Genomic DNA, 57,671 nt, shown 5'->3' on the forward strand with positions numbered 1-57,671 from the left:
AATTATACCTACAAAATGTTTATTTTAAATATTGATCTAGAAAAAATCTGCTCCCTAAAGTAACCGGGTACCTTTTACAAAATGCATCGTGTTACAAAAATATGCCTGGCACCTAAACATTTTTGGGACAGCTATCGTAACTATTCCATTTTAAATAATTCTAATTCAGTCGACTGTCCCCGGAATTAGTACACGTCCCCGGAACTTCCCGGAACTTCAGACTCTACAACTTCTTTTTTATCACTATCTAATAATTCAAGTGCCAGGCGTATTTTTTAAATGCATCGTGTTACAAAAATACGCCTGGAACCTAAACAAAAGGTAGCCAGTTACTTTTTTTCTTTGCAAAGTTACTTTATAAAAGCGCACTTTCCAAAGTATTGGATTGAATTTACACCCGTATGCATAACTTCAATATATTCTCCATCACTATTAACCTTCAAAAACCCTGGAACACCAAAAAAGATAGAGTATACCCCAGCATTAGATCTAACCATAAGTGTATCATCTCTCGAAACCCAGGAATAATGATCATCTTCTTTTCCCTTTTTTATTACCGCTGAATATTTTAATGATTCATTCTTAGAAAGTTCTTCTCTCTTACAGCTAGTTTTAAAACATGATACGCGAATATCTGGCAAACATTTTAAATAATTAGCCTGAAACATAGCTTTTGATTTATTTACTAGTTTCTGAACTTGTTCTAAAGCATCTGATACTTCTTTATCAGAAACTTTTATATTAGAGTTTGCGAAACTGCTTGTTAGAATAAAGATTAAAAATAATAAAAAATAACAAGATTTACTAGTAGCATCCATATAAATATTTATAACACTTTAAACTCTATTATTCTACAATGTCTCTGTAAAAATGTACCCACAACCTTTTTATATAACTCTAACTCAGTCGAATGTCGTATATATTCCCTAATTAGGAATACGTAGTGTGTCCCGTGATTCTAATTTAGATTACGATACACGTCCCCGGAATTCATACAATAAAAGTAATACAGATTCTAAATGTTCATTATTAATGATGATTTTTCATGAAAAAAGGTACCCGGATACCTTTTCACTTTATTAAGCCAATTCAATTCCCATTTCAGGATTCGAATTACCGAGTTTTACTGGACTTTACGGGCATTTTCTGACCTACCGTCCCCTATTTTTGTCCCCTAGTTTATCCATTGTATAGACTTATCAACTTTTCAACTTTCTTCGTTAGCTCAGTGTAAGAAATTACCTGTATTCCATGCAATGAATAGTTAAGCTTTCTAAATGCCTCCCTCTCCACTTCCCCCCAATCATCTGTTTTGCCAATTAAGATAAATCCCCTTGGCTTAACTACATGAATTCCAGCTTCCAAATTATCCTTATACTTTCTTCCAATATTTTGAGCTATTCTGAGCTGGTTAAGTTCCATTTCATGAAGATAGTTTACAACTTGTCCAATTGCCTTATTGCATTCTCCAGACCAAGCAAAAGACCCAGTATGAGACTTGTCCCTTATAATAATTTCTTGGTCGGGCCTTTTTATTTCTAATACGTCAATAAAGCCATCCAATGTAGGGAAAAGGTAGTCTGGAATATTATTAAAACCCACTTTTTCTTTTTCAATAGCACTTTGATAGTGAGTTCCAAATACCCAATTATTTTTATAAATCCACGATTGCCAGGAGTTTTTGCCTTTTGTCTCAGGGTATTTCTTTGTCAGACGTTCTTTTAGCTCGTTGAGACAACTCATATAATATGAAATATTTGACTCTGCTTGAATTTTCTTCAAGCTATCAATCGATTCTTGCAAATGTTTCTTTTCATCACGCTTCTTTTTTAATACTTCTGCTGTTTGTTCGATAAGACGTTTGGTGTTCTTTTTTTTCTCGGTTAATTTATCGACCCCCTCTTCAAAGTGGGATTCAAAAGCTTTCAATTCTTTTTGAGACACATTACTCTCTGACTGAAATTCATCAGGGACATATTTTGACAAATACCCAAGAGATATTTCGAGACCACTCTCCCGATATAATGAAAGGAATTTACCCTGGCCAAACTTCCTGTAATCTTCCAAATTTATAAAATATTGGTCTTTTACTTTTTTTGTTTTTTCGTGAGTCAATATTAAAGTACCGTTTTTCTCGGCAACTCTTTCAAAGAGATGTTTAAATCCACGAAATGCCCTACCTTCTTGAATAAGATCCGCTATATTTTCACCCCTTTTATTTTTCTTGGTCTTGAAGCTATCATGAAGCTTTTTGGTAAGATAAAATGGCTTATCCTTAAGATCCCCAAAGTTTTTTCTAGTCACCTTATATTCAACATGTTTCTTACCTGCCATTCTCATCTCCTCCAACACACACAGTCAAACTAAAATTATATTACTAATGTGTTGATAGCTCTTTTAATTTTCAAAATAATCTAGGTCTATTTCCTTGATTTCATATTTAGATACCGTGTTAACTCCGAGGTTATTATCAATCATTAGCCTCACCAGCTCTTCGCCATTGATTAGGACAATCTTTTTATCGATCCGTGTCACATACTCGATGGCATCTTTGGAAAAGTCAGATGTTGTTATAAAAACACCTTTCTTAGCTCTAAAACCTTCTAAGCTTCCTGCAAAAGCTTGAACGTCAGGCCTACCAACAGTGTTTTTCCATTTTTTTGCCTGCAGATAGATTACATCTAGCCCTAAACGATCTTCCTTAATGATTCCATCGATTCCATTATCACCTGACTTACCAATAGCTGACCCTGCATCTCTTTTTGACCCTCCATAACCAAGCTGAATGAGCAAATCGACAACAAGCTGTTCAAAAAAGGTGTATGTTCCTGTTTGGATTTTTTCCAAAAGATCTGTTTCTAGTTGATTTCTTATTTGCCTATAGCCCTCTTCGAGATAATCCTCTGGACTGTCTTTATCCGCAACTCTCATCTCAACAGAATCATTCTTTTTCGAACCTCTTCTGAATTCAACAAATTCTGAGAATTGATTCAAATAGGAAACATCAATATCTTGCAGCTCTTCACCTAATACCTCTATCCCTCTCTCTGTAATTTTTGTTTTCCCTGGCGATACGATTTCCAGAAGGCCAGCCTTTTTAAGATAAGTCCTAGCCCAACCAATTCGATTTTTAAAACGCGTTTGCCTACCGCTCTCCAACATTTCATGTCTTTCTTGATCTGATATACCGAACTGATTTGCAAGTTCATCATAGTTATCGGGTAAGTGATGAACCTCTTTATCTTTGTGAATTTTTAAAATGGGCAACATAAACTTATCGTAACTAGGAATACTCGACATCACACCTCCTCATATTATTTGTCATAATTAATCCAAGCCTCCATGATCATAGCCATTGCTAGTGTGTCTAGCTCGCAGTATTGCAAGAGGGCTTTTTTGATTTGCTCTCTTGTTTCACTGGGCACTTCAGAAAATTGTAGGTAAGCATAAGCCATCATGGCTGCTCCACCGTTTCCTATGGAGTCATGCTGAAATTCGGGAAGGTTTTCTGATTGAGCGTCGAAGGCTTGATCTTCAATGGCAATCTCTGGAAGTTGCTCGTAAGGATTGATGATCTGATTGTTTTCATTTTTTGTAATCCAGACTTTATCTTTAAAGTTTTTACTTACGAACTCACTCGTTCCATAAATAGGCGCTGAATACTTTTTTTGTAAAAATGCACTGTCATTTATTATTGCGGGAAAAACATGCTTGATTGAGTTCGAACCTCTCATTTTCGGGTGATAATAAAAATCAACGACCATTTGCTTTAGATCAATCATAGCTCGATTCCCAGGTTCACGGATATATCGATTCTTCTCTTTCTTGTATGTCAAGCTTTCAAGCCATGCGATCAGTTCATCGCTATCTTTTTCTTTCGATTCTAAAAGCTGGTCGATTATGTGGTTTAGCACAGTATTTTCGTGAGGGTGATACATGAAAATACTACCCTTTACTGGTTCCAAACTTTTCTTCAGGTGTCTTGCAAAGTCGAAATTTGGAAATTGACCAGGCGTAGTATTTAAATATTGCGATACATGTTCTATTTGTCCGCTTTCGTACAGAATATGGTGTGAATATTGAAAAGCAACAGTTTGGTAGGGTTGCATATTTTTGAAAAATGGTAGCGCAACGGTAGACGACTCAAAATCAATAAAATGAAAAGGATATTCAAGTTGAGCTAGCTGCTCTTTGAAAGCCTTACGCTCAAACTTTGCACCACTTGGATTGAGGGTATTTTGAATTTGCAGCCATTGCCTTAGCGCACGGCTTGAATTCTTTTCCTTGTTTTCAAGGTGGTCATAATCCAACTCATGCATAAAGCGCAAGCCCTCATCAATCCATTTTTGTTTGGCATGCCATACATCGATAACCAGTGGCTGACTATCCTTATTCTTCCAACATTCATGCACACCACTTTGATTGAGATCTTCGGACTTAAACTCACACTTTTTACAATGGGTTCCTAGTTTTGGGTGAAGCTTCTCTTTTTTTGGCAATGAATCTGAAAATATTTTAATGGAAGTCTGAAGATGATTCTTATTTTCCTGATTTAATTCGTTGGCAATCCCATGTTTTTTGAGAAACTCTATTTCTTCAGCAACAGGAATGATCTTGATAAGCGTAGAATCAATGGGTCCTTCTTTACGAATGACTTCCGTTTTGTATGAATTACTCTTGGGTTTCAGAACAAAACGCTGATTCATGCCATCCACCTGGCATTTTCGAGCTTTATCAACCAAGGCAATTTTGGGGATGATGGTCTTATTGGGATATGCAGTTTCTAAAACATGTACTTGAAAGGCAATATCTAAAAGATATGGCAACCATTCCTTTTTAATGCCTTTCTTATTGTTCTTAAAAAAGGTTTCTTCTGCATCAATGGATTTGGCTTTCACTTCGATCACTTCAATGGTGTCACCATAGACATTCAAGATATCAAAAACAGCCGCCATATCTTCAGCTATGAGCCCTGCTTGAAAGAGAACCCCATGGTCATTCTCTGCAAGGTACTTTCGGGTTTGTAGATCGATTTCTGTTATAGAATCTGCTTCAATTTCTAAACCATTTGGGAACAGTTCTCTTGCCAGTCCTTCAACTTGATACCCACCATTGGCCAAACCTTCGATAAAAGGATCTTCTCTACTTTGATTTTCGTATTGATGCGGATGGGTCTGATAGAATAATTTTCGTGGGCACTCGGACGCTAGCTTAAACAGCGACTTGGTGAGATACGGCTTATTGGCTTCAGATCCCAAAAGCTATATTCCTTCCTGCCCTTTCAGCTTTTCCCGAAGCTCTTTCCAATTGGGCATGACTTTGCTCATCAATTGGTAAAACTGCTTGCTATGGTTTGGGATAAACAAGTGACACAGCTCATGGGTGATTACATAGTCAATCACGCTGACTGAGTGCTCCATCAACCGAGAATTTAGGGTAATCACTCCTTTGGGTGAACAACTTCCCCACCTAGATCTCATTCGGCGTACTCGAAGTGAAAACTCAGGAAGTGCCAAATTCTGAAAGCGAGATTGATTAATCTCCATTCGTGAGGGGAAATAGGCCTTAGCTTGTTCGGAATACCACTTGAGAATGCCCCTCAGAAGCGCTGAGCGCTCCATAGAGCGACTTTCTACATCGATATAATGGGTAACTATAGTTACTTTAATTTTAGTCCCTACTTTAGGCCTTAATATATAGTCTTTTCCCAGGTAACGATGGGTTTCACCTTTGATGTATTTCTTCTCAACGACAGGTGGCAAAAGGGCAAATTTACGTTGATGTTTGAGTATCCAAGAAGCTCTTTTCTCGACTCGCAGGTCTATTTCATGAGTCGCCAGTCCTTTCGGTGCTCTCACCTGAACCGACTGGTCTCGATGAACTGAAATTCCTAGCGTTCTTCTTCTCGAACTGCGCACCACTTCATACGCAATGGGAAAGCTGCCATATCGAATGACTCTATTTTCCACCGTCGAACTCAATCGTTACTCTCCTGATTTCGAGCGATATCCAAAGACTTCTCAATAATATCGTCCATCTCATCGGTGCTCAGAGACACACCGCTTTTTTCCTGCCACTCTATGAGAAACAAATCGATGGCATTGCGCATCTTGTTTTGAGCGTCTGTACTTTTGGTCCAGTCCACTCGCTTTTCTTGTTCAATCCGTTGATCGATATTTTTGGCCAGTTCAATGGCCGCTTCTTGTTGTTTAGCTTGATCCAAGCCATAGGGAGCAATGCTCTCTTTGGCCACGCCATAATAAGCCTGGGCAGTGGTCGAATAAGCCACCTCTTTAGGCACATCGTCATTTTTTCGATAGGCCACTGCATCAAAGAAGTGAAACGCTTGCTGCACATATTCGCTGTCAGAGATTCTCTTTTCCTTATACTGCGAGATCAAATCTTCAATAAGCTGAGAGTACTTGCGATAAAACGTTGGGTCTTCTTCTAGTTTTTCATTGATGGTCTGCTTTGTGCGGTTAAGTATGGTTTCAGCTTTCGCACGATCTGTCTTCGCATCATCAATGGCTTCCAGCATTCCTTTGCGATCAAAGATATTCACCAAAGGTGTTAACTTTTTAATCTCAGAAGAAGTTACGTAGGTATCTAGTAATTTCTCCATACGTTTTTCATAACTATCGTAATCTAAATCTTTATCCGCATAGCGTTGCATGACCGAACGTCTGAGGTTTTCAAAGAACTTTAAGTCATTTCGATACTTTTCAACTTTTTCCAATCCCACTTCTTCTAGAAAAACCAAAGAAGACAAAGCGGTCTCTAAGGTTCGAGCGTAATCTGACAGCCGATTGCGAAACAAATCACGAAGTGGCTCATCGGCCAAAATCACCTCAAAAGCCTCAATGTCTTTCTTGTTCTCTACCCTTTTAAACACATCCCATAAGTCAGAATGTTTCTGTGGCAGAATGCGAATGATCGATTGAATATCGGTAATGGTGCCTTGAATATCTTCGGCATCGAACTCAGAAAAAGCCGAATAGGTCTGCATGGCTTCATCCAAATGCCCCAGCACACCAAAGTAATCGATGATCAAACCGTAGTCTTTACCCTCAAACACACGATTCACTCGTGCAATGGCTTGCAAAAGATTATGCTCTTTTAAAGAGCGGTTGATATACAAAACCGTTGCCTTCGGATTATCAAAACCTGTAAGCAGTTTGTCGACAACGATGAGAATTTCAGGATCACCATCACTTTTAAACTTGGAACGCATTTGCTGATCGTACCGCTCAGAATTTCCGTATTGGTCCATCATACGGTCCCAGAAGTTCTTCACTTCACTCGTGCTTTCTTCCTTTACATCCGACCAATCCTCTCGATCATCAGGTGAAGAAATCAACACTTCGGTACTCACCATACCAAACTCATCAAAAGCCTTTTTGAACTTGATGGCCGTTTCTTTGCGATCAACCGTAAGCTGACCTTTATAAGGTGTCCCTTGAAACTGCGTTTGAAAATGCGTGCTGATATCAAAAGCAACAGTGGCAATGGTTTGATCGGTTCGATGAAGTAAATCTGCTTTGGTAAATTTTTCTTTAAGTTTGATTCGTTGTTCATCACTGAGTGACTCCGATATTTTCTCAAACCAATTGTCCAAAGCTTGTTCATCTACATTTTGCAGAGCCATTCTGCCTTCATACAAAAGTGGTTTTACGGCACCGTCTTTTACCGCTTCATCGATGGTATATTTGCTGATGAATCCACCAAATCGATCGACGGTATTCTTATCTTTTTTAAGCAGTGGCGTACCTGTGAATCCGAGATATGCAGCTTTGGGAAAGACTTTCTGCATTTTCGTATTGGCTAGGCCGTATTGAGAACGGTGCGCTTCATCGAGCATAACTATGACGTTCGGATCTGGGTTCTCATAGTTTGAACTCAGCACCGCATCAAATTTATTAATAACTGTGGTAATGACTTGTGAACGTTCTTCTTTGAGAAGTTTCACCAACTCTTTCCCTGTAGAAGCGCGTTTAACTTCCACATCACAATTCTTGAAATTAGCCTCGATTTGCTGGTCTAACTCGACTCGGTCCGTCACCACAATGATTTTTGGATTGGCAATGTTAGATCTCAGGGCGATTTGTTTGGCCAGCATCACCATGGTTAGAGACTTCCCTGAACCCTGAGTATGCCAAATCACGCCTCCTCTTCTCTGCCCACTTCGTTCGCCTATTTCGATCTTTTCAGAAATTCGATCAAGTGTGGATTGAATGGCAAAGTACTGCTGGTAGCGGGCAATCTTTTTTACGTTGGCATCAAACAAAGTGAAATCACGGACCAGTTCCAACAAACGCTTGGGTTCCAGCATATGGATGAGCAGTTTGTCTTGCTCGGTAACCATACGGTCGCCTTCACTTTCCATGGCGTCAAAATAACTTCGCTCTTTTGCACTTCGACTCGAAAAGAGCTTCTCCTTCTGAGCTTCGTTTAAACCATGGTTCACAATGTTGGATAATCTCTGAGCTTCTTCCTTTTCCTCTCGCCAGACGAACCAAAACGATTCATTGGCACCTACACTGGCATACTTGGCTTCATTCTTACTTACAGCCATGAGCAATTGAGCATAATGAAAAAGCTTGGGTATCTGGTCTGCGCGTTGATTGCGAATGCTTTGGGAGACGGTTTGCTTCATCGGATTTTTCAAATCAGGTCGTTTGCATTCAATGACAACCAAGGGAATGCCATTTACAAAAACTACGATGTCTGGCCTTCTGGTTTCCGTGCTTCCTGTACGTTCCACAACAAACTCATCGGCAATGTGAAAAACGTTGTTTTCTGGGTGTTCCCAGTCGATAAACTGAAAGACAAAGTTTTTACGCTCTCTGTTATCTCCCAAGTCACGCAGTTCAATGCTTTTCCCCAATGTTAAAAGATCATAAACATTCTGATTGGTTTTAACCAAGCCTTCATCCAAAACATTCTTTATCGCACGAACAGCTTCTTGAATGCTCGACTGATTGGCTTCAATGGTTTGACCGCGATATTCAAAGCGATTGATTTTCTTGAGCTGCTTTTCAAGTATATCTTCTAGTAAGACATGATTGAGTCTTTCCTTACGCTGCTTTAACCATTCTTGTTCGGTTAAATAGGTGTAGCCAAGGTTTTGAAGCACTTGCAGTGCAGGAATTTGAGAAATGGCATCTTCGAGATAGGACGGGGCTTGATGCTGACTCATACTTTCACCCGAATCTTTCCCGTGAGAAGCTTTTGCATGAGACCTTTTTTTTGTCGTTCAATTAATTCAATTACTGCACTTAATGTAGTCACTTGCGAGTAAATAAGGTCGATCTGATTGCCAATCATTTCTCTGATAGAATCAGACTCAGGCCATGGTACAAGTAGGTTGCCAACATCATTCGAATTCAGAGCTGGATAGTTTGAACCGACAATTAAGGAATTAACTTGCCGTTCCATCAAATGGGAAAATAAGTAGTTCAGTAAATACTTTGCATCTTGTTTGCGATGTGTTTCTAGAACCGCAAACCCAGTGGATACCACTAACGGTGTCTTGGTTGACGATATTTGCGCAAATCCTTTAAGATTCGGCCTAACCGTAGCCATTAAAATATCACCAATTTGGGCTCGGCGTCTCGCTCTTGACGGCAAAGCTGCAAAGCGCATCTTCTCCACTGGCACTGCTACGTTTCTTGACTTAACTGCAGACAAATCAACATAGTAGAACTCTTCATCCTCTGGCGTAGAAGCAGATAGAGAGCTTTTATTTATGGAACAAACATCTTTTAAACGTTTTACAGTCCAACCTTCGGGGAAGTTCCCAAGATCTGTCGCTATACGACGTGGATTTGATTTGAACTTTGCAGAGTATAGTTGATAGGATGTGGCCCTGGCCAGGTAGCTTAATTGTATTTTTAATTTTTCCAATAACTCAATCGCTCGGTCCCAGCAGGAGAGAATTTCGGCGATTTTCTTTTGTTCGGCGAGAGGGGGAAGAGGAACATGTAATTTCCTCTGAGTCGTTATTGGCACTTGATTCCTGGTACTCTGACCCATAATTCTTTCGTACTGCCTCGAAAACAATGACGACCCCAACGCGTGCTTCAAATACCGATTATCAAGCTTGTTCGGATTGCAACGGTAATAGGTTAGCGTCGTACTCAATACAACTTGCTCCTCATCTGTTCGGAGCAAAGCCACGGGGCCAACAGTCGCGTTATGAGCAAAGAGCACATCTCCATCTTTCGCAAAACCCTTTTGAAGCTTACCGGCTCGTTCAGGGGTTAAATACTTGGCCTGTGTCCAGTCAACCTGGCCTGAGATGATCGCATTGGCTGTCAGATAGGGAACACCTGCCTCAACAAATTCGCTGGCCCTTGGATAGAGAGCGCCATGATTGCCATCCATGTGATGCAGCAGGTAGCCATCCTTCAACATTTCACCTACTGACAAGGTATCCCAACTGCTGCTCAAATCCCCAACTCCTTGAGATACTTCTTCATTTGAGATCTAACTTCCGCAAGCTCCTCTTCAATTTTCTCGATTTCTCCTTGCACAGCCTTAATATCGATCTCTTCTTCCTCTTCAAAGGTGTCAACATACCTTGGAATATTTAGGTTGAAGTCATTCCGCTCAATTTCATCTAGAGAAGCGACGTGCGCATACTTATCAAGATCTTTTCGATCTTTGTATGTGTTAACAATTTTCTCAATATGCTTTTCGGTCAGTTGGTTTTGTTTGGTGCCCTCTTCAAACTCTCGACTGGCATCGATAAAGATAACGTCTTCTGTTTTTTTACCTTTTTTAAACAGAAGAATGGCTGCAGGAATGCCCGTCCCAAAAAACAACTTAGAAGGCAAACCAATCACCGCATCCAAAAGATTTTCTTTGATCAACTGTTCACGAATTCTGCCTTCGGAGGACCCTCGAAACAAAACACCGTGAGGCACTATCACACCGACTCTGCCATGCTCGTTGATGCTCTCCACCATATGCGTGATAAACGCATAATCACCCTTGCTTTTGGGCGGCACCCCTCGATGAAAGCGTTCGAAGGGGTCTTTATCTGCTATTTCGGCTCCCCACTTATCCAAAGAAAAGGGAGGATTGGCCACAACTACATCGTATTTCACCAAATGATCATCTTCAATCAGTTTGGGATTTCGAAGCGTATCTCCACGCTCCATGCGAGCACCGTCTATCCCATGAAGGAACATATTCATCTTCGAAAGCGCCCAAGTTCCCACGTTGGACTCTTGGCCGTATAAAGCAAAATCATCTGACCCAATCTCTTGCGCTACTCGAATCAGTAGAGAACCTGATCCTGCTGTAGGGTCACAAATCCGTTCACCTTTTTTAGGCTGAACCAGTTTGGCCAAAAGAATGGAAACTTCCTTGGGCGTAAAGAACTCTCCTCCTTTTTTCGCGGCACTGCTGGCAAAGTTGGAAATAAGGTATTCGTAGGTATTTCCAATGATGTCCTGACCATCCAGGTGAGAAGGCCGAAGATCCATTTGTGAACTGCCGAAGTCTTCGAGCAAATGTTTGATGCGCTGGTTTCGTTCTTTGGTAGAACCTAAGTTTACTTCGGAATTAAAGTCGATATTGCGAAACATCCCTTCCAACTTGGCTTTGTTTGAAGGATGGTCCTCAATGTCCATCAAGGCTTTGTTGAGAATTTCACCGATGTTGGGGTCGTTTCGTCTTTCATAAACATCGTAAAAAGATGCACCTATGGGAATGATAAAACGTTCACGGGACATGAAACGTTCAATTTTACTTTCATCCCCTCCAAACTGTTCAGAATACTGCTCTTGCTTGTCTCGCCAGATGTCACTGAGGTACTTGAAAAAGAGAATAGACAAAATATAGTCTTTGTATTGCGCTGGATCAACCACGCCACGAAAGGTATCGCAGGCCTTCCAAGCTATTTTATTCACGTCTGATTGAGTTACCTTTTTATTCTCTGTCATACACTTAAGCCCTCATTTTACTTTGAAATGCATGATCCATTAAATCCTGCATTTTATTTTCATATTCTCTGTTCTTTAGTTGCAAGGTTTCATTGCACTCATACAATTTTCGCAGGCGGTGTTGCTCACCTAGCTCAGGCAATACAAACTCCACTTCATTGAGTTCGGAAATAACCAATGCTTTTAAGGCTGAGCCTCTTGATTTTGAAGCAAGCAACCTTTGACCCGATGGCGAATTCAACCAAGCCGACATAAAGCGTGGATCGCACTGGACCATGTCTTTCTTCATATCGGCTAATATAAAATGCGATGAAATCAACACATCACCTCTAGAATAGCTTGGGCAAATCACAGGAAAAGAATCCCTACCCTTGGCCACGAAGATGAGCCGATGTTTCTTTAGATGGTATTTTTCCAGAAGATCTTCTGAAACATCCATCACGTCATCGTCCATTTTCTCCCAATCCCCTTCAGGTAAATGGTCTAAATCTCTCACTTTCATCAGCTTGTAGGGCTTAAGATTGTCGCCTTTTAAATTGTGCTTACGAGGTAAAAAGCCTGACGAAAACGCCATAACTTCAGACAACTTCATTTTTTCAGAATTTCCCATGTAATACACAGTTTACAACATTGAGCATATTTTGATCAAGCATATTTGTTATTTTTTCATAAAAACAAATATCTCAGTTTTAATCTACCTAATTTACTCATAAAACCAACAACTTAATATGTTACTATATCTGTATAACACATTTATTATTGACTTTTTGATACTTGATTTGAGATAATGTGCATATGCAACACAGTGAATTTGAAGAAAGGACAAAAGTTCAAATTGAGGTGGCTCAATGAAAGGAGCCAAGGCCATTACGCCTTTAGAGGTCGAAAAGACTCTGAATGCCTTCTCTGGGAAGTACGCCCTACGAAACAAAGCTCTATTTGTCCTAGGTATCAAAACAGGTCTGCGAATTTCTGAAGTCCTATCTTTACGAATCCAAGACATTCATAAAGATGGCCAAATACTGGATCGAATTTACGTTCAACGCAAAAACACCAAAGGTAAAATCTCGGGTAGATCCATTGTACTCAATCCGCAGGCCAAAAAAGCCGTTAAAACTTGGATCAATCAGCTAAATGCTTCAAAAGAACTGGACGAAACGGCCTATCTTTTCAGTAGCCGAAAAGGCACAAACAAATCCATTAGCGTCCAGCAAGCTTGGAACATTCTCAAAGAGGCATTTGATAAAGCAGGACTTACAGGAAAGCTTAGCTGTCACACGCTCCGCAAAACATATGCTCAACAAATCTACATTAAGCTCAACCGAGAACTTCACCTGGTTCAAGCCGCTCTTGGACATCGCAATATCAACAGTACGATTCAATACCTGAATCTCAATCAAGATCGCATCGAGGAAGCCATACTTTCGCTATGATTATTTTTGCGAAAATAAATACGGCTTTCCCATACGTTTTTTCAAAGCCAAAACGATATAGAACGTTGATATTATTGGGTTTTTCGACGCATCTTAAAAACTGCCTTTATATTTATTTCTCAAGGTTTTTAAATTTCTATTATTACCAAACAAACGGGTGCAAGCCCTCATACCAACCCTTCAAATTTTCATACGAAGATATTTGCCAGTTACCCTCCCCGAATAGCTTAAGGGGTACGGTAATACACAAACTCCAATATGGGACCCAACCCGTTCCTCAGGCACAAAGTGCAAAAATCACAAACGTAAATATTTGCATGAATGAAACTGATTGCAGTGAGGGGGAATCATGAGCAAAAAAGGAATCAATATCCCAAGAGATTACATTGACTGTCACCATTTTCATTACTGCTGGAAAGTAAACAAGCCGCGTTTTCAGAACCTGGTCGATGATATTATGAAAGAGTTTGTAAAAAACACAGACTTAAAAAGATACAATCGAACATGCTACAGAGCGCATATATCACTAATATTGACAAACTTGCTTAGAACTTACAACTCGCCCTATTCCAAATATTTGGCAATCTCAAAAAACAAAAACGATTACTATAAGATCCCTAATAGATATACCAGAGGAACAATCTCTCCGAGCTACTCTGCAATTGATGAAGTATTAAATTTCTTTGAGAAGAAATCCCTGATTTCCAGGCACAAGCACTACCACACAACGTTCGCGATGGGGAGATCATTTCGGACTCGGTATTCTTTGACGGATAAGTTAAAAAAACGTTTTTCAAAATATTTTTTATCGAGAACACATGTTCATCGTATTGGCCAAACAGAAACAATCATCCTCAAAGATAAACCTAATGCGTACAATAAAAAGCGCCTGCTTGCCTATCGCGACACTCCTAAAATAAATGAATGGCGAAGCAATGTTGAAAACCTCAACTCCTTATTAGACCAAACAACCATCACAGATGCAGGCAACAACAAACTTCCGAATATATTTTTTAAACGGGTATTTAATGACAACTGCTTCAACAACAAAACCAAATACTCAGGAAAATATTTTGGAGGCCGTTTCTATTGTGCAAGGGTCCAAAACCTGCCCGAGGCAGAGAGAAAGCAATTAACTATTAATGGCAACCCAGTTATTGAACTCGATTACCAAGCAATTCACATCCATTTGTTGTATCAACAAAATGGGAAAAGCTACACAGGAGACCCATACAGAATCACTGGAATTCCTAGCCAGCATAGAAACATGGTAAAATTTATCTTCCTCATTGCACTTAATGCGAAATCCGAAGCAAACCTATTTCAAACTGTTCATGACAAACTAAAAACATTAGACAACTACGAAAAAGATTACGCTCACCTAAGCTCAGAAGACTACAAGGCATACCTGAACTTCATTAAAGCTCAACATTCGGCAATCAACCACTGCTTTTTCACTGGCCAAGCAAAATTTCTTCAATATCAAGACTCACATATTGCTGAAGAAATCATAAACACATTCGTTGCAAAAGGAATTCCTATCCTTCCCGTTCACGACAGCTTTATTGTTCCCAAGAAGTACAAAACGCTATTGGAACGAACCATGAAGAAACAGTTCGCCTCATATCCTGGCAATATAGCTATTAAGCAATAACTCTATTGGTGATGATTGATTATCGTGTGATTTTACTAAAGCATTTAATTGATATCTGACATCAACTCAATATGTTACTAATTTACAGTAACATAGATCAACTATAACGGACTCGCTCCACTCCGTCCGTTCATACTAAGTTAAATATATCTTAAATATCTGTTTTTATTTATTATTTTAGTTCAAACTTGACGCATTATCTCAAATATTATATATTGTTATTATTATGTAGTAACAATATATTTATAGGAGCTTGATATGCATAAAAACCAAGAAAACCAAGATTTCACTGAAGAACAAATCGACTTCCTAGCAGAGCCATATGCTGAAGCATTCGAGGAATATACGGCCTGTGAACCATGGAAGATTCCAACCAAGATCACTGAGCGCTTAGAAAACTGCAAAACGAAGTTAACTGTGAAGGAATTGGCACTCCATCTGGGCGTTGCAGAAAAAACCATTCGAGACTGGGTCTACAAAGAAGCTGTGCCCGTGGTTCGAGTCGGTCGTTCTGTTCGATTCAATCCCAGGGATATCAAAAACTGGCTGGATGAAAGGACGGTGTTTCCAGCATGAAAACCAAAAAGAAAGAGGTCGCAGTAAAAGGAAGTCCAAACATCTACAAGACCTTATACTGGTCAGAGAAAAAAAGCACTTGGGTAGACCCAAAAAGTATCCGCTCATTAAGAGCCCTGCCCTTTAGAGCTGTCAAAAGATTAAACGTCAATGGCACGTCAAAAAAGTTTCAGAAAAAATTCAAAACCATCGAAGAAGCTCGGCATTGGTTGCGTCAACTCACAGAGACAGATGCCATACGAAAAAAACCCAGTGAACTTTTAACATTTGAAGAACTGGTCAAAGATTGGCGGGACTATACAAAACCTCCTCGACTGGCCCTTTCGACCTATCAGTCATATGAGAAAGACATTCAACACCTGAAATATTTTAGTAAAACCAAGGTTACAGATATCAATGGTGAGAAAGTTACCGAGTGGCTACGATATGTACAGTCCGACGAATACCCTAAGAGTGAGCTACGATTTACCTTTAAGCGAGAACTCAAAGTACTGCATACCATTCTTAATTGGTATCGAGAGACCAAAAATGATTCCTATGTTGTTCCGATTACTGGAAAGCACCGAAAGAACGCTAAATTCATTAGGCGACGTGAAAACGAGATCAAACATCTCTCCCAAAAAGAAGCTGAAGCAGCCCTGCTCGAACTAAAGGCGCAATCCAACAAAATCTATTTCTACATGGCAAGCCTCCAGCTGTTTCTGGGTCTTCGAATTGGAGAAGTCTGTGGATTGGATTGGTCATGCATCGATGACGACGGACAAGAAGTAAGGGTGACTGTAAAACAAACATGCGCATGGGATAGCAAAACCAAGCACCCTCAACTTGTTCACAATACCAAAAATAATCGTATCCGAACTTTGGTTGCCCCTGAACGATTGGCAAATATACTCAGAGAACTCAAATCCAAAAGCTTGGGAACTGGATTGGTATTTCAGAAGAAGGGCCTGATGTATAAATACAATGCGATTCAAAGAGCTTATAAACGTGCGTTTAAAGCCGTTGGCGTAGAGCAGCTATCAACTCACGTATTCAGGCATACGTTTGCCACGATTTTCACAGAACAAAGTCAAGACATCCGAGCAACTCAACACTATCTCGGACATCATGACTTAAAAGTAACGCAAAGATATGCCCACTACACTGAGTCCGTTTCACGCAAAGCAAACAAGCTTTTTGGATTTGGTAAAGAGCCTACTCAAACAAGCGAATAAAATCTGTCTTCCTGTAAGACAGGAGTCAAAAGCAATCCCACAAGCGCCCAGTTGATCTCTGGGCGTTTTTCATTCAGCTCTAATATCTTTCTCATTTCATCTCAATTCACTGAAACCCAATACAGTCGGATGAAAGTCAAACCCAATTAGAAAAGCCCATACCAACTAAGAAAAGATATGTTGTCCCCTAATGTCCCCTATTTAGATTTTATTATTTTTTATATCAATATTTTTAACTACTTACACTTTAATGGTGGAGGCGGGGGGATTCGAACCCCCGTCCGAAAGTTCTTCCAGAATGGTTACTACACGTTTAGTTTATGTTTTATAGTTAACCTTTCAAACCCCCATAAACAGGGTTTTGATTGGCGATTCTGACTAAAGCTTCGCACATGACAGGCCAGACGCCATCATGCACTATCCTGCTAATTTGGCGTTCTTACCCCTTAACAGAAATCCAGGGTTTGAACGGACAGCTTAATTAAGCTGCCATTGCGAATTGATTGTCATCAATTACTAGTTTGTGCTTTTTTTACGAGGCCAAGCACCTCCTCGACGTGCAACCAAGCGTTCCAATCTCCCGTCGAAACCAGTCGCCCCCGGTTGTTCAAATGTATGCACCAAATAGCTCAATGCAAGGGCGCAAGTATACCTCTTGATGCAGGATAAAGCAATTCACAATGATGATCATTTAAACTTGCAAAGTTATTTGGCTTTATTTATTCTATTGCATGAAACAGTATAGAAATAATATACTGTTCTTGGGTCTGAGTGAATGTCCATGAAGTGATACGCTAGGCCATGTTGAGATGCATGCGTGCATTGATGTTGTTAATTTTACATTTTTTAAAAGGAACCCACACCATGGCAAAGAAAAAAACAGCGAAAAAAACAGCGAAAAAAACAGCGAAAAAAACAGCCAAAAAACCAGTAAAGAAGAAAACCGCTAAGAAGACCGTAAAAAAGAAGGCCGCTAAGAAAAAGACGGCTAAAAAAGCGCCTAAGAAAAAAGCTGCTAAAAAGAAGACCACTAAAAAAGCCACCAAAAAGAAAACAACCAGCAAGAAGGCCGCTAAGAAAAAGACGGCTAAAAAGGCGCCTAAAAAGAAAGCCAGCAAGAAAAAAACGGCTAAAAAGGCTACTCAAAAGAAGGCCACAAAGAAAAAGACGACTAAAAAAGCGAAAAAGAAAAGCACTAAAAAAGTAGCCAAAAAAGCGACTAAAAAGAAAACAACCAAGAAAAAGACCACAAAAAAGGCGGCTAAGAAAAAAACGGCTAAAAAGACTACTCAAAAGAAAGCGGCTAAGAAAACTCCAAAAAAATCTACGGCTAAAAAAGCCAGTAAGAAAAAAGCGAGTAAAAAGCCAAGCACCAAGAAACGTGTAGGCATTAAAGAAGCCGCTATTATTACGCCTGTTACGCAAAACAATGACCTAGATTTGCATGATGAAATGCTTGAAGAAACCCATATTCAGGGTTCTGAAGAGACTTACATTGATCCAGATGCCACCATCATTGACTCAGAGTCACCCTTGCGTGATGCAGCCAGTTTTGATGATGATTATGATTATGATGAGCAAGACAGTGTTGTAGATGAGCTTTCTGAGTTTGATGAAACCTTTGGTGAAGACTCTTTTACCCGCTCTCCTGCCGATGCAGAAAAAGACTTGTTTACCTTTTCTGAAGAAGGTGAAATGCGTCTTGATGAAGATGATATCTTTGACGATGAAGATGATGAAGACTAAGCCCTTGTTTTGTTAACGTCATCTCCTCAATCCATCATAGGCTTAACCGGCACCAATGCCTCTGGCAAAGGTGCCGCTGCTCTTTTTTTAACCGAACACGGTTATGATTTTTATTCCTTGTCCGATGTCCTGCGTGAGACCATGGCTAAGCAAGGTATTATGGAATCTCGTTTGGCGTTTATTGATATTGGAACTCAACTGCGCCAAGAGCACGGCGTGGATGTGCTTGCCAAAAAAACCATAGAAAAAATTGAACAAAACCCAAGTAAAAAAATTGTGGTGGATTCTTTTAGACATCCCAGTGAAGTAGAACTGTTTAAAAAAACCTATGCTAACTTTATTTTATTGTGCATTGATGCGCCGGTTGAACTGCGGTTTGAGCGGGCTAAAAAAAGAGGCCGGGCAGAAAATGCTGATACCTTAGAACAATTCATACACAATGAAACCTTAGAATCTTCAAACAATCAACAAGCGCAGCAGCTTAACGCCACGCTAGCCCTGGCTGACCATACCTTAATCAACCAAGACAATTTGGCTGACCTGCATCAACAACTCACTGCTTTTTTACCTTAAGGCTTGGCTGCTTGCTGGCCCATGTTGTTTTTAAAATGATCCAGCATTCTTAACACCACCTGCCCCACTTTGGCGGTGTTTTCAAAGCTGACGTTTTCTAGGTTATCTTGCTCTGTATGCCAAAATGTTCCCGGTGCACTGGGCCCACCAAAGCTAAAATCCATGATTAGCAAGGTAGGAATACCCGCTCTAATCAAAGACAAGTGATCATCCTGAATAAAAGACAGTTTTTTATCCAAGACATGCTCCCACTGCATGTCGGTTAAAACTTTTTTGTACAATGCACTTAAGGAAGGGTCTGAGGCATGGGCTCTGACCAAATTTAAATCTTTATCACTGATCATGTCCAATAAAATGGCATAAGCAATCTTGGCTGACGGAACGTGATTCATGGCAAAGTGGCGGCTGCCATACAAGTTATCTTTGCCCACCCACTCAACAATGGCTTCTTCTCCATCAAAAAACACCACTTCCACCACATAGGGCAAGTCCAGTTTTTGAATGATAGGGGTTAGGGCTAAAATTAAAGCCACAGAGGTGGCGGCATCATTGACGCCCAAAAACTCCTTGCCGGCAAAAATTTTACTGTCATAGTGCGCGGACAAAAGAATACTGGGGTACTTGGCCTGTTGACCAGCAATTTTATAGCGCAAGTTGGTCATGGGAATGGGCCCTTTGGGCGTATCTGCTGTGAATGTAAGCTTTTCTAAAGCAATTTGATGCTGTTTTAAATAAGTCTCAATGTAGTCTTGCACCTTCTTATGCCCTGGGCTATTGACCGTTCTAGGGCCGCAATCAATGATTTTTTGGGTGATCTCTTGACTGTCTTTGTAAAGCTGTTTGTAGAGGGTTTTTTCTTTGTTACAGGCCACAAGCAACAGGGAAAGAACAACCAAACTGTAAAAATGAAGATGTTTAAACATGCCCCTTTTTATAAAGATTCTGTAAAAATGCAAGCTTGAGCGTTAAAAAACTTAGGCATAAAAAAAAAGGCCCCTTGCTGGGGCCTTTTGATATTGTTTTGATGGTTTATGCTTAGTTTATGATGGACAACCGTTTCATCATTTGATCTTTTAAAACCAGCTTCATTTTTTGAATTTTTTTCATTTCAATTTCTTCATGATCATTCAAAAATTTTTGCTTGGATAGGTCTTCTAAGCGTTTTTCAAATTTTTGATGATCCTTGGCCAGTTTTCTCAACTGAAAATCAGATTGAATGAGTTTTTGGTGTCCTTTTAAGTCAGATGTGTTTTTTAATGACATTATTGTACAACCTCCTGGTATAAGTTTTTACTTCATTTTCCTTGTCTAGATCTATGATTGTAACATAAACACTTTGGATAATTGAGAACTTTTTAAAGAAAAATATGTCGCAATTTGGCGACATTTTGCACGATTATCTATAATAATATCAATAACTTGACATTTTATTCTTGGCATCTAAATTGCTTCATTATAGGTTAAGAGGAACAATGTTACAGATACAATGCAACACATGTCAGCACAGCTTTGAAGCTCCCATCAGCAAGCCTGGTGAGTTGAGCTATCAAAAGTGCCAAAACGTTTTTACCATGAGTTATGGGATTAAATTGCCCTGTCCAAAATGTAAAACCATTCTTAAATTACAAAGAGTATCTGAAAACAGCGCTTTGGGATTGGCTGCAGCAGAAGAACAAAGCAATACTCAGGAAAAAACCCAGTTGGTGAGCTTAGATAGCTTAAAAGCCGCTGTCAATGATGGACTTGAGCCGCCAAAAACCAAAAAAGTTAAGATTAAGGTTAATGTGGACCCTAAAAAGCCCCTGACTGACCCAAAAACTGCGCAAATCCCTGAAATTATTTCAGAAAAAACCAAGGTTAAACCTTTTAAAATTTTACCGCAGCTTTTACAAAAAAATCAGGACTTTAAACTTGAATTAAAAAGCAACACCTCCAGCAAGTTTAGTTTAAACAGCAATCATTTATTGAGTTTTGCCATTGGCCTGTGTGTTTTAACCTTAAGTTTGTTTGTTTTTTCTTTATTCAAAGAAAAACCCTTACAGGTTGAAGATCAGAGCATTGAGCGCCGTGTAAGCCAGAAAACCGTTGAGAGTTCAAAGCTTGAAAAAACCAACCATGCAGACAGCCTATTAGATGCGCCAAGTATTCATGATAACCCTGCAGACAGCCAAGAAACATTAAGCCAAGATAATACTGATGCAGAACAAGCTTCTGCCCAGCAAGATATCAATGGTCAAGTGGCGGATAATAGCATAGGTGTTCCACAATCCGATGCAGCTACCCCGCCTGACACTCAAAATAACAGCTCAACAGAGCAAACACAAAGCTCTGAAGCCACTACTGAAACTGCTTCTCACTCTTTAGAAGAAGATGAGGAAATGATGGAACTGGATCAATCCCCCAGCAGCGCAAGCGAGCCTACAAGCTCTAATCAAGAACAATCTCCCATAGATATCAGTCAAGATGACAAGCCTGAAAATTTCCAAGGGGGTCTTGAAGAAAGCATGGATGTCAAAGATGAAGTGTTAAGTTATGAAACTTTTCAGGTTGATACCCAACGTTACAAGAAAAACCTTTTACACCTACCTGAACTCAACTCCCTCACCTCTTCTTATGGGGTGCGTTTAGACCCCTTCACCCACAAATTAGCGTTTCATGGTGGTTTGGACTTTAAAGGTAAAACGGGAGATCCAGTTAAAGCTGCACTGAGTGGTCAAGTTAAGTTTGCGGGTAAAAAAGGCCGTTATGGTAATGTTTTGATTATCACACATGCCAATGGCTACGAGTCACGCTACGCGCACTTGTCAGAAATTTCAGTAAAAAAAGGTGATGCTGTTAACAAAGGCGATGTTGTTGCTAAAGTGGGCAGTACTGGACGCTCTACTGGACCGCATTTGCATTTTGAGTTGTTAAAAGACAACAAGAAACTTGACCCTTTGACGGTGACCTTAACCCTCAATGAGTAAGCTGTTTTTTTAGTTTTTTAGAGTTTCAATCTGTAATATTTTTTTATTAATCTTGTCCATCAAGCTGCTGATGGCAGAAAGCGTATGTTGCTTGCCCATTCTTTTATTCATTTCATACATAAGGCTTAATGCAAACAAACTGTATTTAGAATAGGTATCAAGTTTAATTAACTGCTTACAATACTGCTCACTTTGAATAAAATCTTTATCCCAATAGGCCACCATGATTAAAGCCAGCAGGGCGGATTGTTTGGCAGGTTTTTCTGCTTGCGACTCTACAATTCTGGTAAAATAACGTTTACTTTTGGCTCTGGTTCTTAAGCTATCTGCCATCAGCATGAATTGCCTAAAAACCTCATCTTCATGATCTAAGGCTAAATTTTGTATCATTTTATTATTGTAGCAAAGATTATAACCAGCAACTAAATCTTTTTTATACTGGCTTGGGCTTTTTGGTCCATTAAGAATTGTTTACAGTTGCTCTAACTCTTTGACTTTGGCATAGACATCATGCTCTTGGACATTAAATGCTAAGCGCATTTGTTTTCTATACTGGCCAGCAAGCTTATGCTTGTCTACACCTCTAGGGTCATGCTCTAAGATGGCAGCGTTTTGTTTAAAATTTAACAAATCTTGCACAGCATTAAGAGAACGATCACAATAGTCTTGAACCGTTTCTGGAGACAATTGCCAACGATCACTGTTTTGCATTTTTTGCAGCATGTTTTGCCACTGTTTAACGCCTTGAAGAACAAGTATTTTTTGAAACACTTTTTTATTGAATGAAAAGTCCATCACCCTGACTTGAATATGTTTTTCAAATAAGGCATCACAGTCTTCAAAGTCACCTTCACTTAACTCTTTAAACAGATCTAAAATTTTTTCATTGGTCAGCATTTGGTCAAAACGCAGCTCCCAATACATGTGGTTAAGAAATTTTTTATCGTAGGATAAAACCATATGGCTGGGAACAAAACAATTATGACTGATACAGTCTGCTGCCAAGTGCGATAAGTAACCCCAGACAAAGGCTTGCTCTCTCTCAGAGTTGGCGTAGTCCAACAAAGAAAAACCATTATGCCAATGGTGACAGTGCTGAAAATCTTTACCAAACTTTTTGGCCAAAACAATATCTGCACTGATGGTTCCATACAAATACACTTTGGGGTAACGGTTAAGCAACTCCGCCATGGCTGTAGGCAAAAGATGCAACTGACTTAAAATTTCATAACCATAATGCAAATGGGTTGCCGGTCCCCAAGCCCAAGCGTTGTCAATGCCCACTATGCTTACAATTACAATACATACAAATATATTTTTTATTAATAATAACATCCTAATCTTTTTCTATTGTAACATTTGATAGGATAGAGATAAAGGACAAATCTTATCCACGCCTATCCATTGCCATAAATGTTGAAAATGCAACGATTATTTTTGGTTTTTAACTGTGAGTGAATTACAATGCCCCTTGATGAACACAAAAAAAATTGCCTTGATTGATGGCTTAAGAACGCCTTTTGCAAAAGCTGGGACTGCCCTAGCAAAAACATCTGCACAGCACTTAGGAGCCCTTGTCAGTAAAGAGTTGCTCTATAGAACAAATATTACGCATGACATTATTGATGAAGTTATTTTTGGTTGTGTGGCGCAACCGATGAACGCAGCTAATATTTCTCGTGTCATTGCATTGATGGCAGGTTTTGATGAAAATATTTCTGCATACACCGTTGCCAGAAACTGTGCTTCTGGCATGCAATCTTTGGCTTCTGGCATTGATCAAATTCAAGCGGGGCATGCACAAATAGTGCTTGCCGGTGGTACTGAATCCATGTCGCAAATCCCACTGATTTTTCCACCCAGTATGGCGGATTGGCTAAGTATTTTAGCCCGCGCCAAGACCCCTTTACAAAAACTGGGCGCCCTCACCCGTTTTAGACCCTCTATGCTTAAACCCATTATTGGTTTATTGGAAGGTCTTAAAGATCCATTTTGCGGACTCAGCATGGGACAAACCGCTGAAATCCTTGCCAATGAATTTAACATTACACGACAAGAGCAAGATCAATTTGCTTTACAAAGCCATCATAAAACAGCTGCTGCCATTAAGAGTGGTTTTTATAAAGATGAAATCATGCCCGTGTGGTTAGAAGGCCAAAAAGATTTACTCAGTCAGGACATTGGTCCTAGACCAGAACAGACCCTAGAAGCATTACAAAAATTAAAACCCTACTTTGACCGTAAACATGGCAGTGTTACGGTGGGCAACAGTTGTCCTATCACCGATGGTGCTGCTGCTGTTATTCTTGCCAGTGAAGAAGCGGTTGAAAAACATAAACTTAAACCCTTGGCTTGGATTAAAAGTTATGCCTTTGCCGGCGTTGACCCTAAACGCATGGGGCTTGGCCCGGTTGCTGCCAGCAGCAAAGTTTTGGAACTTGCCAATATGAAACTGAGTCAAATGGATTACATTGAAATCAATGAAGCCTTTGCTGCGCAAGTTTTATCCGTGCTAAAAATATTTGAACAACCCAACTTGGCAGAACACATTGCCAACAAAGATGTTTTGGATGGTTTTAAAAGAGACCGCGTTAATGTTCATGGTGGTGCTATTGCTATGGGGCATCCGGTGGGAACATCCGGTACAAGAATTGTTTTAACCTTAGCAAAAACATTGCAACAGCAAAACGCAAAGTATGGCTTGGCAAGCTTGTGTATTGGTGGTGGTCAAGGTGGCGCTATGATTGTAGAGAGAGCTTAACTATTAATAATCAATGAGGCAAACAGATGGTGCAGAAAAAAAACAAGGATATTGATCTCAGCATTAACAAAGCAAACATTGCTTTGATTGGCTTAGATACTCAAGACAAAAGTGTTAATATTATTACCGATGATTTTGTAAAACAGTTCAATGCAATTCTTGATCAAGTAGAACAACAAAAATCTTTAAAAGGGCTGGTTGTTTACAGTAAAAAACCCGGTCAGTTTATTGCTGGCGCAGATCTTACCCAAATTTTAGCAATTTCAGATACGCAAGTTGCCTTTGAAAAATCACGTCAGGGCCAAATGTTAATGCAACGGATAGAAGATCTTAGCATCCCTTCTGTTGCTGCTATTGATGGAACCTGTCTGGGAGGCGGGCTAGAGTTGGCTATGGCTTGCAGTTATAGAATTGCCAGTGATACCAGCAAAACTCAAATGGCTTTACCAGAAGTCCAAATTGGTATTTTACCCGGTTGGGGCGGCACCCAACGTTTGCCTAAACTCATTGGTTTAACCTCAGCCTTGGATGTTATTTTAACCGGCAAACGCATTGATGCAAAAAAAGCCTATCGTATGCAATTGGTGGACGATGTATTACCACAAACGCAACTTTTAGACTTTGCGCAACGATTGATTCTTGAAGGAAAACACATTCTTCCTAAAAAGAAAAAACCTTCTTTGACTGAAAAGGTGATGCTTGTTTTACAAAACAACGCTGCCTTTAGACAAAAAGTCATTTATCCTAAAGCCAAAAGCAGTATTTTAAAAAACACTCAAGGCTTTTACCCTGCCCCCTTGACTGCGCTAGAAGTGATAGAAAAAACTTACCAAAAAAGATCCAGTATCCCCTATGACATTGAGGCCCAAGGTTTAGCTAAACTATTAAGCTCTGATGTTTGTAAATATTTGGTTCAGTTATTTTTGGATATTGAAGCCAAGAAAAAAGTAGAGTTTACCAGTAAAGCCTCAACTATTAAAGAAGTTGCCGTCTTAGGTGCTGGTGTGATGGGCGGTGGCCTTGCCCAATTGTTTGCCCACAAAAATTATCACGTTCGTTTAAAAGACATTCAGTCCCATGCTTTAAGCAAAGCCATGAGCATTGCTAATAAATTATTTTCGCAATTGCAAAAGCGTAAAAAAATAAGTGAACAGGAAAAAATTCAAAAACTACTGAATATCTCTCCTAGTCTAGAATACGCTGGTTTAGCAAAAGCTGACTTTGTTTTGGAAGCCGTGGTTGAAAACATGGAGATTAAAAAATCTGTTTTTGATGACGTGGTAAAGGTTGCCCATAATGACGCTATTATTGCCAGCAATACCTCTGCGCTTTCCATCAATGAAATGAGTAAGAGTGTTAAAAAATCTGGTCAGTTTATTGGTATGCATTTTTTTAACCCTGTGCACAAAATGCCTTTGGTTGAAATTATTCCGGCCAGCAAAACCACACAAAAAACTTTGGCCACCACTTACAAGCTTGCTTTATCCTTGGGCAAAACACCGGTGATTGTTCAAGACAGTCCTGGTTTTTTGGTGAATCGTATTTTGGGTATTTATCTCAATGAAGCCTTACAAATGGCGCATGAAGGCATTAATATTGCCGTGATTGATAAAGCCATTGAAAAATTTGGTATGCCCATGGGGCCTTTTGAATTGTTAGATGAAGTAGGCATTGATGTGGGTTACAAAGTAGGAACTTTTTTAAAAAGCCAGTTTGATTATTTTCCAGCGGCTGCCAAAGAAATAGAAAAGATGATTGATAAGAATTTGCTGGGCAAAAAATCAGGTCAGGGCTTTTATTTGCACAAGCAAAAAAAGCAGCTCAACAAAAACATTCCTTTTGCACAAAACTTATCTAAATTATCCAGCCAAGTGATTCAACAACGCTTGATCTTTGTCATGCTTAATGAAGCTGCTCGTTGTCTTGAAGCAAAAATCGTTGAGACTGCCAGAGATATTGATATTGCCATGATTTTAGGCACAGGTTTCCCACCGTTTAGAGGTGGCTTGTGTGCTTATGCTAAAAGCATAGGCCTAGAGACTTTAAACAAAGAACTCAAAATCATGTCTTTAAAACACGGTCCACAGTTTGAACCCAACAGTCATTTAAAAGACCTGATTAAATCTGCTAGCGTTTAAATACATAGAATAATTTGTCGCTCTAGTTGAGTTTGTGTAGTGTAAAACAATGTTACAAACATTACACCACCCACTTTTGGTTTTTTTCTTTCTTTGTCTTTGTGGGTTTTTAGGCCTCTACTTAGAAAAGAAAAAGCATGGTGCAAAAGTATCCGCGGCCGTTTTAGCCATTGTTTTTGGTTTTGCATTGAGCAACATTGGTCTACTTCCTGAAACATCTGTCACCTACGACTTTATTTGGTCTTACATTTTGCCTTTATCCATTCCATTTTTTTTATTCAGAGCCAATCTTTTTAGAATTTATAAAAGTCTAGGTTCTATGATGATAGCGTTTAGTCTGGGTGCCTTAGGCACTATTTTAGGAACTCTGCTTGCATCAAACTTACTTGCTTTGGATGGTCTTGGACCAAAAATAGCCGCAGTTTTTAGTGCCTCATATATTGGTGGTTCTGTTAATTTTGTTAGTGCCGCAAAAGTCGTTAATTTAACAGATGCCAATATACTCAGCGCCGGTACCGCAGCCGATAATTTATTGATGGCTTTGTATTTTTTAATTTTGTTTTACTTGGCCAACAATACTTGGTTCATGCAAACATTCATGTCTAAAAAAAACTGCGTTACCAAAGAAACTAAAAATTCTTTAGCCAGTAACCCTCTGTATCTCAAAGCAGATGTTATTCTCCCAGCTTTTGTTCTTGCCAGTTTATTTTGTGCCCTAGGTTTACTGATGGCTTCTTTGATTGAGCAAGATTCAAGTTTCATTTTATGGACCACTTTATTTTGTGTTTTAGCCGCAAGTTTTTTTCCAAAACAAATTCAAGCTTATCAAGAAACCGATCAAATAGGATTGGCCATGATGCAAGTTTTCTTTGCACTGATTGGTGCTTCTGCCAAACTGAGCAGTGTACTTGAACATGGCATGCAACTCTTGTTGTTTATTGCCATTATTATAATTGTTCACATGTTATGCATCATCATTGGAGGAAAGCTGTTTAAGCTGGATCCAAAAGTTGTTTTACTGGCATCCAATGCCAATACAGGTGGACCCACTACTGCTGTGGCTATGGCCGGCGCTTTAAAATGGGAGAACTACAAAACAGCTGCTGTTTTGGCTGGCACCTTGGGCTATGCTATTGCTACGTTTATCGGTGCCAGTATTTTTAAAATTCTACAATAAATTAATCTTCATCAACAATGATCAAGAAAACTTCACCGTAACGTTGTGCTCTGTCCCAAAGGTAAGCTGTGCTTGTGTCATCCACCTGCATATGTTCTGGTTTAAAAACATTGAGTTCAACAAGTTTGTCCAAAAGTTTTTGGGTTGTTTGTATGTCTCCAGTGTTAATACAACCCGCAGTTGGCCTAAAGGTTAAACCCGTTTGAGGAGTAATGATACATTTTTCAATATCAAACGGACCATTGGCATGGATTCTTAAATCTTGTCTACCTAATGCATGTGCCAAGGGCCATTCATTAAACCAATAATCTTGATAAGCCTCTTGTGGTAACATTGCATCCATTAAAAACTTATTGTCTTGATAACCTGTATGTCCATTGAGGGCTGGATACCTGGCATCTAAATCAATTCTACGCATGCCACCAAATAACTCTCTATTTTTCCAATCAATGCTGGCATAAATTCTATAAATACCTTGCGGGGTATCGCCATTTTTTTGTAATCGCAAACTTTCATCAAAACCAAACTCTTTCCAGTTGGAACGGGCTAAAACATCTAAGCTAAAAATTTGTTGCTCTTCATCCATCACCCACTGACCTTGATGCTTAATGGCCAACTGACATACATCTTCACGATTTTTTGGACACACCACATAAATCAAGGTTAACTTTTCATTTTCAGAATAATCAAGAATATCGTTGACCTTAACTGTTCTTGTATACGTTTGCTCTTCTAAGTGTTGCAAACTTTCTTCTTGGATTAAACCAAAACGTCTGCGTCCATCTAGGTCAAAATGAACCACCGGAAACACGCTTTGCTCACCTAAGCTGATTTCATCTTCTTTATTGATTTGCGTAATGGTCAATGTCATATTTTCTGATTCATTGAACAAAACACACTCGCCTACTTTAAAAGCATGCTTGGCAAACAAAGCATCATAAGGTTTGACTTGCCAGTGACCAGAAAGGCTTATTGCTCCTGACTTTAATTCATCTGCAAGCATTGCTGACGCACCTTGTGAACCTGTATCATTGGACCAAAGTATATAAGGTGTGCTTTCAGCTTCAGTTGTATAACAATACTTTTTAACATTCCCTGCAAAAGACCAACTGCTGAGCATCATTAAGCTCGCTAACAATATTTTTTTCATCTTCATCCACTTTCTTCTTTATATTTACAATATTTATATGCATATCCCTGCGGATGTTTTTTTGATTAGCAAGACAAACGCTGAGCGTCAATTATTTCTTTTTTGCATGTTCCACCAGTTCAGCGGCCAGGTGGTATTTTTTCATGGGTGGGATGATATAAAAATTATTGAAACCTTTGTTTTTGGCCTGATCAATGATTTCTTTGGCAATGTTAAGGCCTTCTTGCTGAGCAGCTTGGCGCTTTAGTCCAGCTAACCTTTGTCTGATTTCTTTTGGTATTTTCATTCCTGGAACTTCATTGTGCAAAAATTCTGCATTTTTTTGACCCAACAAAGGCATGATGCCTAAACAGACCGGCAATTGCATGGCTTGTTTTTGTTGCGTCATGAACTCTAATTTTTCTAAATCAAAGATGGGTTGGGTTTCAATGTAATGCGCGCCTGCCTTAATTTTTTTTGCCAGTTTATCCATGGCTGTTTTTATACCCAACTCACCTTTAATATTGGGATTAAAGGCAACTCCAATGCTTAAAGGATGTGATTGTTGCATTTGCTGATTCATGCTATCAATCAACTCAATTAAACCTACGGACTGTACATCATAAACGGATGTTGCTCCTGGATGCCCCCCTAAAGAAGCGGGGTCACCCGTCACAGCCAAAATAGAATCGACTTTGGCCATCATTGCCCCTAAAATGTTTGACCTTAAGGCAATTAAATTTTTATCTCTGCAGGTTAAGTGCAGAATAAGCGGAATATCAACATGCTGTTTAACAATATCTGCAAAAATAACATGGTCTGGTCTTACTATGGACAAAGGGTTATCTGGAATATTCAAGGCATCACAGCCGGCTTGGCAAAGCATTTGAATATGTTCTATGGTCCTGGATAAATTGAGATCTTTGGGTGGTTCAACTTCAACTGTTACAAACATGGCTGGGTCATTGATTTTTTTTAAGATCAAATTTTCAGTGGTGTCTCTGCTTGTTTGCACGGCACCCAACTGATTTTTTTTAATTGTTCTTATGGGCACTTTTGTTTTGGGATGATCAGACAATGCGCTGCTTAAAGCTTTGATATGTTCTGGACTGGTTCCACAGCAGCCTCCTAAAATTTGTGCGCCAAAGTCAATGCAATCAATAAGTTTTTGCGCAAAGTATTTTGGTGTAGCGCCATAAACATAGCGGCCATCAATGTGTTGCGCATAACCAGCATTGGGAAAAACCGAAATGGGCATGGCACAATTTAAGGCTTGCATTTCTACCACGGAAGAAACCAAGTGGGGCCCAATTTTACAATTGCTCCCCACAGCCTCAACATTATGGGCATAAGCAAGTTGTAAAAACTTTTCTACTGAAACACCTTCATCCGTGACCCCATGATCTCCAAAAGCCATTTGCATTAAAATGGGTAAGCCCACTGTTTTTGCTTGTTTTACAGCAACTTCAATATCAGATAGCCTGGTAAAGGTTTCAAGAACAAACAAGTCAACCCCAGCATTGGCCAGCGATTCAAAAACTTCTTGGTACATGGCTTGTACATCTGTTTCTGTATACAGATCAAGATCCCTTCTGCGCTGAGTGAGCGGTCCAACTGAACCTGCAATCCAAACATTCTTGTGGCCTCTGGCTTTTTTTGCCAGTTCTACAGACGCGTTGCATAATTGTTTTACTTTGTTTTCTAGCTTGTAAGGTTTTAGTTTATGATAATTGATACCAAAACTATTGGTTTCTACCAGTTGACTTCCAACAGATATATAAGACGCATGGGCTTGTTCAACTTTTTCTGGCGCAGATAAATTTAAAGCTTCCACACAGGTGTTTGGATCTACATATGGGGAAAGCAAGGTTCCCATGGCGCCATCTGCAATAATAATGTTTCCATGTTGAATATAATCTAAAAAACTGTCTTTTTGTTTCATCATCTGAATCTTTACAATACATCAACTTAGTGGTAACTCAAGAAGAATGCTGTGCGTTATTAGAAAATTCACGTCTATTTTATTTTCTTTGTGCTTAAGCTTAACTTTAATCTCATCCTGTGCTGACAATGATAACTTTGCCAGCCAACCTCGAGCCACTTACCAAAGTTCAGGTAACAATCAAGCGTATTTCCAAGGCAAAAGTGCCATATCTCAAAGTCAACAGCAACTGATGCAAACCTACAGAGAGCTTGAAAGCAGCGTATGGTTAGCGGTGGGTCAAAAAAATTCTATTTTAGAACACAATTATATTCGCTTTGCGACCGATGAAACTTACAAAAAAAGCTATTTCTCAATGGTGGTGGATGAACCGACCAAAGCTTACCGACGTCAGCGTTTTTTGGGTTCTATTTCTCCCATTAATGACAATGATGGTTTTTTTAATGCTTTTTTTTATAGACCTGTTGCTTGCACGCAGAGCCCCATAAAAATTTCTCCTCCACAAAGAAACTGGCAAGAAAACAGCATTCGCAGCATCAATGTTAACATCAATCAAGACTGTGTGGGTATGCTTTTCCCACATATTCATGGTGCGCAATACATTCACAAGCCCCTAATTTTTTTAAATAAAAGTGACCTCATTCATCAAGACCTGCTCCCTAACAGCTAATTTTTATTGATCTAAAAAAAGTGCATTTTTTGGCATTACTGCCTAGACGCGGTATATTGTACGCCTTGTTAACCCCTTGTTAAGGATTCTTTATATGAAAAATGTTTTACTTGTTATACTCTTTATCAGTAGCAATTTGTATGCTTTTTGTGGCTTTTATGTGGCCAAGGCTGATGCCAAACTGTTTAATGAAGCCTCTAAAGTGGTGATGGTTCGTCATGACAATAAAACTGTTATCAGCATGATGAATGATTATCAAGGTGATCTTAAAGACTTTGCTGTTGTAATCCCAGTTCCTTCTGTGCTTAAAAAAGATCAAATTCACATAGGTGACAAAGCCACCATTGAACATTTAGATAGTTTCACAGCTCCACGCTTGGTTGAGTATTTTGATCGTAACCCCTGTCAACAAGTGTATACACGGACCATGGAAATGAGTGCCGGTCCTATGGCTCAGTCTGGTATGGCTGATAAAAAAGCTTCTGCAAAAAGCTTAGGGGTGACAGTAGAGGCTGAATACACCGTTGGTGAATATGACATTGTGATTTTATCTGCCAAGGAATCCAAAGGTTTAGAAACTTGGCTGTTGCAAAATGGCTACAAAATACCTGATCAAGCCCAAGCCGCACTAAAGCCTTACATTAAGTCTGGTATGAAGTTTTTTGTGGCCAAAGTGAACATTAAAGAACAAAACAAAACGGGTTTAAGTTATCTTAACCCATTGCAAGTTGCCTTTGAAAGCAATAAATTTATGCTACCAATACGCCTAGGAACAATCAATGCCAAAGGTGATCAAGATATTATTATATATATTTTAAGCAAAGAGGGCCGGGTTGAGTCCAGCAATTATCAAACAGTTAAATTCCCCAGTAATATTGAGTTGCCTGAATATGTACAAAATGATTTTGCAAAATTTTATAAAGATACTTTCTCTGCGCAAGTCAAAAAAGAAGGTGGGCAAAGTATTTTTACCGAATACTTTTGGGACATGGGCTGGTGTGACCCGTGCGCAGCTGATCCTTTAAGTAAAGAAGAATTAAAGTCTTTGGGCGTGTTTTGGTTGGATGATACAGAAAACTACCCTATTCAACCCAACCCTGGAACCATGATGCCCAGAAGAATGCCTCCACAGCAAAGTCAACCGGTAAAAGTAACGCGTTTGCATGCTCGTTACAATAACAAAACTTTTCCACAAGATATTGTTTTTAAAGAAACCAGTGACCAACAAAATTTTCAATCACGGTTTATTATTTACCGTCCTTGGAAAGGCAAAGCCAGTGAATGTTCCGCTGCAGCTAGTTACCTTGATCAACTGGAAAAACGAAAAGAACAATGGGCGCAAAACCTTGCCAATCTTACGCGTTGGGATATCAATGATATTCGCAAGAATGTAGACATTAAACCCAAAGAAGATAAGTCAGAAAAAAAGAAAAGCTGGTGGCAAAAAATTTGGGGATAATGACTCTTCCAAAAAATACATTAAAAATAGCTCTTTATTCGCCTAAGTTTTCTTGAATAATGCCTTCACTGCTCTGTAATTCACCGGTATTTTGATCAATGTATAAAATTCTTGAAATGTATGTTGCTCTAGGTGAGTGCAGTGAGAACCGAGCAACATTGTTAGCACAGACTCTATCATTATCATCAGTCATATCTAAATCACCGTCCAAGTCTGCTAAAACAGATACAATAGATGTCTGGAAAATAGCACTGCCAAAGCTATTGTTTTTTCTGTACACCGCAGCATATCCTTCTGCGGTTAAAATATTAACAAGCTCTTGATGCGTTCTTATTGAGGGAATAAAGTAAGACTTGGTAAGAAACTTGTAATTACCTCCCACTACTTGTAGATCAAAACCCATGCTATCAAATATTTTAGGAGTAAACTCTTGTATTGCTCCACAACGCTTTGATTGCACATCTTGTTGATAACACACAGGATCATTGATCTTTATTCTGATTTCATTGTTCTTACTTGGTTTTGGAGCATAGCTACGGTGGGTTATACCATTCTGTACATAACCAACAGATGTTAAGGGTGTTAAACCTAATGGATAACGTTTTTCTCCAAAATATGTATCGCCATCAATCTTGATCATCAAAGGTTTATGATGAGTAGCATAAATACCCTGTACAGCTTTTTGCAACATGAGATAACCTTCAGATAAACGAGCTTTTTTGACATAGTTTAAATACGCAGGAGTCGCAATAGCGATAAGACTTGCGCCAATAACAAATGTGACCATCAATTCAATTAAGGTAAAGGCTCTTAATTTATTTTGATTCAATGTTTTCATAATTTGATTTACATCAAACGTTTCTTAAAATGTATATTTACTATTCACAACTACCCGTGCGTTCTTTTAAATCATAGATACACTTGATATCTGTTCCTTTGGGAAAAGTCACCGTTACGGTCATGGGTTTGATATCAAATTGTTTGTTTTCAAAACGTATTTTATGCCGTCCAGGCTTAACTTTTAAACCCACAAACGGCGATACCCCAACTTTTTTATCATCTAAATAAACTTCTGCCCAAGGTGTTGTGGCAACACTTAAATTTATTCTAGCTACGGCTTGTCTTACTGGAGCTTTACCTCCCAATTTTGGTAAAGGATTGACTTTGGGTGGAGTTACTCTGTACTGATTACTATCATCACGACTTAAAATAATTGATTTTTCAATAACCTCAAGTTCTGCCATATTGACATAGGTTTGAGCCGTTTTATACCCGTCTTTTTCAATTGTTATTTTACTATCTTTTCCAATAGCCACTTTAACTTCTAAAGGTGTTGTACCCTCAATTTTTTCTCCATCCAAATAAACAGTAGCACCTTTTGGATCCGTTGATACGATGACTGTTCCACGCGTTCCAACAGAACTGCCTTCCTCTAAAGTAACATTCAGTGACTGGGTGTCTTCTGTTGGATTGAGAACTTTAATTAAATTTTTGTAGCCCTGCTTTTTAAATAAAATAGTTACTTCTTTTTTCTCCAAAAGGGTTATTTTGGTTGGAGTTTTATCTGGCCAGCGAATATTATCAATATATATTTCTGCACCTTCTGGACTTGAGAAAACAGGCATTTCAACACTAGAAATGTTTTTGTTTTTATTTTTTTTCATCATAAAACCAGCCACAATAATTCCAGTAAAAACAAAAATCATAACTGGCAACATCAGTTTTTTTATCCATAAATAAGTTGAAGAGTACCCCAATTCTTTAGCCTTGGTGTATGTCCCCGAATGTATACTGCTAGAAGAAGCTCCTGTAATAACACTGCTTTCTAGCTGATCAACATTCATAGCACCTGAAGAAAGAGCTTCACCATCAAAGTTAGGATTGGCAACTAAGACTTTGGGCTCTGTTAATGTTTTTTCAATATTTTTTGATGCCGTCATCTGTCTTGAAATGGTTTCTTCAATATTTTCATATTGCTGCATAAATGCTCTGGTCTCTTCAATAGAATGGGCAAAATAGTTATGAACATACTTTTGTAAGTCATTGTGAGTGACTCGCATAAAGTTTTTTGCCGCTGAGTACTTGGTTAAAAATTCATTTAATGCATCACAAAACTCTTCTCCACTCTGGTAGCGCTCATTAGGATCTCTTTGTAAAGCCCTATAGACTATATTTTCTAAACTGGCAGGCAAGCCTGGCCTTAACTCACTGATGGGAGGAATATGTCCTTCTCTAACCATCTTTAATGCTTTTGGAACTGAGTCTGCTTTAAATAGGCGTCTTCCTGTTAAGAGTTCATACATGATGACTCCTAAAGAAAACAAGTCACTGCGGCCATCAATTTCCATACCGGCTCTGGTTTGTTCAGGAGACATGTAACCTGTTTTACCGCGGATAATACCCACTTGTGTATGGTGATTTTGATTGGCTGCTTTAGATATACCAAAGTCAGTAATTTTTACGTCACCCGTATAAGAAATAAGAATATTGGCTGGACTGATGTCTCTATGTACAATGCTCATGGCATTGCCATCATTATCTAGTTTTCTATGCGCATAGCCCAAGCCTTGTGCTATTTCACGCACAATAAATAAAGCAATAGGAACCGGTAACAACTCATTTTTAGCTCTTACTTTTTTAAATAATTTTTGTAAGGTTGGGCCTTCAACATATTCCATGGCAATGTAATAGGTTTCATCCACTTTACCAAACTCAATAATAGAAACAATATTGGGATGGTTCATATAAACCATAACCTTTGCTTCATCCAATAACAAAGCAACAAACTCTTCATCTCTGGCAAACTGCGGTAAAATTCGTTTAATGGCAATAGAGTACATTTTCCGATCAGCACTTTTGGCAAAACCTTTATAGATCTCAGCCATGCCGCCAGAAGCAATCATATCCACTAACATGTATTTCCCAAATTTTACTGGTTGCATTGCCTCTTAAATCCTAAGTTCAGTTTAAAACTCTTTTCATTTCTTCTATTGCTTCTATTGATCTTGGTCCTGGCCAGGTAAAATTTTCTCCATTTAAAATAGAGACTGGCATATCTATTCCCTGTTCATTAAAGTAAACTTTTAATTCTTGTCTATGTGTATCGTTAAAGCAAAAGGGTTCGGTTAGCAAAAAAATATGGTCAACCGAGTTTTTTTTAATTTCTGAAAGCTCTATATGGGGGTATCTTTCAACATGTCCAAAAGCATTACTACAATAACTTTCAATTAAGCTAGATATATATGTTTTACCGGCTGCAACCATCCAAGGTTTTTTCCAGATAAAACAGGCAATTTTGTTTTTATCTTTTTTTTGTAAAACAGTAAAATACTGCCTAACATTTTTGATATCTTGATCAGTTTTATTTTTGTTCTCAACTATTTTAGCAAGATCTTCTAAGTAATACAGCATTGATTTTATATCTTCTGGATAGGTTATCCATACCGGACAATGTCTTTTTAAATGCTCAATATCTTGTTGTCTATTCTCTTCTTTATTGGCAATAATTAAATCAGGAGAAAGTTGAATTATTTTTTCTATATCAGGATTTTTTGTTCCTTTAACATGCGGAATATCTTTCACTTTTTCTTTGGGATAAATACAAAACTGCGTTCTAGCAACTGGAGACTTACCCCACTCTATAAGTGTTTCAGTTACACTGGGTACCAAAGACACTATTTTTTTGGGTATCTCTAACAAAAGTAGGGTTTCTCCATTGTATTGCTGTAATTCAACCATTAAAACTTACGTCTATCTAAATTGTACTTTGATATTTTTTTATTTAAACCTTGCCTGGTAATTCCACATAATTTTGCAACCTGGGTTTTATTCCATTTATGCTTACGTAAATACTTTAACAACAAGTTACGTTCAAAGTCATCAACCAGCTTTTTAATAAACCCTTCTTCATTTTCATTGCTGACCAACATACTTTCTGGATGACTTTCATAAAAAAACTTTTTAGATAAATCTTTGGTTTTAATCATACTGTTGCTAGCGTTTAAAGCAACTAGACGTTCAATTTCATTGCGCATTTCTCTAACATTTCCTGGCCAGTAGTATTCTTCTAAAACTTTTAAGGCTTCACTTGATAAAGTGATTTCACTTTTTTGGGTTTTTTTCTGAAACTCTTGTAAAAAATGATTGACCAAAATGGGGATATCTTTTTGTCTATCCCTTAAAGGTGGCAATGACAGCTCTACTACAGCTAAACGATAATATAAATCTTCTCTAAACTTTCCCAACTCTATCATTTGTCTCAGATCTCTATGAGTAGCAGAAACCACTTTTACATCTACTTTACGCATTTCAGTATCCCCTACACGCATAAATGTACCTTCTTGAATCAGACGTAAAATCTTTACTTGCAAAGACAAACTCATTTCTCCAACTTCATCCAAAAAGATGGTTCCTTTATCTGCCACTTCAAACAAACCTTTTTTATCTGCTGTGGCTCCAGTGAAGGCCCCTTTTTTATAGCCAAAAAGCTCTGCTTCCAAAATAGTCTCAGTAAGCGCAGCACAGTTAATGGTTACAAACGGTTTGCCTTTTCGGGTAGAGTTTTTATGAATCAAATTGGCAATCAACTCTTTACCTGTTCCTGACTCACCATAAATAATCACAGAACTATCTGAAGAACCTATAAGCTGTATTTGCCTAATAATTTCTAAAATCATAGGATTACGCGTGATCAAACCACTATGATTGTATTGACCCGAGTCTTCTGTGGACTCATTACTTTTAACTGACTCTTCCAAAAATGAGCCAATCTCTTCACTCAACATGGTTAAAACATTACTGACCACGGCAACTTTTTCACTGGTAAAAAACGGTAAAGTTTTGACCAGTGTTTTAAACTCTTTTTGGTCTAATTTAAGATGGGATAATTGCTCATAAATTTTTGCATTGGTTAAATCATTGGGTTTACCCGGAACAATCCCTTCACACCTTAAAACACCCACAACTTCATCTTTGATACGTACAGCACAGGCCATTTGAAGAAATGCCAATGAGTCTTCTCTTACAATGGTGTCTTCTGCAAGCAAAGCCTCAGACAAAGTTTCAATACAATCATCTTTATAATTGCTCCATACATTGGCATCAGATTTTATTTTTTCCAGCAGCTTTGACTTTTCATCCAAGACAAATGTAACTTCAGCTTCAAACATCATCTTTTTTGTGCCGTAACCAAGGTATTTTTTCCTAGCATCTTTCCTGCGGTTGGCAGGAACCAAATACAAAGATTTAATTTCTAAGTTTTCTAGGGCATTGACCAACTTACGTGTAACCCGTAAATTTTCTACCCTTTGCCAATTTAAGCTCATATTCTCTAAGTTTTTTTGCTGGTCTACTGCATCATATTTAGCGTTTTCAGACATGTGAGGAACCTTTTCTATAGAAGTATTTGAATTCATATCATTTTATGGTAGCGTAACTTTTATTACATAGCAATAAAAAAGTTTACATTTTAAAAAAACATTAACAAGCTTAAACGTAAAGTAAACTTTCCAAAGAGGCTGCCTATACCATAGCTTTTTAGACTTACTTTCTTTGCCTCTGGCCTTTGCCTTCTCACAACAAAACCATAAAAACATTGCGCATTACTTAAAAAAAGCATTAGAGTGCTCAGAAAATTATGTTTGAAACGTCCCTAGATCTCATGGCGAACACAAACACTTATCTATGGCTTTGTATTATATATTTAGGTCTCATGGTGAGCGGTGTTGGCATCCCCATCCCTGAAGAAATACCTCTTTTATTTCTGTCTGTTCTTTACTATCAAGAACGCCTTTCTAGCCCCCTATGGATAGCCCTTGCGATTATAGCTATTTCGGTTGCAGACTTTGGCCTGTACAGCATTGGCAAATATTTAGGTTTTAAAATCTTTAAACATCCTTTTTTAAAACGCAACTTCAATGAAAACACCATGCATAAAGTGAGTCATTATATTCATCGCTATGGCTATAAAGTTATTATTCTAGGCAGACTGCTTTTGGGCGTGAGATCAGCTATTTTTTTAAGCTCTGGCATTTTAAGAATGCCCAGAAATAAATTTATTATGTATGACCTTATTGCTTCATTGATCAGCGTTAGCATTTTTATGCTACTTTCAACCTTATTGTTAAAAAGATTTGATGGTGAACTTGATCAAGTGCAACAGTTTATCCAACAATACCAAAGTTCACTCACTCTGGTAGCTTTAACATGCATTGGCTGTATAATTTTGCTTGCACTATTTTTTAGGTTTTTTAAAAAAAACCGTTCTTCTAGCTAAAATTAATGTTCTGGCTTAGCAGATAGACTTTTCCACCAGGGATTGAGCTTCTCATGAATGCTCATAATCACATCTCCATACCATGACACTTTGTTGTACTTTAATAATGCCTTGCGTGGATCATGATGCCAATGGTGTTTGGACAGCTTCTTAGCGGTAAATTCAATGGAGTCTGGCCAGCTCCAAAAATCAAAATTTTTTGATTTTACATATTGCATTGCCGTTGCTGGCATAAATTGACTGTAGCCAATTGCGCCCGCCCAAGACCCTTTTATCTGATAAACAAACTGCTGGTTCCATGACAGCTGATTGGCTAAAAACAATAAAGCCGCCAACTCATCCAACCACTGCTGACCAATCTTTTCTGCTCTTTCTTCCCAAGCATTGCGTTCTTGCCATTTTTTAACTGGAGAATAGGCTTTAGACAATTGCATGGTTTGATCAATAACAGTTTTTCTATACTTCTCATCAACCAAAGCCGCCAAAGTCAACAGACTCCCCAAAGCTGGATAATACTGAATATAAGACGCATTGTAGGCTGTTTCTATATATAATACGCCAGCAATGCCGGTTGCATCCACCTTATGTTTTTTTTCACTGGCCAAGAATGCTGCTTGATGTTTTTGTAGAAAGTCTTTGATTCTTTTTTGTGAAACATCATTCACATACGATTTTAAAATATCCCCTTTAGGTGCTCCCATGATGTGGTTCATCAACTTAAATTTTAAAGCCACTTTCTGAAAAGCAACTTGACTTGAAGTCAACGCATCAATCTGAGCATCTTGAATATGTCCCTTATACGGGCGTTTTTTTTGTTTTTTCTTAAGCTCAAGCTGCACGGTTTTAACGGCATTCTGCCAGAGCGTTTGATCAACATCATGATACTCGGTTTTAGCCAGGCTTAATGGTAAATATCCAGCCCAGATTGTAAACAGTATCAGTTTACGCATTATTAATGTTTTGCAAAGTTTGTATTTTGGGCACAAGTCTAATCAATTCCATTGGATTCATTTCTGTTAGATCAGGCCGTTGGTAAAGCTCATCTAAAGCATCTCTGAGCTTTTTTAAGGCAATATCATTATGCTCATCACCATATTTTATGATCATATCTCTTGCTCTGGAATAAATTTTTGCGGCTCCTCTGGGGTTATCTTGGGTAAGGTGATACAGAGAAACGGCAATTTGAATTAAGCCGCCATAAAAATCTTTGTCTTTTGATTGATCTTTTAGCCACAACTCATCTAATGTTGTTTGCGCAGACATAAATTTACTTTGATTAAAGTATTCAATAAACAACAAATACCGATCTTGATAAACCACGTACAATCATTATGCCTTAAAACTCATTATATTCAAAAAAAAAAGTATTGTATTTTAAGCACACATGGCTAACTCAAAGCTTAAGCTATTGCTTTAGGCACCATAAAAGCAAACAATTCAAACAAAACTTAAGCGGCAATACTTTGAATCACTTCTTCTAAAGACTTTTCATCAATCAGTTTTTCTTCTTTAAGTACATCAAATAGCGCATCAACAACACTGCCTTTGAATTGCGTGCCTTTATTTTTTGCAATTTCAGCCACAATATCTTTAATGGCCCAGGGTTCTTTGTAAGGACGCTTTGCACTGAGCGCCTCAAAAAAATCTGCTAAGGCTACAATAGAGGTTAATAAATCAATTTCATCTTCCACCAAACCTCTTGGATACCCCTTGCCATCTGGACGCTCATGGTGATCCCGTGCCATTGGTGCAAGGTCTTTGAGCTGAGGAATACTTTCTAATATATCACCGCCACGACCCGGGTGGGTTTGAATAATTTTTCTTTCTAAAGCACTGATGCGACCAGGTTTTTTTAAAATATCATCCGGGATACTAATCTTACCAATATCATGAACCATTGCACCTTCTTGCAAACGCATTAATTCAGTTTTGCTTAATTCCATTTTTTTACCAATTTTCACAGACCATTCACATACGCGCTTTGAATGTCTATGTGTATGACCATCTTTATCATCAATGAGCATGGCCAATAACTCAAAGGTTCCTTCTCTATAGTCAACCTTGGTTTTTTCCAAAACATATTTTTCTAAGCCTCTCACCAATTTTTGGCTCATTTCAAATGAACCAAAGTCCACAGGCTTTTCAATAAAATCCCAAAATGTATTGTCTTTAACTGCCTCTATGGCCAACTGCTTGGTGGCATTACCTGTGATCATCATACAAATCATTAATGAATTTTTTTCTTTGGCTTGCCTTGCCAACTCCAAACCACTTAATCTTGGCATAACTTGGTCAACGATCAAAATAGCCACTTTGGGCTCGTTTTGAACATAATTCAAGGCCTCAACAGGATCTGCAAAGGTTTTGATAACAAAATCCATCTCTAGATGCATTTCAAAACTGGTTAAATTATCCGGCTCATCGTCTACATAGACGACTATATTATCCGTAAATTTTGATGCCGTTAAATGAGCGTCTTTCATGATTCTGGACCTCCATGTACCTAATGCACATTCTATACCCATTATACATAATTTTTACATTTAACGTAACTTTTATTAAAAATAATAAATTTAATAAATTAATAAAATCAATAACTTAAAAATATTAAATTATTTTTTTACAAAAAAATATGTTTTTGTAAACTTTATTTGCTAATAACACCGTTCTTTACCCTTACTTTTATTTGCACTGCATCCGAACTAGATGAAGAAACAAAGTCATCCATTTTTCCATGATTGACCTGCAAATCATAGTGATACTTCACACCATGCTCTGGATCAATCTCACATTTACCATTATGCAAGGCTAAATCTGCATCTTGCTTTGGCTCTATCAATTCTATTTTGCCATTTTTTCCCTCAACTTTTAATTTTAAGTCTTGTGGCATGCGTATGCTACACTTGGCTTTGTCTAAGTTTTTAAAGTCAATCAACAAAATATCTCCTTGCTCTTGGACAACATCTCCAATATCATTGCCTCTGAGCTTACATTTCCATGCCAACTGAGACTGATCATGGTTACTCAACTCCATCATCCCATTGTTAAACTTAATGTGTAACTGTTTAAATTTTTGACCATCAACTTCTTTGGCATCTTTTACCCACCGATAATCATCATCTGAACTTAAGTTGAATTTAAAATCTACGTCTTCACCATCAAAGGAAAACGTATCTTCATCCACATTAATTTTTAACATCCCTCCTAACAATTCTACTTTTTCTCTACCATCAACTTCATCAACTTTTATTAAGGGCGTAAACTTCCACACCAAAACAAGAACAAACATAAGTACCATTGCTACGGTTCCTAAAAAACCAATGGTCAACCACTTGACCGCTTGTCGCTTTGCTGGCGTTGCGGGCTTTAAACCTCTCTCTGTTAAATACCGGGTTGCGACGGCCTCAGGCTCACCAAATGATTGTAGAATAGAGGACATGCTTTTTTCAGGATTTTTCTCCTGTGTATCTAAAACATGGCTTTTTATTTCAGAAATAATTTCTGCCTTTTCACTGACCGATATTGGACCCAAAGCTTTATCCAACTGGGTTAAATAAACTTCTAATTTTGGATTGATTGACATAGCTTTCTACCCTCTTTTTTTTGTTAATTGTTACTGCTTATTCCTAAAGGGGGAAACTCTCCCCCCTTCTTTGACCAAGACGCGGTCTTGGTCAAATTCAACCCACCCGGGTCAGAGTCGCTACAGTGAGCTCTCTTCCACTCCACTTTAGCTCTCTCTACATTATTCATGATCTTTGCTTAACTGCTCAAATACCTTGGCCATCCTGCCAAACTCCTCTTGCATCATCTGCAAAAACGCTTCACCCTCTGCGGTTAAAGCATAAAACTTTCTTGGGTGACCTTTGTTGCCTTCTGTTTGCCAATGGGTCTTAAGTATACCTTCACTGCTCATTCTATTGAGTAAAGGGTACAAGGTTCCTTCTTTGACATTTAAATCCAAGGTATGCAGCTTTTCAATCAAGTCAAATCCATACAGGCTCTTATGGGTTTGTATGACCAACAAGATACACATCTCCAAGTAACCTTTTCTAACTTGCGTTTTCCAATTGTCTATACCACTTGGCATAAAAATATACCTAGCATTACAAAGTATATGGTGTCAAAAGGTTTTTTGTATTTTTTTGATTTTTTTATTGTTAGAAAATTACAAGACTATGGCTTTAAGTAAAGTGCAACAAAAAAAGGGTCTTGTGTAGCCGCAACACCAAAGTAATGGGTGATTTCCAAAGGCAAAAAGTTTACATCTATCTCTTTGCTTTTATCATACTTATCAAGGTAATTTTTAAAGTTTTCTAATGTTTCATCATATACCTGCTTAGGCCGTTGCATATTAATAAAACTATTGTCTTCTCTCACTAAACTGACTTGTGCATAATAAACACCCGATTGAACGGCACTGTAGAATTGATATGCATTTCTTCCATTTTCATCTTCCAACCATTGGCCTATTTTTTTTGCTCTTCTGATGAGACACGTGGATGCACCCAGCTTAACCAAGCTCAACATATGTGACATATCCATCAACACACTGACTCGGCTAAAGCCAAGAGCATTCAAATCATCTTCTGCTAAAAAGTTTTCAGGCTCATCTTCTAACCAAAAGTACAGGTTAACGTCTGCTACCGGAATAGATTTACTTGCAGATATGGGTTTAAACGCATCTGGATCTGGTCTTAAATTTAAACAAATATTGCCTTGATCAAGAGGAAAGTAAAACATACACGGCAAGCCTTGGGCTAAGACCTGTGTTACTAAACCAACTAAAACCAAAAAAACAATTTTAAGCCCATTCAATTTTAACATTATGCTTTACTCCTTTGCAGTCTGATTCTAAGCGTCTTCTTTGACTTGGTAGGTAAACAATTTGCTATCTATACACTGATCATTTTTATACAGAAAAACACCGTATACCCAATGGCCAGGCATAATCATCTGCAAGGTAGCCTGCATTTGTGAAACATTATCCTCCGCACGCTTAATATAAAAATCCAAAATTTTATGCTCCATCTCTGGCATAAAAGCCAACCATACAATCTTGTATTCTTCTGAAAACTGATCATTGGCTTCAAGGTCAATTTTATAGACTTGCTCAGACAGCAAGCTGTTAGTTTTAATGGCTTCTGGCCAATTGATGCTTAGCTCAATACCTTCTTGAGAAAACTTAATGTTATCCGGCAAGCCTTGCTCAACCGTTTTATACCCTTCACTGTCTTTACTGACATTAATATTAACTTCACCTGCAAGTTCTATGGCTTCATCATCAGAGATGAATATTGTTATTTTTGCATCTCCGGTCTGATCAAAAATAAAACGACTAGCATATGTTTTAGAAGCGTCTTCAGGCTTAGAAAATAAAAATGTTTGTTCCACCCCTGCAATAGCTACTTTTGCATTGATTGCATTATCCAGTGTAACTTCATCCCCTCTATCTAAGCTTTTAAATTGAAGTGAAACTGGATAAACTTGACCAAGATACACTGTTGAAGGAAGTTCCATTGTTGCACATAGGTTTAAATCTGGATTGGTGAATACACATACAGGTTGTTCTTGTGCTTGATCTTTTATGAGACTTGTATCCTCAGAGTTAGCTTGGGTAACACCGGTAGACTGGGTAAAGGTTTTGTAAGACTGTACTGGAGATAGCTTTATTTCTTTTTTGGGCGCTTGCGTGTTGCACGATGCATTGAACAGAAGCACTAACAGGCTAAAAGATAAAAACAAAATTTTGCTATTGTTTTTCATCATGCCTGCCCCATTTTCATAGTTTTTAACTCTAGTCAACCGACTAAATGCCGCGCAGTATAATTTTTTTATAAACATATTAAACTAAGTCTTGTGCAGAACAGGCTTATATCTTATAAGAATTTTTATGCTTAATTACCAAACGGGATGGATAGAAGTTATTTGTGGCAGCATGTTCTCTGGCAAAACAGAGGAACTGATCAGACGTATACGCAGGGCCAACATTGCCCGACAAAGAGTTATATTATTCAAACCTGAAATTGATAATCGTTATGCAGAAAGTTTGGTGATCAGTCACAGTCAACAAAAAATAGAAGCCATCGTAGCTCGCAACACACAAGATATCATTGAAAAATCACGCGGCTATGAGGTTGTAGGCATTGATGAAGCACAGTTTTTTGGCTTGTCTTTGGTGGAGACCTGTCAGACCTTAGCCGATGAAGGAAAACGCGTGATTGTGTCTGGTCTTGATCAAGACTATAAAGGCAAACCTTTTGAACCCATTCCTCAGCTTTTAGCCATTGCTGAATACATCACCAAGAACCTTGCCATTTGTATGCGCTGTGGCAATCCTGCCAACCGCAATCAACGTTTAAGCAATCATAAACAAAGGGTTATGCTAGGTGGCCATGACAGCTATGAAGCACGCTGCCGGCGCTGTCACAGTGTAAGTCCAAACTCAAAAACCAATACGCCTGAAGCGCAAACTGAGAAACACGATACCTTAAAAGCATAAAAAAAATAAAGTGGCTCTTGGCCACTTTATGATTCAACACAAGTATGAAAATTTATTAAGCCTCTGGCTTGTTATAGGCACAGTAAAGCTTTAGTTTCATTGAACAGCCAGGAAGCGAAGAAAAATTAGCCTCACTGTTATAATCTTCCATTGCTTCAAAAGAAAGTCTTACATAACTGTCTAACGCAAAACCTAAACTAACTTCAGCATCTTCCTCAGATGACGTCCAAGAATCGCACGTTGCATCTTCTAAAATTTCACCTGCAGTGTTACTGCCGGTAAACACTAAATTGTGATATATCTCACGCTCAACTTCTTCAAGAATATCATCGTAATCATCATCTTCTTCAGAAAGATGTTTATTTTGCAAAGCTACATATGCTCCTTGTTCTGTTACTGTCACAGGGGCAAAAAGTCCGGTTTGTGGATCAAAAAAGTTTTTCAACTCATCCACCAACTTCACACCATTAGGCAAGTGATATGCACCCGCAGCATAAGCCGCAGCCGCAAATCTATCTTTAGCATTCTTATCTTCATCATCTTCTTGGCCAGATAAAACAGCAATGTAATGCATGTGGTTTTTCTTAAAGCTGGCTCTTGCAGAGCTAGATAACTTATTGGTGGTATCTTCTGCCGCTTTTTTTACCAAATTAGAACAAATGGCATCCGCTGCTTTTAAGCCTGAAACGCTGGCATCTAAACCTTGTTCGGACAAAGACTGTTCCATGTTTGCACCAACATTAATTGAGCTTACAAACATATAATTATCTCCAGCATAGCTTTGGCCATCTTCTCCTGCACTCCAAACGAGTGAATCGCTTTCAACAGCTGAGGCAGACTGAAGACATATGATTCTTGCTTTCTCTTCACAATTTGCAGTTTCAAATGCACCAAACACAAACAGAGGAACTTTACTTCTTAAGATTGATCCAGTAACGCTATATTCATTCGGCGTATTCCATATTTCATCATCCCCACACATGTCGTCTTCAAGATCAGGATAAGAAGAATTAAAACCCGTGAATGCAATAAAGCTTTCTTGCGTTCCTTCTTCACCATCAAAAACATAAGGAACCAATTGACCATTGGCCATCACATCAATAGGCAAAGAAAATGAAGAATGTACTTCAGAATTAACCATACCAATGTTGGCTTGACCAGCTCCATCCGCCCTAACATAGTCAGTCATGGCATTAAGAAATTGATAGTCATCCGCATGCTCTTCTTTTAATTTAGGGTGTAAAAACAGGGCGGTATACTTACCCAACAAACCATGTTTATCAGCTTCAGCTTGGCACAGTACATTTGGGACTTCATAGCCTTGTAAGGTGGATGGAGGTGACATTAAATTTCTCAAATTGCCGTCTGCTACAGCTTCACTGACAAAAACCATACGTGAGCCACTGGGGATGATTTCTTGACTTCCTTGTTCTAGGATGGCCGTATCGCTTTCTAAATTGGTGATTGTCAGGGTATATTTCATAGACAATAGGCGCTTGCTTAATGTTAACTCTAATTTTTTAGGTGCACTGACTTTAACAGCAATAACCTTAAGATCTTTTACACCTGGATTATCATTTTTTTCTGCTTGAATTTTATACGCCGCAAAGTTAGCTGCTTGTTCCTGCGTGAGCTCATGACTCAATTCAATTTCTATAGTTCTATAACCCGTGGCTTTTGCACTGACCAAGGTCATTGCTTCTTTTGGTGCAGCGACGACTTTATTGATTTTGGGAATAATAGCCTTACCCCCACCTTCTTTTTTAGGGGCCGGCTTGGTATTTGCACATTGCGCCATAAACAAACAACACATTAGCATCACAGTATAATGCTTTAAACTACTGAATATTAACTGTTTTCCAAAAGATTTTGAGCTATTCATTTTCACTGTATCACCTCATTAAACTAAAAATATTCAGATTCCATAACAAAATAGTTTTAATAATGCAAGGCATTATTTGTCATTTTGCATCATAAATATCAAAAAAAGATCGCATGCCTTATAAATTATTAGCATAACCAAGATTCACTTTTCTTTTTTAATAACTTAGGTAATAAGAGGGCATGATGAAGAACCTAGGATTATTACATTGTCGCTTATGGAAATTTTATCAATCATCTGTTGGTAAAAAATGGGTGGTTGCTATTACGGGTATTGTTATGGTGCTTTGGCTGGTGGGGCATATGCTGGGTAACCTACAAATTTTTGCAGGCCCAGGTTCAAGCCCTGAAGAAACCATGATTAATCAATATGCTGCACTGCTAAAGCAAAACATTGTTCTTTTATGGCTTGTTCGTATAGTAATGTTAAAAATGGTTATTCTTCACATTATAACAACCATTGCTTTAACCAAACAAAACAAAGCGGCTCGTCCTGTGGGCTACTTAAAAAATACTCCAACCAAAGCCAGCTTTGCTTCACGAACCATGATTTATGGCGGTGTTTTTTTACTCTTCTATATTATATACCACCTTGGACACTTTACCTTGGGTATGGTGCACAGCAGCCTTTTGGACCACCATGATTTGTATGGCAGCATGATTAGAAGTTTTCAACAACCTTTAATTGTAGCTCTATACTTGGCAGCAGTTTTCTTTTTAGGTTTGCATTTACACCACGGCATTCAAAGTACGGTTAAGACTTTGGGTTTAAGTCATCCTTTTTATTTAAATTTTGCTAAAGCGGGCGGCATTCTTCTTGCCTTCATTGTATCTATCGGCTTTGCCTCTATTCCCATTGCCGTTATTTTAGGCTGTATTTCATGAACGATTTATTTTTAGTTAAAGGAGCATAAACAATGGCATTACAATCAAACTGTCCACAAGGCCCAATTGAAAAACAGTGGGAAACCCATAAGTTTAATATGAAGTTGGTTAACCCTGCCAACAAACGCAAATATGAAGTCATCATTGTTGGAACCGGCTTGGCCGGTGCTTCTGCTGCGGCCAGTATGGCTGAGATGGGTTACAATGTAAAAGCTTTTTGTTATCAAGATTCTGCCAGAAGGGCCCATTCTATTGCCGCTCAAGGAGGTATCAACGCTGCCAAAAACTATCCCAACGATGGTGACAGCATATACCGCTTATTTTATGACACTGTTAAAGGCGGTGATTACCGAGCTCGTGAATCCAATGTTTACCGCCTTGCAGAAAACAGCGTTAAAATCATTGACCAATGTGTTGCGCAAGGCGTTCCATTTGCCAGAGATTACAGCGGCTATTTAGACAACCGGTCTTTTGGAGGTGCTCAAGTTTCTAGGACTTTTTATGCCCGCGGGCAAACTGGCCAACAATTGTTATTAGGCGCTTACCAAGCTTTATCCAAAGAGGTCGCAACTGGCAAAGTGCGTATGTTTCCTCGTACAGAAATGCTAGATATCATTATCAAAGACGGCCAAGCCAAAGGGATTGTGGTTAGAGATATGGTATCGGGTAAAATCTCTTCGCACACGGCAGATGCTGTTGTATTAGCCACGGGTGGTTACAGCAATGTCTATTATTTAAGCACCAATGCCATGGGCTGTAACGTGACCGCTACTTGGCGAGCACACAAAAAAGGTGCCTTTTTTGCTAACCCTTGTTTTACACAAATTCACCCAACCTGTATTCCAGTTGCCGGTGAACACCAATCCAAATTAACCTTGATGAGTGAGTCTTTGCGCAATGATGGTAGAATATGGGTACCCAAGCAAAAAGGCGATACCCGACCCGCCAATGAAATTCCAGAAAGTGAAAGAGATTATTATTTAGAACGCAGATACCCGGCTTTTGGTAACTTGGTCCCTAGAGATGTGGCTTCTCGTGCTGCCAAAGAGCGTTGTGATGCTGGTTATGGTGTGGGTAAAAGCGGCTTAGGCGTTTACCTTGATTTCTCTGATGCCATTAAACGCTTGGGCAAAGATGCTATCTCTGCTCGTTACGGCAACCTTTTTGACATGTACCAACAAATTACCGGTGAAAACCCTTATGAAAGACCCATGCGGATTTTTCCAGCCCCCCACTACACCATGGGCGGCTTGTGGGTGGATTACAACCTGATGAGCAATATTCCAGGTTTGTTTGTCATTGGAGAAGCAAACTTCTCTGACCATGGTGCCAATAGACTTGGAGCCAGTGCTTTGATGCAAGGCCTATCAGATGGCTATTTTGTTCTGCCGTATACCATTGGTAATTATTTAGCCAAGGTAGACCCCAAACAACGTTTGGCTGAAGATGCACCAGAAGCCAAGGCTGTAGAAAAAGAGTTGAATGATAAAATCAATAAACTCCTCAATATCAAAGGCTCTACTTCTGTTGATAGCTTCCACAGAGAACTTGGCCGGGTCATGTGGGATTATTGTGGAATGAGCAGAAATGAAGACGGTCTTAAAGGTGCCTTAAAGAAAATTGTAGATATACGCGAGCGTTTTTGGAAAGAAGCTGCTGTGACCGGTACTGGTGAAGAACTCAATCAAAACCTTGAAAAAGCCGGACGGGTAGCTGACTTTTTAGAATTTGCTGAACTGATGGTTCATGATGCCTTAGATAGACGAGAATCTTGCGGCGGTCATTTCAGAGAAGAAAGTCAAACCGAAGATGGAGAAGCAAAAAGAGATGATGATAATTATGCTTACTCTTCTGTTTGGGAATTTAAAGGTGTTGGTCAACAGCCAACCTTGCATAAAGAAAATTTAACATTTGATTACGTTAAACCAACCCAAAGGAGCTACAAATAATGAAACTCTTACTTAAAGTTTGGCGCCAAAAAAATGCCCAAAGCAAAGGCTATTTTCAAGAGATTGAAGCTAAGGATATCAGTGAAGATAGCTCATTTTTGGAAATGCTGGATGTAATTAATGAAGGTTTAGAAGAACAAGGGAAAGAACCCATTGTTTTTGATCATGACTGCCGAGAAGGTATTTGTGGGTCATGCTCACTTATGATTAATGGCATTGCCCATGGTCCTAAAAAAGCAACCACCGCATGTCAACTGCATATGCGTTCATTTAATGATGGCGACACCATTGTTATTGAACCTTGGCGAGCACGAGCCTTTCCTGTGGTTAAAGACTTAATGGTTGATCGCAGTGCTTTTGACAGAATTATCCAAGCGGGTGGTTACATTGGTGTTTCAACTGGGGGTACCCCCGATGGCAATGCCATTCCTATTAAAAAAAGTGTTGCTGATGATGCTTTTAATACAGCTGCTTGCATTGGTTGTGGTGCTTGTGTGGCCGCCTGTAAAAATGCCAGTGCTCAACTGTTTGTATCTGCAAAAATCAACCATTTAAACAGCTTGCCACAAGGTAAAATAGAAGCTAATACCAGAACCTTGAACATGATTGCGCAGATGGATAAAGAAGGCTTTGGTGCCTGCACCAATACACAAGAGTGTGAAGCGGTCTGCCCTAAAGAAATTGAGATGCGTAATATTGTTAAAAACAACCGCTGGTTTAGCAAGGCTTTCTTTAGCCAAGAATAAACCCATGATTATAGGGATTACTTTGGGTATCCCTATAGACAAAACCTGTAAGGTGCCTAAGATGTACCTACTAAGAAATAAAAATATTATGAATACTTTAAATATAGAATTTACCGACAAAGCAACAGAAAAAATTTTGGCCTTTATTGAAAAAAGAGCTGAGCCAGAAAATACTTTGTTGCGCGTAACCATCCCCAGCGCCAATGCATCAGGTTACAATTATCAGTTTTTTTTAGATGAACAATCTAAACTCAGTGATCATGATGTTACGCTTGAATTAGAAAAATTTAAAGTTGTTCTTGAAAAGAAGCTTGTTGAAAAACTTAATGGAGCCACTGTTGACTGGGTAGAAAGCGTTTCTGGTTCAGGTTTTAAAGTTGATAATCCCAACAGACCACATATTGATCCCGATCAAAGCAGTGAAACAAAAATTCAACAGGTTTTTGAGCATGAAATTAATCCGGCTTTGGCATCGCATGGTGGAAAAGTAGAGTTAATAGAAATTAAAGACCTAAAAGCATTTGTTAAACTCAGTGGCGGTTGCCAAGGCTGCTCAAGCTCTACAGCTACACTCAAGCATGGCATAGAAAAACGTATCAGAGAAATAGCTCCTGAAATTTTAGAAGTAGTTGACGTCACTGATCATGCCTCAGGTGAAAACCCTTATTTTCAATAAAAATACTTGCTGTGGCCTAAGCCAAACAAAAAACTTACTTTTCCAGGGTTTAAAACCAACTTTAGCTGCACTATTTTTTAAATGAGTCGATCTATTTTTGCAGCAATGACAAAATCATTCATACTCAAACCACCTCTATCATGAGTGGACAGCATGAGCAGGACTTTCCCCCAAGAAAGATAAATATCAGGGTGGTGGTTCTCTTCTTCAGCTATAGCTGCTACTTGATTGACAAAATTTAATGCTTGGCGAAAATTAGCAAAACTAAATTCTTTTTCAATACAGGAGTGATCAAAGGATATTGCCCATGAATCAAGCTCTAAAAAGTATTGATCAATATCTTGTTTATTTAATCTTGGTGCAGCAGGTGTACATTTGCCATTATTAAGCATTTTTATCTCCTCATTCCTATCACACTTCATAAAAAAAGGGGGCTTTTACTTGCCCCCCTTTTTTTTAAAAACCTATTCAGTTTGGTTTATGAATAAATAGATTCTTTATTAAAATGTTTGGTTAACATATAATAAACCACTGGACGATATTTATTTTTATTAGACTGTCCATACGTGTTCATAACGGTTTCAATTGCTTGGTCTAATTCTGGACCATCTGTTAGACCTAATTTATTGATAAGAAAGTTGCTTTTTACAGTTTGAATCTCAGTAGTATCAGAAGAAGATACGGTTGCTGCATCAGCATTATAAATAGAAGGACCGCAGCCAATAGTAACTTTTTCAAGTAAATCCATATCTGGGGTAATGCCACATTTTTCTTTTAGATCTACTGCAAACTTTTGAATCATTGCGTCTCTTTTTTCACTCATTTTCCTTCTCCTTGATAATACATTAAATTAGGGCATAACACTTGATTGTTATTATTATAGCTATATTAACTGAATCTTATTCTGTCAAATGCTAGCTTGATTTGTTTTATCGGTAAATCTCTGGTCTTAAAAGATAGTTATATAAAAATATTTAATCATTTAAAGGTTTAAGCTATTGTTTTTTTTAGAAAAAAAACTTTTAAAATTATTGCTTTAGACTTTATCTTTTTTTTCACTTCCATTATGTAGCACACGTGTTTACCTTTTTAACATTGTTTGGTTTTTGGCTGACGCTCTCACAAAAATTTGACTTATTGCATGTATCTGAAGGTTTTATTCTTTCTGCTATTGTTAGCTTTATAACCCTTAAATACATCTTTCCAAAATCACAGCGAGTACCTTTCTCTCTGATTAAAAGCTTTGCTTTTGTCCGTTATTGTCTATGGTTAATTTGGCAAGTGGTAGACTCTAACCTTAAAATGATCCCCGTTATTTTAAAGCCAATCATGCCTATCAATCCGCGTGTTATAAAATTTGATCAGTCGCTTCCTCATGTCTTTGCGCAATTAACCTTAGCCAACTCTATTACACTTACCCCAGGAACCATTACCCTTGACATTGAGAATGATACATTTGTTATTCATGCACTGACCAACGATGCTGTCAATAGCCTTTTACCCCAAGGCTTACAAGGTGAAATGCAAGAAAGAGTAGAACAACTTTTTGCTGTCTCTGGTTCAGAAAAGAGGCTGGCATGAGTTTTTTTCAAATTATGCTTTATGTTTTATGCGCTGTTATGGCTCTTTCTCTTTATAGAGTTTTCACAGGCCCTACTTTATTTGACCGATTAACCGGAATAGGACTCATAGCCACTAAAACTCTGGTTATTCTTTTATTGATTGGGCTTATAACCCAGCAATTAACTTATTATATTGATATTGCTTTAAGCTATGCCATTTTAGGTTTTATTGGGCCTCTGGTTTTAGCTAAGTTTATGCAAGATAAGCAAGAAACAGATACTGCAAAAGAAAAGGAAGATGTAAAATGATTGCTATCCTAGGTAAAATACTTTTTTTCATAGGGTTTCTTTTTGCGCTTTTGGGTATCATTGGTGTTTTACGCTTCCCAGATTTTTATTCCCGCTTACATGCCGTTGGTAAATCAGATACTTTAGGGATTGCCTTAATGCTGATAGGGATTGCCTTACAAAACAGATTAAGTCTAGATACATTAAAAATTTTATTTATTCTTGTATTTATCTTTTTTGCCAATCCATTACTTACTCATGCGCTCTCCAGGGCTGCTTTAAAATTTGGTTTGAAACCCTGGGAATTAACCGATGAAGAGAAACTCAGATGAATATTGATATTATACTCGATTTATTTTTAATTTTTTTATTTTTGTGTGGAGCTTTTGCTTTGTATGGCTCAAGTTTACTTAATGCCGTTATCGTTTTTGGTGCGTTTAGCTTTTTCTCTGCCCTCATCTTTACCTTAATGGGTGCTTTAGATGTAGCCTTTACAGAAGCATGTATAGGTGCTGCCATCACAACCATTTATTTTGTCACTGGCATATTTAAAACCTCCAAAAAAGATGAGGTAAAATCATGAATCGTATACCTTACTCAGCTCAGATAAATAGAATAAGTAAAATGGTGCTTCTACTCACTTTCTTCTTGGTATTAAGTTATGCCGCCAACCAACTGCCAAAATTTGGTGATCCTCAGTCTCCAGCTTCAAACCATGTTTCACCGCATTATATTGAACATGGCTATGAACAGACCGGTGGACCTAACCTTGTGACAGACGTCTTAGCTGATTATAGATCTTTGGACACCTTATTTGAAACTGCTGTTATTTTTACATCGGCTTTGGCCTGTTTATTGATTTTGGGTTTTAGAAGGGATAACCAACAATGAAATCATTTGAAAGTAATATACTTCACCTAGGAGCAAAGATAGTCACTCCACCCATGATTGTATTTGCTTTTTATGTTTTTCTTCATGGTCATTATGGCCCTGGTGGCGGATTTCAAGCTGGAGCTATTTTAGCGGCTGCTTACATGCTCAATAGAATGTGTTTAAGATCAGATCAAAGCTTTACCATTCCCTTGCGTTTACTTTTACTAGGCGCTGCATTAGGAACTTTGATTTATTTTACCATAGGAGCGTTGAGCATGCCTTCTTCGTTCTTAGATTATAGTATTCCATTTGGTAGTGGGAAACACCGCGCGCTAGGAAGCTTACTTATTGAGTTAGGGGTTACACTCACTGTGCCCAGCGCTTTATGTTTAATTTTTGAATTATTAACCCGTGCAGCAATGGACACATCATCATGACTCAATACTTCCTGATTTTTGCAATTTTATGCTTAGGTTTAAGTGGTGTCTTATTTTGCAAAAACCTAATGAAAAAACTGATGGCTCTTAATATTATGCAAGTATCCATCATTTTATTTTTTATTGCCATGGCTTATAAAAACCGTGGCCTAGCTCCAATTGGTAACCATATTCATGATATTAGTCATATCATTAACCCTCTTCCACATGCTTTAATGCTTACCGCTATTGTAGTGGGCGTTGCTACTACAGGTCTTGCACTAAGCTTACTGATTAGAATTCATGGTGCTTACGGCACTTTGGATGAACATGAACTAATTGAAAAAGCACAAAAGGAATCTTAAGCTATATGGAATCACAACTACCCATTGTTATTTTATCAATACCTTTTATTGTTGCTCTTGGTTCAGCTGTTTTAGGTGTTTTAAAAAAATCAAATATTTTTCGTATTCTTTCTTGGGCTTATTTAGCAAACTTACTTCTATCTTTTAAGTTATTACAAACCTGTCTTGACTATGGTTTTGTGAGCAACCATTTTGCTGGCTGGGAAACACATCTAGGAATTAGTTTTAAAGTAAATCCTATTTTTGCTGCTTTGGCCATACTGATTAACTTTATTGCTTTTATTGTTGCGCTGTTTGCTTATCAACGCTGGTCAGAGTTAAGTTTTAGTTTATTTTCAATTTTATGCACCGCTTTTTTAGGTTTATTGTTTAGCAATGATTTGTTTAACATTTATGTATTCATTGAAGTCTCAGCTTTAAGTGCCTATGCCCTCATGGCCATTGGCGGAAATAAAGCAGCATTGGCAGTCTATAAATATTTAATCTTGGGTGTATGTGCTGCAACATTTTATCTCTTGGGTTTAGGTTTGTTGTACTCCCAAACGGGTTATCTTAATATTGATAGTACCGCACATTTTTTAAGAACAGAGAATGTAAACCTTAGCATCATTCATATTTCTATTATTTGTTTCTTTGTAGGTTTGGCCATTAAATCTGCTCTTTTTCCCATGCATACTTGGATGCCTTCTGTTTATACTTTTGCTCCAAGCTATATGGTTGCGTTTATCTCATCTCTGATGACCAAAATGAATATTATCATTTTCTTTAAATTATTTTTTATTGTTTTCCCACACAACCTTATTCCACATACTTTTTGGCCAACTGTTCAAGTACTTGCCTTATTGGGCGTATTTTATGGAGCGTACCATGCCTACAAAACATCTGACGCCAGACAAATGTTTGCTTATTCCAGCATTTCACAAATTGGCTTAATCTTTTTAGGCTTTTCTTTACAGTCTAGCCTGGCTCTTTTTGCGGCTTTTTTTCATATAATAATTCATGCATTGATGAAAACAGCATTTTTTCTCATCAGTGAGCAAACGATCAGTCAAGCAAGGGATCAAAACTTATCTGACTTTAAAGCCTTATCAAAACAATCAAGATGGCTTGCCGGCTTAACCGTTGTTAGTGGCGCCTCCATGGTGGGCTTACCTCCGTTTCCTGGTTTTTTTTCAAAATTTTATCTGGTTTTAACTGCTTTAGAACAGCACAACTATATTCTTCTTGTACTCTTGGTTTTTGCAAGCCTAGCAACTGCCAACTATATTTTTAAATTTATCCAGATTTGTTTTGAACCCAGTGAAAACCCCGAGCAAGAAAACCATAAAAAGTTAAGCTTTTCTAAGAAGCTAATTTTTTCTTGTTTACTTTTTATATTAGTTGGTATCAGCGCTTATACCCCAAGTTTAAAAAAACAATGGCTCAATTATTTTGAAAATCATAAACCTTTAATTGTTTATAAATCATTCGATCATTATGCGGAGCATAGACCATGATACATCTGTTGATCATTTTATTGTTGTTTTTTTCACTCATAGCCATCAGTACAATTCTTGAGCGTAAGCAGTTGAATAGTGTGCATACTGTTTTTGCTAGCATCATCACATCTTTACTGGCGTATCTTTTTTACCATTTTCACTTTTACCAAAATAGTGATGTTACTTTATTAACTTTTTCAAAAAATTTTTCACTGGGTTTTTTTGTTGATCGTTTGGGACTCAGCTTTGCAGTATTAGCAAGCCTTTTATGGACACTGACTTTACTTTATGCAAAGCCTTATTTTAAAAAATATATTGATGCTCCCTTAAAAACTTTTTACATTTGTTTTGCGCTATCTTTGATGAGCCTTTTTGGGATGTGCTTCTCAA

56 protein-coding genes and 1 other RNA gene (1 of these 57 running past the window's edge) are annotated in these 57,671 nt (G+C 38.3%); 27 read left to right on the forward strand and 30 right to left on the reverse strand.

Annotated features, from left to right (window positions below; genetic code table 11):
• Nucleotides 1-350: 350 nt before the first annotated feature.
• The 9 genes from PKC21_04915 to PKC21_04955 all read right to left on the reverse strand — a co-directional run bounded on the left by PKC21_04915 (nucleotide 351) and on the right by PKC21_04955 (nucleotide 12,558).
• Nucleotides 351-818 carry a hypothetical protein gene (locus tag PKC21_04915; GenBank protein HMR24677.1) on the reverse strand — a complete coding sequence of 156 codons (468 nt, stop codon included), beginning with the start codon at nucleotides 816-818 and terminating at the stop codon, nucleotides 351-353.
• Nucleotides 819-1,179: 361 nt separating this feature from the next.
• Entirely contained in the window at nucleotides 1,180-2,334 is a 1,155-nt protein-coding gene (locus PKC21_04920; protein ID HMR24678.1) for a DUF4263 domain-containing protein, read from the reverse strand.
• A 63-nt stretch (nucleotides 2,335-2,397) separates the two neighbouring features.
• The gene (locus tag PKC21_04925) at nucleotides 2,398-3,300 is read right to left on the reverse strand and encodes a restriction endonuclease (protein ID HMR24679.1); all 903 of its coding nucleotides are present in this window, start codon (nucleotides 3,298-3,300) and stop codon (nucleotides 2,398-2,400) included.
• A 14-nt stretch (nucleotides 3,301-3,314) separates the two neighbouring features.
• Nucleotides 3,315-5,258, reverse strand: coding sequence for a DUF2779 domain-containing protein (locus PKC21_04930; GenBank protein ID HMR24680.1), 1,944 nt, complete (start codon nucleotides 5,256-5,258; stop codon nucleotides 3,315-3,317).
• Between the two features lie 3 nt (nucleotides 5,259-5,261).
• Nucleotides 5,262-5,969 (reverse strand): SprT family zinc-dependent metalloprotease, encoded by a 708-nt coding sequence (locus tag PKC21_04935; protein ID HMR24681.1) that lies wholly within the window; start codon nucleotides 5,967-5,969, stop codon nucleotides 5,262-5,264.
• An 8-nt stretch (nucleotides 5,970-5,977) separates the two neighbouring features.
• Nucleotides 5,978-9,196: an HsdR family type I site-specific deoxyribonuclease gene (locus tag PKC21_04940; protein ID HMR24682.1), complete on the reverse strand. Its 3,219-nt coding sequence runs from the start codon at nucleotides 9,194-9,196 to the stop codon at nucleotides 5,978-5,980.
• Nucleotides 9,193-10,428, reverse strand: a complete 1,236-nt coding sequence (locus tag PKC21_04945) for a restriction endonuclease subunit S (GenBank protein HMR24683.1) — start codon at nucleotides 10,426-10,428, stop codon at nucleotides 9,193-9,195. Before PKC21_04945 ends, PKC21_04940 begins: the two co-directional genes overlap by 4 nt.
• 17 nt (nucleotides 10,429-10,445) lie before the next feature.
• Nucleotides 10,446-11,948, reverse strand: a complete 1,503-nt coding sequence (locus PKC21_04950) for a type I restriction-modification system subunit M (GenBank protein ID HMR24684.1) — start codon at nucleotides 11,946-11,948, stop codon at nucleotides 10,446-10,448.
• Between the two features lie 4 nt (nucleotides 11,949-11,952).
• Nucleotides 11,953-12,558: a hypothetical protein gene (locus PKC21_04955; protein ID HMR24685.1), complete on the reverse strand. Its 606-nt coding sequence runs from the start codon at nucleotides 12,556-12,558 to the stop codon at nucleotides 11,953-11,955.
• Nucleotides 12,559-12,796: 238 nt separating this feature from the next.
• Between PKC21_04955 and PKC21_04960 the strand changes: the two genes are divergently transcribed.
• The 4 genes from PKC21_04960 (at nucleotide 12,797) to PKC21_04975 (ending at nucleotide 16,825) form a co-directional block, all read left to right on the forward strand.
• Complete coding sequence (locus PKC21_04960; protein HMR24686.1) at nucleotides 12,797-13,381, forward strand: tyrosine-type recombinase/integrase; 585 nt, start codon at nucleotides 12,797-12,799, stop codon at nucleotides 13,379-13,381.
• Nucleotides 13,382-13,730: 349 nt separating this feature from the next.
• Nucleotides 13,731-15,035, forward strand: coding sequence for a hypothetical protein (locus PKC21_04965; protein ID HMR24687.1), 1,305 nt, complete (start codon nucleotides 13,731-13,733; stop codon nucleotides 15,033-15,035).
• Between the two features lie 258 nt (nucleotides 15,036-15,293).
• The gene (locus PKC21_04970) at nucleotides 15,294-15,611 is read left to right on the forward strand and encodes a helix-turn-helix domain-containing protein (GenBank protein ID HMR24688.1); all 318 of its coding nucleotides are present in this window, start codon (nucleotides 15,294-15,296) and stop codon (nucleotides 15,609-15,611) included.
• On the forward strand, nucleotides 15,608-16,825 hold the full coding sequence (locus tag PKC21_04975; protein ID HMR24689.1) for a site-specific integrase: 1,218 nt from the start codon (nucleotides 15,608-15,610) through the stop codon (nucleotides 16,823-16,825). The genes PKC21_04970 and PKC21_04975 overlap by 4 nt, the downstream gene beginning before the upstream one ends.
• Before the next feature lie 251 nt (nucleotides 16,826-17,076).
• Here the strand turns inward: PKC21_04975 and ssrA are convergent.
• Nucleotides 17,077-17,426: a transfer-messenger RNA gene (gene ssrA, locus PKC21_04980) on the reverse strand.
• Nucleotides 17,427-17,638: 212 nt separating this feature from the next.
• Here ssrA and PKC21_04985 point away from each other — a divergent pair.
• Both PKC21_04985 and PKC21_04990 read left to right on the forward strand, forming a co-directional pair.
• Entirely contained in the window at nucleotides 17,639-18,571 is a 933-nt protein-coding gene (locus tag PKC21_04985; protein ID HMR24690.1) for a hypothetical protein, read from the forward strand.
• Between the two features lie 9 nt (nucleotides 18,572-18,580).
• Nucleotides 18,581-19,144, forward strand: a complete 564-nt coding sequence (locus PKC21_04990) for an AAA family ATPase (protein HMR24691.1) — start codon at nucleotides 18,581-18,583, stop codon at nucleotides 19,142-19,144.
• Here PKC21_04990 and PKC21_04995 read toward each other — a convergent pair.
• Together PKC21_04995 and PKC21_05000 are read right to left on the reverse strand one after the other, a co-directional pair.
• Nucleotides 19,141-20,067: a M28 family peptidase gene (locus tag PKC21_04995; protein HMR24692.1), complete on the reverse strand. Its 927-nt coding sequence runs from the start codon at nucleotides 20,065-20,067 to the stop codon at nucleotides 19,141-19,143. The genes PKC21_04990 and PKC21_04995 overlap by 4 nt on opposite strands.
• A gap of 112 nt (nucleotides 20,068-20,179) precedes the next feature.
• Nucleotides 20,180-20,407 (reverse strand): DUF465 domain-containing protein, encoded by a 228-nt coding sequence (locus tag PKC21_05000; protein HMR24693.1) that lies wholly within the window; start codon nucleotides 20,405-20,407, stop codon nucleotides 20,180-20,182.
• 209 nt (nucleotides 20,408-20,616) lie between these two features.
• Here PKC21_05000 and PKC21_05005 point away from each other — a divergent pair, with 209 nt between their 5' ends.
• Nucleotides 20,617-22,110, forward strand: a complete 1,494-nt coding sequence (locus PKC21_05005; protein ID HMR24694.1) for a M23 family metallopeptidase — start codon at nucleotides 20,617-20,619, stop codon at nucleotides 22,108-22,110.
• 9 nt (nucleotides 22,111-22,119) lie between these two features.
• Here PKC21_05005 and PKC21_05010 read toward each other — a convergent pair whose 3' ends face one another.
• Nucleotides 22,120-22,500 (reverse strand): hypothetical protein, encoded by a 381-nt coding sequence (locus PKC21_05010; GenBank protein ID HMR24695.1) that lies wholly within the window; start codon nucleotides 22,498-22,500, stop codon nucleotides 22,120-22,122.
• 81 nt (nucleotides 22,501-22,581) lie between these two features.
• A complete protein-coding gene (locus PKC21_05015; protein HMR24696.1) occupies nucleotides 22,582-23,445 on the reverse strand; it encodes a zinc dependent phospholipase C family protein in 864 nt (287 codons plus the stop codon).
• Between the two features lie 139 nt (nucleotides 23,446-23,584).
• Between PKC21_05015 and PKC21_05020 the strand changes: the two genes are divergently transcribed.
• Genes PKC21_05020 through PKC21_05030 form a run of 3 tightly spaced genes read left to right on the forward strand, consistent with a single transcriptional unit; the run spans nucleotide 23,585 to nucleotide 28,186 of the window.
• A complete protein-coding gene (locus PKC21_05020; protein ID HMR24697.1) occupies nucleotides 23,585-24,871 on the forward strand; it encodes a thiolase family protein in 1,287 nt (428 codons plus the stop codon).
• A 26-nt stretch (nucleotides 24,872-24,897) separates the two neighbouring features.
• Entirely contained in the window at nucleotides 24,898-27,009 is a 2,112-nt protein-coding gene (locus PKC21_05025; protein HMR24698.1) for a 3-hydroxyacyl-CoA dehydrogenase NAD-binding domain-containing protein, read from the forward strand.
• A gap of 49 nt (nucleotides 27,010-27,058) precedes the next feature.
• The gene (locus PKC21_05030) at nucleotides 27,059-28,186 is read left to right on the forward strand and encodes a DUF819 family protein (GenBank protein HMR24699.1); all 1,128 of its coding nucleotides are present in this window, start codon (nucleotides 27,059-27,061) and stop codon (nucleotides 28,184-28,186) included.
• A gap of 1 nt (nucleotide 28,187) precedes the next feature.
• On the opposite strand, the gene PKC21_05035 is transcribed toward PKC21_05030, so the two are convergent.
• Nucleotides 28,188-29,336 (reverse strand): hypothetical protein, encoded by a 1,149-nt coding sequence (locus PKC21_05035; GenBank protein HMR24700.1) that lies wholly within the window; start codon nucleotides 29,334-29,336, stop codon nucleotides 28,188-28,190.
• A 91-nt stretch (nucleotides 29,337-29,427) separates the two neighbouring features.
• Complete coding sequence (locus PKC21_05040) at nucleotides 29,428-31,260, reverse strand: bifunctional homocysteine S-methyltransferase/methylenetetrahydrofolate reductase (protein HMR24701.1); 1,833 nt, start codon at nucleotides 31,258-31,260, stop codon at nucleotides 29,428-29,430.
• Between the two features lie 43 nt (nucleotides 31,261-31,303).
• Here PKC21_05040 and PKC21_05045 point away from each other — a divergent pair, with 43 nt between their 5' ends.
• Nucleotides 31,304-31,927 (forward strand): hypothetical protein, encoded by a 624-nt coding sequence (locus PKC21_05045; protein HMR24702.1) that lies wholly within the window; start codon nucleotides 31,304-31,306, stop codon nucleotides 31,925-31,927.
• Nucleotides 31,928-32,021: 94 nt separating this feature from the next.
• On the forward strand, nucleotides 32,022-33,386 hold the full coding sequence (locus tag PKC21_05050) for a DUF2330 domain-containing protein (protein ID HMR24703.1): 1,365 nt from the start codon (nucleotides 32,022-32,024) through the stop codon (nucleotides 33,384-33,386).
• Nucleotides 33,387-33,420: 34 nt separating this feature from the next.
• Here the strand turns inward: PKC21_05050 and PKC21_05055 are convergent, their stop codons facing one another.
• From PKC21_05055 to PKC21_05070, 4 genes are read right to left on the reverse strand one after another with little or no spacing between them, the layout of a single operon-like run.
• Nucleotides 33,421-34,224, reverse strand: a complete 804-nt coding sequence (locus tag PKC21_05055) for a prepilin-type N-terminal cleavage/methylation domain-containing protein (GenBank protein HMR24704.1) — start codon at nucleotides 34,222-34,224, stop codon at nucleotides 33,421-33,423.
• Nucleotides 34,225-34,264: 40 nt separating this feature from the next.
• A complete protein-coding gene (locus PKC21_05060; GenBank protein ID HMR24705.1) occupies nucleotides 34,265-36,328 on the reverse strand; it encodes a serine/threonine-protein kinase in 2,064 nt (687 codons plus the stop codon).
• Nucleotides 36,329-36,347: 19 nt separating this feature from the next.
• A complete protein-coding gene (locus PKC21_05065) occupies nucleotides 36,348-37,124 on the reverse strand; it encodes a helical backbone metal receptor (GenBank protein HMR24706.1) in 777 nt (258 codons plus the stop codon).
• The gene (locus tag PKC21_05070) at nucleotides 37,124-38,764 is read right to left on the reverse strand and encodes a sigma 54-interacting transcriptional regulator (GenBank protein HMR24707.1); all 1,641 of its coding nucleotides are present in this window, start codon (nucleotides 38,762-38,764) and stop codon (nucleotides 37,124-37,126) included. The genes PKC21_05065 and PKC21_05070 overlap by 1 nt, the downstream gene beginning before the upstream one ends.
• Before the next feature lie 332 nt (nucleotides 38,765-39,096).
• On the opposite strand from PKC21_05070, the gene PKC21_05075 reads away from it, so the two are divergent.
• On the forward strand, nucleotides 39,097-39,660 hold the full coding sequence (locus tag PKC21_05075) for a DedA family protein (GenBank protein HMR24708.1): 564 nt from the start codon (nucleotides 39,097-39,099) through the stop codon (nucleotides 39,658-39,660).
• 2 nt (nucleotides 39,661-39,662) lie between these two features.
• Here PKC21_05075 and PKC21_05080 read toward each other — a convergent pair whose 3' ends face one another.
• The 7 genes from PKC21_05080 to PKC21_05110 all read right to left on the reverse strand — a co-directional run bounded on the left by PKC21_05080 (nucleotide 39,663) and on the right by PKC21_05110 (nucleotide 45,429).
• Nucleotides 39,663-40,610 carry a lytic murein transglycosylase gene (locus PKC21_05080; GenBank protein HMR24709.1) on the reverse strand — a complete coding sequence of 316 codons (948 nt, stop codon included), beginning with the start codon at nucleotides 40,608-40,610 and terminating at the stop codon, nucleotides 39,663-39,665.
• Entirely contained in the window at nucleotides 40,603-40,980 is a 378-nt protein-coding gene (locus PKC21_05085; protein ID HMR24710.1) for a DUF309 domain-containing protein, read from the reverse strand. Before PKC21_05085 ends, PKC21_05080 begins: the two co-directional genes overlap by 8 nt.
• A 128-nt stretch (nucleotides 40,981-41,108) precedes the next feature.
• The gene (locus PKC21_05090; GenBank protein HMR24711.1) at nucleotides 41,109-42,143 is read right to left on the reverse strand and encodes a response regulator; all 1,035 of its coding nucleotides are present in this window, start codon (nucleotides 42,141-42,143) and stop codon (nucleotides 41,109-41,111) included.
• 164 nt (nucleotides 42,144-42,307) lie between these two features.
• Nucleotides 42,308-43,243 carry a hypothetical protein gene (locus PKC21_05095; GenBank protein HMR24712.1) on the reverse strand — a complete coding sequence of 312 codons (936 nt, stop codon included), beginning with the start codon at nucleotides 43,241-43,243 and terminating at the stop codon, nucleotides 42,308-42,310.
• Nucleotides 43,244-43,405: 162 nt separating this feature from the next.
• Complete coding sequence (locus PKC21_05100) at nucleotides 43,406-43,750, reverse strand: PadR family transcriptional regulator (GenBank protein ID HMR24713.1); 345 nt, start codon at nucleotides 43,748-43,750, stop codon at nucleotides 43,406-43,408.
• 86 nt (nucleotides 43,751-43,836) lie between these two features.
• Nucleotides 43,837-44,487, reverse strand: a complete 651-nt coding sequence (locus tag PKC21_05105; protein ID HMR24714.1) for a hypothetical protein — start codon at nucleotides 44,485-44,487, stop codon at nucleotides 43,837-43,839.
• A gap of 27 nt (nucleotides 44,488-44,514) precedes the next feature.
• Nucleotides 44,515-45,429 carry a hypothetical protein gene (locus tag PKC21_05110; GenBank protein HMR24715.1) on the reverse strand — a complete coding sequence of 305 codons (915 nt, stop codon included), beginning with the start codon at nucleotides 45,427-45,429 and terminating at the stop codon, nucleotides 44,515-44,517.
• A gap of 124 nt (nucleotides 45,430-45,553) precedes the next feature.
• On the opposite strand from PKC21_05110, the gene PKC21_05115 reads away from it, so the two are divergent.
• Nucleotides 45,554-46,162 (forward strand): thymidine kinase, encoded by a 609-nt coding sequence (locus PKC21_05115; GenBank protein HMR24716.1) that lies wholly within the window; start codon nucleotides 45,554-45,556, stop codon nucleotides 46,160-46,162.
• Between the two features lie 55 nt (nucleotides 46,163-46,217).
• On the opposite strand, the gene PKC21_05120 is transcribed toward PKC21_05115, so the two are convergent.
• On the reverse strand, nucleotides 46,218-48,044 hold the full coding sequence (locus PKC21_05120) for a hypothetical protein (protein ID HMR24717.1): 1,827 nt from the start codon (nucleotides 48,042-48,044) through the stop codon (nucleotides 46,218-46,220).
• Nucleotides 48,045-48,226: 182 nt separating this feature from the next.
• On the opposite strand from PKC21_05120, the gene PKC21_05125 reads away from it, so the two are divergent.
• The 4 genes from PKC21_05125 to PKC21_05140 are packed head-to-tail and all read left to right on the forward strand — an operon-like array spanning nucleotide 48,227 to nucleotide 52,299.
• Nucleotides 48,227-48,928: a succinate dehydrogenase cytochrome b subunit gene (locus PKC21_05125; protein HMR24718.1), complete on the forward strand. Its 702-nt coding sequence runs from the start codon at nucleotides 48,227-48,229 to the stop codon at nucleotides 48,926-48,928.
• A gap of 32 nt (nucleotides 48,929-48,960) precedes the next feature.
• Nucleotides 48,961-50,877: a fumarate reductase/succinate dehydrogenase flavoprotein subunit gene (locus PKC21_05130; GenBank protein ID HMR24719.1), complete on the forward strand. Its 1,917-nt coding sequence runs from the start codon at nucleotides 48,961-48,963 to the stop codon at nucleotides 50,875-50,877.
• The gene (locus PKC21_05135) at nucleotides 50,877-51,623 is read left to right on the forward strand and encodes a succinate dehydrogenase/fumarate reductase iron-sulfur subunit (GenBank protein HMR24720.1); all 747 of its coding nucleotides are present in this window, start codon (nucleotides 50,877-50,879) and stop codon (nucleotides 51,621-51,623) included. The genes PKC21_05130 and PKC21_05135 overlap by 1 nt, the downstream gene beginning before the upstream one ends.
• Before the next feature lie 4 nt (nucleotides 51,624-51,627).
• Nucleotides 51,628-52,299 carry an iron-sulfur cluster assembly accessory protein gene (locus PKC21_05140; GenBank protein ID HMR24721.1) on the forward strand — a complete coding sequence of 224 codons (672 nt, stop codon included), beginning with the start codon at nucleotides 51,628-51,630 and terminating at the stop codon, nucleotides 52,297-52,299.
• Between the two features lie 77 nt (nucleotides 52,300-52,376).
• Here the strand turns inward: PKC21_05140 and PKC21_05145 are convergent, their stop codons facing one another.
• On the reverse strand, nucleotides 52,377-52,691 hold the full coding sequence (locus PKC21_05145; protein HMR24722.1) for a 4a-hydroxytetrahydrobiopterin dehydratase: 315 nt from the start codon (nucleotides 52,689-52,691) through the stop codon (nucleotides 52,377-52,379).
• An 86-nt stretch (nucleotides 52,692-52,777) separates the two neighbouring features.
• Nucleotides 52,778-53,122, reverse strand: coding sequence for a DUF2853 family protein (locus PKC21_05150; protein ID HMR24723.1), 345 nt, complete (start codon nucleotides 53,120-53,122; stop codon nucleotides 52,778-52,780).
• Between the two features lie 254 nt (nucleotides 53,123-53,376).
• Here PKC21_05150 and PKC21_05155 point away from each other — a divergent pair, with 254 nt between their 5' ends.
• The 9 genes in view from PKC21_05155 to PKC21_05195 are tightly spaced (at most 5 nt apart) and all read left to right on the forward strand, a layout consistent with a single transcriptional unit that may run on beyond the window.
• A complete protein-coding gene (locus PKC21_05155; protein ID HMR24724.1) occupies nucleotides 53,377-53,880 on the forward strand; it encodes a Na+/H+ antiporter subunit E in 504 nt (167 codons plus the stop codon).
• Nucleotides 53,877-54,170 (forward strand): monovalent cation/H+ antiporter complex subunit F, encoded by a 294-nt coding sequence (locus tag PKC21_05160; protein ID HMR24725.1) that lies wholly within the window; start codon nucleotides 53,877-53,879, stop codon nucleotides 54,168-54,170. Before PKC21_05155 ends, PKC21_05160 begins: the two co-directional genes overlap by 4 nt.
• Nucleotides 54,167-54,481, forward strand: a complete 315-nt coding sequence (mnhG, locus tag PKC21_05165; GenBank protein ID HMR24726.1) for a monovalent cation/H(+) antiporter subunit G — start codon at nucleotides 54,167-54,169, stop codon at nucleotides 54,479-54,481. Before PKC21_05160 ends, mnhG begins: the two co-directional genes overlap by 4 nt.
• A complete protein-coding gene (locus tag PKC21_05170; protein ID HMR24727.1) occupies nucleotides 54,478-54,732 on the forward strand; it encodes a DUF4040 domain-containing protein in 255 nt (84 codons plus the stop codon). Before mnhG ends, PKC21_05170 begins: the two co-directional genes overlap by 4 nt.
• Complete coding sequence (locus tag PKC21_05175) at nucleotides 54,729-55,040, forward strand: hypothetical protein (GenBank protein HMR24728.1); 312 nt, start codon at nucleotides 54,729-54,731, stop codon at nucleotides 55,038-55,040. The genes PKC21_05170 and PKC21_05175 overlap by 4 nt, the downstream gene beginning before the upstream one ends.
• Nucleotides 55,037-55,459 carry an MnhB domain-containing protein gene (locus PKC21_05180; protein HMR24729.1) on the forward strand — a complete coding sequence of 141 codons (423 nt, stop codon included), beginning with the start codon at nucleotides 55,037-55,039 and terminating at the stop codon, nucleotides 55,457-55,459. Before PKC21_05175 ends, PKC21_05180 begins: the two co-directional genes overlap by 4 nt.
• Entirely contained in the window at nucleotides 55,456-55,803 is a 348-nt protein-coding gene (locus tag PKC21_05185) for a cation:proton antiporter subunit C (protein HMR24730.1), read from the forward strand. Before PKC21_05180 ends, PKC21_05185 begins: the two co-directional genes overlap by 4 nt.
• Before the next feature lie 5 nt (nucleotides 55,804-55,808).
• On the forward strand, nucleotides 55,809-57,299 hold the full coding sequence (locus tag PKC21_05190) for a proton-conducting transporter membrane subunit (GenBank protein HMR24731.1): 1,491 nt from the start codon (nucleotides 55,809-55,811) through the stop codon (nucleotides 57,297-57,299).
• A protein-coding gene (locus PKC21_05195) for a proton-conducting transporter membrane subunit (GenBank protein ID HMR24732.1) crosses the window boundary here: on the forward strand, nucleotides 57,296-57,671 show its beginning. The gene runs 1,055 nt beyond the window's last position; 376 of the gene's 1,431 nt are visible here — the first part of the coding sequence; the start codon lies at nucleotides 57,296-57,298; its stop codon lies beyond the right edge, outside the window. Before PKC21_05190 ends, PKC21_05195 begins: the two co-directional genes overlap by 4 nt.

It is taken from the genome of Oligoflexia bacterium (assembly GCA_035326705.1).
GTDB lineage: Bacteria > Bdellovibrionota_G > JALEGL01 > JALEGL01 > JALEGL01 > JALEGL01.

What these genes read in the sequence shown, in the direction of transcription:
- PKC21_05030 (HMR24699.1), top strand. Translation starts at nt 27,059, where the DNA reads ATGTTACAAACATTACACCACCCACTTTTGGTTTTTTTCTTTCTTTGT.
- PKC21_05050 (HMR24703.1), top strand. Translation starts at nt 32,022, where the DNA reads ATGAAAAATGTTTTACTTGTTATACTCTTTATCAGTAGCAATTTGTAT.
- PKC21_05145 (HMR24722.1), bottom strand. Translation starts at nt 52,691, where the DNA reads ATGCTTAATAATGGCAAATGTACACCTGCTGCACCAAGATTAAATAAA.
- PKC21_05040 (HMR24701.1), bottom strand. Translation starts at nt 31,260, where the DNA reads ATGATGAAACAAAAAGACAGTTTTTTAGATTATATTCAACATGGAAAC.
- PKC21_05080 (HMR24709.1), bottom strand. Translation starts at nt 40,610, where the DNA reads ATGCGTAAACTGATACTGTTTACAATCTGGGCTGGATATTTACCATTA.
- PKC21_04985 (HMR24690.1), top strand. Translation starts at nt 17,639, where the DNA reads ATGCGTGCATTGATGTTGTTAATTTTACATTTTTTAAAAGGAACCCAC.
- PKC21_05005 (HMR24694.1), top strand. Translation starts at nt 20,617, where the DNA reads ATGTTACAGATACAATGCAACACATGTCAGCACAGCTTTGAAGCTCCC.
- PKC21_05125 (HMR24718.1), top strand. Translation starts at nt 48,227, where the DNA reads ATGATGAAGAACCTAGGATTATTACATTGTCGCTTATGGAAATTTTAT.
- PKC21_05035 (HMR24700.1), bottom strand. Translation starts at nt 29,336, where the DNA reads ATGAAAAAAATATTGTTAGCGAGCTTAATGATGCTCAGCAGTTGGTCT.
- PKC21_05055 (HMR24704.1), bottom strand. Translation starts at nt 34,224, where the DNA reads ATGAAAACATTGAATCAAAATAAATTAAGAGCCTTTACCTTAATTGAA.
- PKC21_05015 (HMR24696.1), bottom strand. Translation starts at nt 23,445, where the DNA reads ATGTTATTATTAATAAAAAATATATTTGTATGTATTGTAATTGTAAGC.
- PKC21_04970 (HMR24688.1), top strand. Translation starts at nt 15,294, where the DNA reads ATGCATAAAAACCAAGAAAACCAAGATTTCACTGAAGAACAAATCGAC.
- PKC21_05095 (HMR24712.1), bottom strand. Translation starts at nt 43,243, where the DNA reads ATGTCAATCAATCCAAAATTAGAAGTTTATTTAACCCAGTTGGATAAA.
- PKC21_05130 (HMR24719.1), top strand. Translation starts at nt 48,961, where the DNA reads ATGGCATTACAATCAAACTGTCCACAAGGCCCAATTGAAAAACAGTGG.
- PKC21_05170 (HMR24727.1), top strand. Translation starts at nt 54,478, where the DNA reads ATGAATATTGATATTATACTCGATTTATTTTTAATTTTTTTATTTTTG.
- PKC21_05110 (HMR24715.1), bottom strand. Translation starts at nt 45,429, where the DNA reads ATGATGAAAAACAATAGCAAAATTTTGTTTTTATCTTTTAGCCTGTTA.
- PKC21_05010 (HMR24695.1), bottom strand. Translation starts at nt 22,500, where the DNA reads ATGATACAAAATTTAGCCTTAGATCATGAAGATGAGGTTTTTAGGCAA.
- PKC21_05025 (HMR24698.1), top strand. Translation starts at nt 24,898, where the DNA reads ATGGTGCAGAAAAAAAACAAGGATATTGATCTCAGCATTAACAAAGCA.
- PKC21_05000 (HMR24693.1), bottom strand. Translation starts at nt 20,407, where the DNA reads ATGTCATTAAAAAACACATCTGACTTAAAAGGACACCAAAAACTCATT.
- PKC21_04925 (HMR24679.1), bottom strand. Translation starts at nt 3,300, where the DNA reads ATGTCGAGTATTCCTAGTTACGATAAGTTTATGTTGCCCATTTTAAAA.
- PKC21_05020 (HMR24697.1), top strand. Translation starts at nt 23,585, where the DNA reads ATGAACACAAAAAAAATTGCCTTGATTGATGGCTTAAGAACGCCTTTT.
- PKC21_05160 (HMR24725.1), top strand. Translation starts at nt 53,877, where the DNA reads ATGAGTTTTTTTCAAATTATGCTTTATGTTTTATGCGCTGTTATGGCT.
- PKC21_05065 (HMR24706.1), bottom strand. Translation starts at nt 37,124, where the DNA reads ATGGTTGAATTACAGCAATACAATGGAGAAACCCTACTTTTGTTAGAG.
- PKC21_05190 (HMR24731.1), top strand. Translation starts at nt 55,809, where the DNA reads ATGGAATCACAACTACCCATTGTTATTTTATCAATACCTTTTATTGTT.
- PKC21_05045 (HMR24702.1), top strand. Translation starts at nt 31,304, where the DNA reads ATGCTGTGCGTTATTAGAAAATTCACGTCTATTTTATTTTCTTTGTGC.
- PKC21_04920 (HMR24678.1), bottom strand. Translation starts at nt 2,334, where the DNA reads ATGGCAGGTAAGAAACATGTTGAATATAAGGTGACTAGAAAAAACTTT.
- PKC21_04950 (HMR24684.1), bottom strand. Translation starts at nt 11,948, where the DNA reads ATGACAGAGAATAAAAAGGTAACTCAATCAGACGTGAATAAAATAGCT.
- PKC21_05185 (HMR24730.1), top strand. Translation starts at nt 55,456, where the DNA reads ATGACTCAATACTTCCTGATTTTTGCAATTTTATGCTTAGGTTTAAGT.
- PKC21_04965 (HMR24687.1), top strand. Translation starts at nt 13,731, where the DNA reads ATGAGCAAAAAAGGAATCAATATCCCAAGAGATTACATTGACTGTCAC.
- mnhG (HMR24726.1), top strand. Translation starts at nt 54,167, where the DNA reads ATGATTGCTATCCTAGGTAAAATACTTTTTTTCATAGGGTTTCTTTTT.
- PKC21_05100 (HMR24713.1), bottom strand. Translation starts at nt 43,750, where the DNA reads ATGCCAAGTGGTATAGACAATTGGAAAACGCAAGTTAGAAAAGGTTAC.
- PKC21_05180 (HMR24729.1), top strand. Translation starts at nt 55,037, where the DNA reads ATGAAATCATTTGAAAGTAATATACTTCACCTAGGAGCAAAGATAGTC.
- PKC21_04955 (HMR24685.1), bottom strand. Translation starts at nt 12,558, where the DNA reads ATGGGAAATTCTGAAAAAATGAAGTTGTCTGAAGTTATGGCGTTTTCG.
- PKC21_05135 (HMR24720.1), top strand. Translation starts at nt 50,877, where the DNA reads ATGAAACTCTTACTTAAAGTTTGGCGCCAAAAAAATGCCCAAAGCAAA.
- PKC21_05115 (HMR24716.1), top strand. Translation starts at nt 45,554, where the DNA reads ATGCTTAATTACCAAACGGGATGGATAGAAGTTATTTGTGGCAGCATG.
- PKC21_05175 (HMR24728.1), top strand. Translation starts at nt 54,729, where the DNA reads ATGAATCGTATACCTTACTCAGCTCAGATAAATAGAATAAGTAAAATG.
- PKC21_04975 (HMR24689.1), top strand. Translation starts at nt 15,608, where the DNA reads ATGAAAACCAAAAAGAAAGAGGTCGCAGTAAAAGGAAGTCCAAACATC.
- PKC21_05075 (HMR24708.1), top strand. Translation starts at nt 39,097, where the DNA reads ATGGTGAGCGGTGTTGGCATCCCCATCCCTGAAGAAATACCTCTTTTA.
- PKC21_05105 (HMR24714.1), bottom strand. Translation starts at nt 44,487, where the DNA reads ATGTTAAAATTGAATGGGCTTAAAATTGTTTTTTTGGTTTTAGTTGGT.
- PKC21_04995 (HMR24692.1), bottom strand. Translation starts at nt 20,067, where the DNA reads ATGTTTAAACATCTTCATTTTTACAGTTTGGTTGTTCTTTCCCTGTTG.
- PKC21_05060 (HMR24705.1), bottom strand. Translation starts at nt 36,328, where the DNA reads ATGCAACCAGTAAAATTTGGGAAATACATGTTAGTGGATATGATTGCT.
- PKC21_05140 (HMR24721.1), top strand. Translation starts at nt 51,628, where the DNA reads ATGATTATAGGGATTACTTTGGGTATCCCTATAGACAAAACCTGTAAG.
- PKC21_05120 (HMR24717.1), bottom strand. Translation starts at nt 48,044, where the DNA reads ATGAATAGCTCAAAATCTTTTGGAAAACAGTTAATATTCAGTAGTTTA.
- PKC21_04915 (HMR24677.1), bottom strand. Translation starts at nt 818, where the DNA reads ATGGATGCTACTAGTAAATCTTGTTATTTTTTATTATTTTTAATCTTT.
- PKC21_04940 (HMR24682.1), bottom strand. Translation starts at nt 9,196, where the DNA reads ATGAGTCAGCATCAAGCCCCGTCCTATCTCGAAGATGCCATTTCTCAA.
- PKC21_04960 (HMR24686.1), top strand. Translation starts at nt 12,797, where the DNA reads ATGAAAGGAGCCAAGGCCATTACGCCTTTAGAGGTCGAAAAGACTCTG.
- PKC21_05090 (HMR24711.1), bottom strand. Translation starts at nt 42,143, where the DNA reads ATGAAAGACGCTCATTTAACGGCATCAAAATTTACGGATAATATAGTC.
- PKC21_05150 (HMR24723.1), bottom strand. Translation starts at nt 53,122, where the DNA reads ATGAGTGAAAAAAGAGACGCAATGATTCAAAAGTTTGCAGTAGATCTA.
- PKC21_05070 (HMR24707.1), bottom strand. Translation starts at nt 38,764, where the DNA reads ATGTCTGAAAACGCTAAATATGATGCAGTAGACCAGCAAAAAAACTTA.